The organism is Actinacidiphila acididurans, assembly GCF_016918855.1.
Classification (GTDB): domain Bacteria; phylum Actinomycetota; class Actinomycetes; order Streptomycetales; family Streptomycetaceae; genus Actinacidiphila; species Actinacidiphila acididurans.
Window position 1 is genome coordinate 519,045 of sequence record NZ_JADKYB010000001.1, and the last position, 57,671, is coordinate 576,715.

Genomic DNA, 57,671 nt, shown 5'->3' on the forward strand with positions numbered 1-57,671 from the left:
CCGCCGGACACCGCCAGCCGCTCCGGGGCGGTGGTCGGTGCCGGTGCCGGCGTGGACACGGTGGGCGAGGCGGGCACGGGGGAGTGGGTGGCCGCCGGACGGGTGCCGGCCGGGGCGGTGGGACGCGTATGCGTCACCACCGGAACCGGCTGGGTCCGGGTCGGCACGGCGGTCGGCGGCGGCGCGGGCACGGACACCGCGTGACTGACCGACGTCCCCTGGCCCAGGTCCAGGTACGGGTCGGCCGGTGCGGACACCGAGGTGGTCGCGGTGCCGTCGGCGGTCGCGGTGAACGTCACGGCGAACCGCCCGTCCGTACCGGTGCGCGCGATCCGTTCGACCGCCGTGGCGCCGTTCACCCGGTAGTCCACCCGTACCCGCATGCCCGGCAGCGGCAGCCAGCTCCCGTCCGGTGTGCCGGCGGACGGCGTTGCCCCGGTCGCCGGGTCGCCGGTGCCCGCCGTGTCCGCCGCGGCCGAGCGCTCCAGCACACCCTGGACGGTCACCGTCCGACCCGCGATGCCGGGCGTGCCCAGCGCCCAGTCCACGGTCAGCCGGGCCTTGCTCGGGGTGGCCGTCACCGTGAGCCGTGTCTGCGCGTCCCAGTCGCCGAAGCCGCCGCCCTCGCTGCGACGCAGGGCGAACACGGTGATGTCGGTGGGTCCCGTCGCGGCGGTCGGTCCGGCCGGCAGCCGGGCGGGGCCGAAGGAGAAGTTCCCGGCCTCGTCCGTGGTCACCGTGCCCAGCGGGTCGAGGCCGTCGGTTCCGGCGCCGTCGAGCGGCTGGGCCGGCCCGGCCGCGCCCGCCACCAGATCCACCGTCTGCCCGCCGGCCGGCACGGTGGGCGCGCCCGGCACGGGCTGCGTCACCAGGGTCCCGGACAGGCTCACCGTGCGGTGGTCGTAGTCGGTGGCCGCGGGGTCGGCGGTGAAGTCCGTGAAGGAGTACGCCGATTGCGTCGGCGGTCCGGGCACCGCGCCCGCCGGAACCGCGGGGCACAGCAGTAGCGCCAGCACGCCCAGCACCCCCAGCAGCAGGGCCGGCCGCGCCCGCCCGTGGCGCGGCGCATGCCCGTACGCCGGCCGCCCCCGCCCGCGCAGGACCGACCGCTCCCGTATCCGGCCCGCCGCCCGCGGCCACCCGCGGCGCACGGCGAATGGTGACATCGTGCCTCCCCCTGACACTGTGTTGGACGGTTCATCGCCCACTGACGTTGTGCCCGGAAAGGGGAAATCCCGGTGATCCGGGTGTGAACCACCGCCCAACGCCCTGCGTGCGCCGTGGTCGTACGGACACACCCGGGCCGCCCCTCCCGCATCTCCAACGAGCGCGGCCCCGTGCGGTGACGGTCCGCCTGCCCACGGTATGCGCCGGTGGGCCCGGCTCCGTCGCGCCCCCGGGCCGGCCGACCGCGCGCTCGCCGGGCCGGCCGCGCCCGATCGGCACCACCATCAGCGCCGGATCAGCACCACCAACGAGCGGGCCTCGGCCTTCACCGTGTCGCCGGGCCCGAGCGGCGCACCGCCTGCGGGCCGACCGCCCCCGACGCCGTCACCCGCCTCGTGCGGCTCCACCGCGGTGTCCACCACCACCTCCCAGTGCCGCCCGAAATCGGCCGCCGGCAGCGTGAAGGCGACGTGCTCCCAGTGGGCGTTGAACAGCAGCAGGAAGGAGTCGTCGCGGATCGGCCGCCCCTGCACGTCGGGCTCGGAGATGCCGTCGCCGTTGAGGTGCACGGCCAGGGCGTGGGCGTCGGGGCGCTGCCAGTCGGCGACCGTCATCTCCTGCCCGTCCGGGCGCAGCCAGGTGATGTCGCCGACCGCGCCGTCCTCCCGCCGTCCGCTGAAGAACCGGCGGCGCCGCAGCACCGGGTGGTCCCGGCGCAGGGCGATCAGCCGCCGGGCGAAGTCCAGCAGGGCGCGGTCGTGCCTGCCGAGGTCCCAGTCCACCCAGGACACCTCGTTGTCCTGGCAGTAGGCGTTGTTGTTGCCGCCCTGGGTGCGGCCGAGTTCGTCGCCGTGCGAGATCATCGGCACGCCCTGCGAGACCATCAGGGTGGTCAGGAAGTTGCGCTGCTGGCGGGCGCGCAGCGCCCGCACCGCCGGGTCGTCGGTGTCGCCCTCGGCGCCGCAGTTCCAGGACCGGTTGAAGCTCTCGCCGTCCCGGTTGTCCTCGCCGTTGTCCTCGTTGTGCTTGTCGTTGTACGACACCAGGTCGTGCAGCGTGAAGCCGTCGTGGGCGGTGACGAAGTTGACCCCGGCCCGCGGCCGCCTGCGGTCGCCCTCGTACAGGTCGGCCGAGCCGGTCAGCCGCGAGGCGAAATCCGCGAGCGTGCCGTCCGCGCCGCGCCAGAAGTCCCGTACGGTGTCGCGGTACGTGCCGTTCCACTCGCTCCACAGCGGCGGGAAGTTGCCCACCTGGTAGCCGCCCTCGCCCACGTCCCAGGGCTCGGCGATCAGCTTGACCCGGCTGACCACCGGGTCCTGCTGGACCACGTCGAAGAACGCCGACAGCCGGTCCACCTCGTGGAACTGCCGGCCCAGGGTGGCGGCCAGGTCGAACCGGAAGCCGTCCACGTGCATCTCGGTCACCCAGTAGCGCAGGCTGTCCATGATCATCTGGAGCACCATGGGGTGCCGCATCAGCAGCGAGTTCCCGGTGCCGGTGGTGTCGAAGTAGTACGCCGGGTCCTCGTCGACGAGCCGGTAGTAGGAGGCGTTGTCGATGCCGCGGAAGGACAGCGTCGGGCCCAGGTGGCTGCCCTCGGCGGTGTGGTTGTAGACGACGTCGAGGATCACCTCGATGCCGGCCGCGTGCAGCGCCTTGACCATCGCCTTGAACTCGCCGACCTGCTCGCCGCGGCTGCCGGCGGCCGCGTAGCCGTTGTGCGGTGCGAAGAACCCGATCGTGTTGTAGCCCCAGTAATTGCGCAGCCCCCGGTCCAGCAGGTGACCGTCCTGCACGAACTGGTGCACCGGCATCAGCTCCACCGCCGTGACCCCGATCCCGGTCAGGTGCTCCAGCACCGCCGGGTGGGCGAGCCCGGCGTAGGTGCCGCGCAGGTGCTCGGGCAGTGCCGGGTGGCGGCGGGTGAGTCCGCGCACGTGCGCCTCGTACATCACCGACTCGTGGTACGGGCGGCGCGGCCGCCGGTCGCCGCCCCAGTCAAAGGCCGGGTCGGCCACCACGGACAGCAGGGCGTGCCCGAGGTCGTCGCCGTCGTCCGGCACGGAAGGGTCGCCGGCCCGGTAGCCGAGCAGCGACGGGTGACCGTCGCCCTGGCCCTCGACGGCCTTCGCGTACGGGTCCAGCAGGAGCTTGGCGGGGTTGCAGCGATGGCCGCGCGCGGGGTCGTACGGCCCGTGCACCCGGAATCCGTACCGTCGGCCCGGGCCCACCTCCGGCAGATACGCGTGCCAGATGAAACCGTCGACCTCCTCCAGCGCGACACGCTCCTCGGCGCCCGAATCGTCGATCAGGCACAGCTCGACTTTCTCGGCGACTTCCGAGAACAGGGCGAAATTGGTGCCGGAACCGTCGTAGTCGGCTCCGAGGGGAAACGGATGTCCGGTCCATTTCTGCATGCGCGACCCTTACCTCGGCGGTGGCCTTTCCGGGGTGCTTTCCCCGTTCCGCGCGTCTGCAACGGCTCCCGGTGTGCGGCGGCGGCTGGCGCGGTACGGTGCATGGCACCTCGCTGCGCGGGTATGCGCCGGGTTGGCCGTATTCCGCTGAACGACAGAACAGGGGCGCACCGCATGAGGACCGGGAGCACGCCGACCGCCGTGTCGGGCCCGTGCGCCGGGATGGCCCTGGACGGGGAGAGCACTTCCATCGCCGCCGCACGCGCCTTCACTGCCCGCTTTCTGGCGCAGGCCGCCGCCGAGTACGGCGTGACGGCCGGCCGCCAGGCCCTGGCCGACGCGCAACTCGTGGTCAGTGAGCTGGTGACCAATTCGGTCAAGTACGCGCCGGGACCGTGCGCGGTGCGGCTGGAGATCACCGGCGGGAGACTCGAGGTCACGGTGTGGGACACCGGCACCTCGCTGCCGGAGCCCCGGCCGCCGGAGCCGGGCCGGGTCGGGCAGCACGGACTGGAGATCGTCCTGGCGCTGTGCGAGGACGTCGAGGTGCGCAGCGCCCCGGTCGGCAAGCGCATCACCGCGCGGGCCGTGCTGACCGCCGGGCCGGCCGACGGGTCGACGGGCCGGGACGGGTCGGCGCCGGCGGGATGGCACAAAGCCCCGCAGAAAACCGGGGCCGAAACTGCATGAGGCCCGCCGCGTCGGGCAGGCGAAGCTGTAGCTCCCGCCTGGGGACTGGCGGGAGTGCGGGCTTCGGCCGGTGGTTGTCCGAGAGGCAGGCCGGAGCCCCGCCCGGTGGCGTAACCCCCCCCGCGCTGCCGGGCCGCGCCCGGCCGCCACTCGCCCCCCAGCACGGCGGCCGGGCGCCCACTCTTCCCTAGTGCGTGCTGATGTCGGCGCAGGTGGTGCCGGGGGAAGGGTTGAGCAGGGCCAGGAGGTCGAGCGAGTCGCCGCACAGGTTGAGCGGCAGGTCGAGCGGGACCTCGAGGACGTTGCCCGACAGAACGCCCGGCGAACCGAAGGCGGCACCGGTGGCGCCGGAGTCGGCCACGGCCATCCCGCCGCCGGCCAGGACGAGTCCGGCGGCCAGCGCCGCCACCGCGGCGCCCTTGCGCATGAGCTTCACAGGTACTCCTTAGCTACGAGTGATCGTCGCGGCGGCGGGCCACGGCCGTGACCGGCCGCCGCGATCATTGAGGGCCCCCGGGCCTGCCCGCTCGTGGCTGCCACGCCGCACACCGCCTCCGCAAGTCCCCCGTACGGTGGAGTGCGCGACGCGACCGTCGGCCGTGTGTTCCCCCGGCGCCGGACCCGGACCGTGCCGCACCACACCGACCAGGGCAATCGACAACAGGCCGCGCGGACGGGTGGCGGGCACAATGGTCGGGCAGGCGGAAGAGCGCCGGCCCGCACGGGGCCGGGCGCCGGGGCGGCGGCCCCGGACCGTGACCTGGGGAGCGACCTCGTATGAGCACATCCGCGGACATCGGCGTCACCGGGCTGGCCGTGATGGGCAGCAACCTCGCCCGTAACTTCGCCCGCAACGGCTACACCGTGGCCCTGCACAACCGCACCCCGGCGCGGACCACCGCCCTCGTCGAGCAGCACGGCGACGAGGGCGCCTTCGTGCCCACCACGAGCGCCGAGGAGTTCGTCGCCGCCCTGGAACGGCCCAGGCGGCTGATGATCATGGTGAAGGCCGGCGAGCCGACCGACGCGGTGATCCGCGAGTTCGCCCCGTTGCTGGAGCCCGGCGACGTGATCATCGACGGCGGCAACGCGCACTTCGAGGACACCCGCCGCCGCGAACGCGAACTGCGCGAGCGGGGCATCCACTTCGTCGGCACCGGCGTCTCCGGCGGCGAGGAGGGCGCCCTCAACGGCCCGTCGATCATGCCCGGCGGCTCCGTGGAGTCCTACGCGTCGCTCGGCCCGATGCTGGAGAAGATCGCCGCGAAGGCCAAGGACGGCGCGCCCTGCACCACCCACGTCGGCCCGGACGGCGCCGGCCACTTCGTGAAGATGGTGCACAACGGCATCGAGTACGCCGACATGCAGCTCATCGCCGAGGCGTACCACCTGCTGCGGGAGGTCGCCGGATACACGCCGGGACAGATCGCCGAGGTGTTCCGCACCTGGAACCGCGGCCGCCTGGACTCCTACCTGATCGAGATCACCGCCGAGGTGCTGGCACACACCGACGCGGCCACCGGCAAGCCGTTCGTGGACGTGGTGGAGGATCAGGCGGAGCAGAAGGGCACCGGGCGCTGGACCGTACAGATCGCCCTGGACCTCGGGGTGCCGGTCTCCGGGATCGCCGAGGCCGTCTTCGCCCGGTCGCTGTCCGGCCACGCCGGCCTGCGCGCCGCCTCCCGCGACCTGCCGGGCCCGCACGGGGCGCCGCTGCCGCAGGAGCACGCCGCCGCCTTCGCCGACCAGGTCGAGCAGGCGCTGTACGCGTCCAAGATCGTCTCCTACACGCAGGGCTTCCACCAGATCCAGGCCGGCAGCGAGACCTACGGCTGGGACATCGACCTCGGCAAGGTCGCGGCCATCTGGCGGGGCGGCTGCATCATCAGGGCCGCCTTCCTGGACCGCATCACCGCCGCCTACGACGGGCGCCCGGACCTGCCGAGCCTGCTGTCGGACCCGAAGTTCGCCGATGAGATCGGCGGCGCCCAGGACGACTGGCGGCACGTGGTGAGCAGCGCCGTCAAGCAGGGCGTGCCGGTGCCCGGCTTCTCCGCGGCCCTGGCCTACTACGACGCCCTGCGCGCGGAGCGGCTGCCGGCCGCCCTCACCCAGGCCCAGCGCGACTTCTTCGGCGCCCACACCTACCGGCGCACCGACCGCGACGGCGCCTTCCACACCCTCTGGGGCCAGGACCGCTCCGAGGTGAGCGCCGGGTGACGGTGTGTACCGGTGGCCGGGCCGGGCAGGCGAGGGTGTGAAGGGCACCGGCCGGTAGGCCGGGGAGACGCGAGGAGGTCACATCATGATCCGATCCGCAGATCTCCGCGAGTGGCGCGACCATCCCGTCGTGGACGAGGAAGGCCGCAGGATCGGTGTCCTGGAGGCGGTCTACGTGGACACCGGTACGGACCAGCCCGCCATGGCCACGGTCCGCACCGGTCTGCCCACCCGTCACCGGCTGGTGTTCGTGCCGGTGGACGACGTGACCGCGGGGCCGGACTACGTACGCGTGCCGTACCAGAAGGATCTGGTGAAGTCGGCCCCCTGGATCGGGACGGACAGTGTCCTCCCGGTCGAGGACGAGGAGGCGATCTTCCAGTACTACGGCATCGCGTACCGGCCCGGCGCGGTCGGGGTGCGGCAGCTCGCTCGCAGGTGACCTTCCTGCCGTGGGAGCGGGCGAGCGCCCCGCCGTGGCCCCGCCCCGGTCGTACGGTCGGCCTGGCCGCGCCGAATTGACGGGACATACTGGATATATCGGACGGACCGGGCGGGCTCGACCAGCCGGGCGGACCGGCGACCGGGCGGGCCGGAAGGAGGCCGGACGGTGAACGTGTTCCTGTTCCTGATCATCGTGGCGTTCGTACTCGGCCTGATCGGCGCGGCGGGTGGATTCAGCTGGTTGCTGGCCCTGGGCTGCCTGGTGTTCGTCGCCGACCTGGCCTACGGCTGGCTGATGGCACGCGGCCGGATCCGGCCGTCCGGCCGCCGACCGGTCCGCTGAACCGGCGCGACCCGGCATGCACAGCATCACGAACTGGCTGGCGGGCTCCTCCGGGGCCGTCGTCTACGCCGTCGTGGGCGCCCTCGTCTTCTGCGAGGACGCGCTCTTCTTCGGCTTCGTCCTGCCCGGCGAGACCGCGGTGGTCCTCGGCGGGGTGATCGCCAGTCAGGGCCGGGTCTCGGTGTACTGGCTGGCCGTCGTCGTGGTGTTCGCCGCGATCGCCGGCGACACGGTGGGATACGAGGTCGGCCGCCACCTCGGTCCCCGCATCCTCCAGACCCGCCCGCTGCGCGGCCACGGCGAGCGCATCGGCCGCGCCCAGGACCTCATCAAACGGCGCGGTCCGGCCGCGGTCTTCCTCGGCCGTTTCATTGCCTTCTTCCGCGCCCTGATGCCGGCCCTCGCCGGGATGTCCGGCATGCGGTACCGGGTCTTCCTCGCCTTCAACGCGCTGGGCGGCCTGGTGTGGGGCGTCGGCTTCACCCTGCTCGGCTACTTCGCGGGCAGCGCCTACAAGCAGGTCGAGAAGACCGCCGGCACCGCGGTCGCCGCCACCGTGGCCGCCATCGTGATCGTCGCCCTGATCGTCTGGCGCGTCCGTCGCAGGCGCGCGGAACGGGAGCAGGGGCAGCAGGGACAGCAGGACGAGCGACAGGACCAGAGCGACCGGCAGGACACGTCGGACGACGGGTCGGGGGACACGTCGGGTGAGGCGTCGGAGGACCAGGGCAAGCCGGCCGACCGGGGTCCAGGTGGAAACGGGCGCGGAAACGGGGGCGGTAAGGGCCGCAACCGCAGCGACAGCCGCAGCGAGTCCTGACCCGACGGGGCGGCAGCTACCCGGACACGGCGGCCGGACCGACCTGTCCGGCTCCGGCCGCGCCGGAACGCCCTGGTTCGGGGCAATGCGTACCGGTCCGTGACGTCCGATACGCACGTCGACGCGGGAGGCGTACGGCCGTACGAGCGACACCAGGGGGAATGTGCGAGTACGGCAACAATGGGGGCGGGTGAGGTTCGAAGCCCGTGCGCGGCGAGCACTCGATGAACATGCGAACTTCCTCCGTGCACACGGGGTCCGGCCGCCGCCGGGCACCGGCCCTGGCCGCCGCGGTGACCCTGCTCGCGCTGGCCGCCGCGGGCTGCGGCAGCTCCTCCGGCTCCTCGTCCGCCTCGGGCCCCTCCAGCACCCCGCCGGACACCGCCACGGCCACCACGCCGACGAGCCCGGCCGCCCCCACCGACAGCGGGACCACCGCCACGTCCCCCGTCACAACCGGCGCCCCCGCTCCCTCGACCGCCGCGCCCGGCGGCACACCGGCCACCTCCCGGCCGGCCCCCGCGCCGGCCGCGTCCGCCCGCTGCACGGTCACCGATCTGAAGCTGCGGCTCGGCCGCGGCGACCCCGGGGCCGGGCAGATCTACTTCCCGCTGACCTTCACCAACATCACCGCCCACGCCTGCGTCCTGGACGGCTACCCCGGCGTGTCCCTGCTGCGCGGCGACGGCAGCGTCATCGGCCGGCCGGCGGCACGCGAGCCCGGCCGGGCCGGCTCGATCCGGCTCGCCCCCGGCAGCACGGTGCAGGCCGATCTGCACACTCTCAACCAGGGAGTACGGGAAGGGGGTTGCTGGCGCACCCCGACCTTCGTCAAGGTGTACCCGCCAGGTTCCACCGACGCCATGACGCTCGCGGTCGGCAGCCCGGTCGTCTGCGGCGACACCTTCGACGTCGGACCCGTGCACTGACCCCCGTCCCCGACCCCGCTCCAGACGGCCCTGCCCCCGACGCCACGCCACCGCCCCTTGTCGCGGAATCCCCCTGCGCGCACCCGCCCCTGTCCGTCGTCGCTCCATTTTTCCGCGCAGCACCACCTGCACCGGCCCGCGCGAAAGGACCGCCATGACCCTCAACGGAATCGACGTCTCCTCGTACCAGAGCACCACGTACAGCACCGCGGGCCTCAGTTTTGTGATGGTCAAGGCCACTGAGGGCACCTCGTACGTCAACCCACGGCACGCCGACCAGATCGCGCACGGCAGGGCGGCCTCCCTCGTGGTCGGCCACTACCACTTCGTACGACCCGGCTCGATGAGCGCCCAGGCGTCGTACTTCCTCCAGCACGCGGCTGCCAAGGCCGGCGACATCCTCGCCCTGGACTGGGAGGACACCGGCGTGCCCGGCACCGACAAGGACACCTTCATCAAGGACCTGCAGGCCGCGGCCCCGCACAACCGGGTGCTGCTCTACTGCAACCGCGACTTCTGGCTGAACCGCGACCACAGCTCCTTCGCCGGCGACGGCCTGTGGATCGCCGACCCGGACGCCCCGGCCGGCCGGCCCCGCATCCAGCACGCCTGGGTGTTCCACCAGTACAGCGAGGCGGGCGGCATCGACCACGACGTCGCGGACTTCGCGAGCAAGGCCGCGCTCCAGACCTGGACGGCCAAGGGGACCCCGAAGCCGGCCTATGAGCCGTTCCCGGGAACGGCCTGGTTCACCATCGGCCGCCGCTCACCCATCGTGGCCGCCATGCACGACCGCCTGGTCGCGGTCGGCTGCGACCACTATCAGTCCAGCGCCAACAAGGACGTGATCGGCTCCGGCGACGTGGCCTCGTACGAGGCGTGGCAGCGCAAGTACAACACCGAGCACCACAAGGGCTGGACCGGCGACGCGCTGAAGTGGCCGCCCGGCAAGGAGACCTGGGACGCGCTGCACGTGCCCAACGTGTGACGCGCGGTACGTCGCGCCGGGCCCGCGGCCGGACTCCGCCCGGGTGAATGTACGACCGCCCCGCCGTTGGGTGGGACCTGTGCGGGGAAGAGCGATCGGCATGGACCCGATCGAGGCGCTGGAGCGGATCGCGTTCCTGCTGGAACGCGCGCAGGCCCCCGCGTTCCGGGTCAAGGCGTTCCGGCGCGCCGCCGAGGTGCTGGCCGCGCTGCCGCCCCCGGAGCGGGAACGGCGGGCCGCCACCGGCCGCTTCACCGACCTCAAGGGCATCGGCGAGACGACCGGCAAGGTCATCGCCGAGGCGAGCGCGGGCGGCGTCCCCGCGTACCTGGTCCGCCTGGAGGACGAGGCCCGGACGGAACGCACCGGCCCCGACGGGGCCGCCGAGGCCGGCCGGGCGCTGCGGGACGCCCTGCGCGGCGACTGCCACCTGCACTCCGACTGGTCCGACGGCGGCAGCCCGATCGAGCTGATGGCCCGCACCGCCCGCGGCCTCGGCCACGACTGGGCCGTGCTGACCGACCACTCGCCGCGGCTGAAGGTCGCCCGCGGCCTGTCCGCGGACCGGCTGCGGGCCCAGCTCGACGAGGTCGCCGAGCTGAACACCCGCCTCGCGCCCTTCCGGCTGCTCACCGGCATCGAGTGCGACATCCTCCCGGACGGCTCGCTCGACCAGGACCAGGACCTGCTCGACCGGCTCGACGTGGTGGTCGCCTCGGCGCACTCCGAGTTGCGGATGCCCGCTGCCGCCTTCACCGACCGGCTGCTGGCCGCGGTCGCCGACCCGCGGGTGGACGTGCTCGGTCACTGCACCAACCGGCTGCTGGGCGGGCGCGCGGTACGCCCGGAATCCACGTTCGACGCCGAGCGGGTCTTCGCGGCCTGCGCGCGCTCCGGCACCGCCGTGGAGATCAACAGCAGCCCGTACCGCCTCGACCCGCCCCGCCGCCTGCTCGCCCTGGCCCGCGACGCCGGTGTGCTGTTCAGCATCGACAGCGACGCCCATGCCCCCGGCCAGCTCGACTGGCAGATCAACGGCTGCGCGCGCGCCGAGGCGGCCGGCATCCCGGCCGCGCGGGTGGTCACCACCTGGACCGCCGACGAGCTCCTGGCCTGGACCCGGGACCGGACGGTGCCCGGCTGAGCGCCGGGCACCGTCCGGTCCCGGGTCAGCCGCTGAGCGTGCCCCGCTCGGCCTTCAGCAGCCGGTTGCCCATCTCGTGCAGCTCGTCGGGGGAGTGGGCGGCCCGGGCGGCGGGGAATTCCTCGCGTTCCTCGCGCTCGGCGTGTGCCCGCACGTCCGCCGCGAACCGGGCGAAGCCGGCCGCGAAGTCCGGGCCTGCCGCGTCGAGAGCGGTCAGCCGCCGGGCCAGGTCGGCCGCCTCGGCCGACGAGCTCCCGGCGTCGGGCGCGGTCAGGTACCCCTCGCCCGTCTCGTGCAGCACGAGCAGGTCACCGAGCTCGTCCAGCGCGTCCTGCCGGGCCGCGTCGTCGGTGGACTCCACCTCGGCGAGCAGCTCGCGGATCCGTTCGTGCTGCTCGGTCAGCGTGTCGATCAGGTCGATGGGCGACGAGGCGGGCATCGGTCACTCCTTGCGCCGGGGACGGCCGCTCACGTTTCCCGGTGGCCGCGGACCCGTCCCGTTCCGCCGCGGCCACCGGTTTTCCCTGCGTCTGACCCGCGGCTCGCCTCCCGAAACGTCCGTCAGGCCCGGTTGCGGGCCGGCGGGTGGTGCAGCAGCGAGTCGATGACGACGGCGACGAACAGCACGCCGCCGGTGATCACGAACTGCAGGGGCTGCCCGGCGCCCAGCAGCGCCATGCCGGAGGCGATGGACTCGATGACCAGCACGCCGAACAGCGCGGACCAGATGGTGCCGCGCCCGCCGAACAGGCTGGTGCCGCCGAGTACCGCGGCGGCCACGGCGTTGATCAGCACCTGGCCGTCGGATCCGGTGGCCTGGCTCGCCGAGACCAGCCGCGAGGTCATGAACAGGCCGCCGACGGCGGCCAGCGTGCCCGACATCATGAACACCGAGACCCGTACCCTCAGCACGTCGATCCCGGCGCGGCGGGCCCCCTCCCCCTTGCCGCCCAGCGCGATCACCATCCGCCCGTAGCTCGTGCGGCGCAGGACGTAGTCGAGGCCGGCGACCACGATGAGGAAGATCAGCAGCGCCAGCGGCACACCCTGGAACCGGTTGAGCATCCAAGCCGCGGTGAACGCCAAGCCGGCGAGGAGGGCGGCCCGCACCCAGATCTCGGTGAGCGGCTGGTGCGGCACCCCGGCCGCCTTGCGGCGCCGCACCCGCAGGTGGGCGGTCAGGACGTACCCGGCCGTGCCCAATGTGGCCAGGCCGTAGGCGACCCAGACGTCGGAGAAGTAGTGGTCGGTCAGCGAGGCGACGAAGCCGTTGTCGTTGATGTCGATGGTGCCGGTCGGGCTCAGCAGGTACAGCATCAGGCCGTTCCAGGCCAGCAGGCCCGCCAGGGTGATGGCGTAGGAGGGCACCCGGGCCCTGGCGACGAAGAATCCCTGGAGGGCGCCGGCGGCCGCGCCGGAGGCGAGCGCGAGGAGCACGGCCAGCCACTCCGGCACTCCGTGGCTGACGTTCAACGCGGCGTACACGGCCCCCGCCAGGCCGCTGAGCGAACCGACCGACAGGTCGATCTCGCCGATGACCAGAACGAAGATCAGGCCGGCGGCGATCATTCCGGTGCTGACCAGGTCCACGCTGATGTTCGACAGGTTGCGCGGTGACAGGAAGTTCCCGTTCTGGCTCTGGAAGACCGCCCATACGACGACCAGGCCCAGCACGACCGGCAGGGCACTGCGCTCACCGGGACGCAGCCGCCGCCAGACCACGTCGGCGTACGCCTTGATCCGGCGGGCCCCGGCCGGCACCGGCCCGCCGGCGGGCGGACCGGTGGAGCGCACCGTCCCGGGCGTTCCCGGCCCGCTCACGGCCATGCCTCCTCCTACATCGTCGTACGGTGGGCCATGGCGTTGTCCGACGCGCCGATCACGGCCGAGGTGATCTGTTCCTGGGACGTGGTGTTGACGTCGAAGACACCGTTGTTCCGGCCGAGCCGCAGGACCGCGACCTGGTCCGCGATCGCCTTGATGTCTCCCATGTTGTGGCTGATCAGAAGCACCCCGAGGCCGCCGTCACGCAAATGCTCGATCACGTCGAAAAGCCGGGCGATCTGATCCAGGCCCAGCGACGCGGTGGGTTCGTCCAGCAGGAGCAGCCGGGGCTCGCCCAGCAGCGAGCGGGAGATCGCGACGGTCTGCCGCTGGACGCCGGACAGCGAGGCGACCGGGGCACGGACGTCGGGCGTGCCCAGGCCCAGCGTGTCCATCAGCTCGAGGGTGCGGCGTTCCATCTCCACCTCGTCGAGGATCCCCAGCCGGTGGATCTCGCGGCCGAGGAAGACGTTGCCGACCCCGTCGAGGTTCTCGCACAGGCTCAGGTCCTGGTAGACGGTGGCGATGCCCAGGGTCTGGGCGTCGTACGGGCGTCCGATCCGGACCGTACGGCCCTGCCAGGCGATCATGCCCCGGTCGGCCGCGTCGACCCCGGAGATCACCTTGACCAGCGTCGACTTTCCGGCCGCGTTCTCGCCCACGAGGGCGACGACCTCACCGGCCCGGATCTCCAGATCCACGTCGACCAGGGCCCGGACCGCGCCGTAGCGCTTGCAGACGCCGCGCAGCGCCAGCAGGGGAGGGGCCACGGGATTCACCTCCTCGGCGGCTTCAGGGCGTGAGCCCGGCCCTGGCGCAGGCCGACCGCAGGTTCGGGGTGCAGATCTCGCCGATCTTGTACACGCCGCTCTTGACCAGGGTGTCCTTGACGTTGCCGGCGGTCACCGGGACCGGCGTGAGGAAGACAGCCGGAATGTTCCTGGTGGTGGAGTTGGCGACGGTGCGGCCGGTGTGCGGCTGCTGGCCGCGGCCCAGGGCGACGGCCATGTCCGCGGCCGCCCGGGCCTCGGGCTTGATGGGCTTGTACACGGTCATGGTCTGCGTGCCGGCGACGATCCGCCGCACGGCGACCAGGTCGGCGTCCTGACCGGTCACCGGAGGCGCCGGAGAGATCCGGGAGGAGTCGAACGCGTTGAGGACGCCCGTGGCGAGGTTGTCGTTGGCGGCCAGCACGCCGTCGACGCCGTTGGGCCCCAGCGCGGCGATGGCGCTGGTCATGTTGGCGAAGGCGACCGACTGCTGCCAGTCGATGGTGTCGTACGAACGGCCGATCCTGACCTTGCCCTTGAGGACGGACAGCGCGCCCCGCTGGAACCAGCCCGCGTTCGGGTCGGTCGCGGCCCCGTTCATCATGACGATCTGGCCGCCGTGCGCCTTGGGGCCCATCGCCGTCAGCAGGCCCTGGGCCTGGAGCCGGCCGACCTGGGCGCCGTCGAAGGTGACGTATCCCGAGATCGGGCCCTCGGAGAGGCGGTCGTAGGCGACCACGGGGATGCCGGCCCGGTGTGCCTGGACGATGGAGGAGCGCAGGGCCCTGCCGTCCACGGCGGCGAGGATCATCACGTCGACCCGCTTGGTGATCATGGCGTTCATCTGGCGCTGCTGGGTCGCCGGGTTGTCCCTGGCGCTGACGGCGTCCACCGTGCAGTCCGGGCACTGCTGCTGAAGCCGCTGCGTGATCAGGGGCTTGTCGAAGCGCCCGTACCGGTCCGCCCCGCTGGCCGGAAGCAGCAGGCCGACGGTGAAGCCGCCTCGGCGGCCGGCGGTCGCGGTGGTGTGCGCGCCACTGGCGGCACCGGCCGCGGTGCCGCAGGCGCCCAGCGCCACGGCCGCGGCGACGGCCGCGGCCAGCGCGGCGACCCGGGTACGGATGCTCATTCCGACGTCTCCTCCTGTCGGCCTCCCGCCACCGGCTCCCGGCCCGGACCGCGCGGCGCTTCCGGTGATTCCTGCTGCGACTCGTGCGGTGACTCCTGCGGCAGTCCGCCCGGCGGCTCCGGCTCCGGCTCCTGCTCCCGCGGCGGCAGGACGATCTCGCTCCACACCTGCTTGCCGCCGCTGACCGGCACCGAGCCCCAGGCGCCGGACACCGCCTCGACCAGGAGGATGCCGCGGCCGCCGGTCGACTCCCAGTCCACCGCCACCGGCTTGGCCGGGGCGCGCGCCGAGGAGTCGCTGACCGCGATCCGCAGCCGGTCGCCGGCCAGCGTCAGGTCGATGCCCACCGCGCCGTGCGTGTGGATCAGGGCATTGGTGACCAGCTCCGAGATGACCAGCAGCGCCGCGTCGGACACGTCCGTCAGGTGCCAGGCACGCAGGGTGCGCGCGGTGAACCGGCGGGCGTGCATGACGGCGTCGGGCAGTCGCCACACGACCGACCTGGCCCGGACCGGCCGCACCTTCATCCCGTCGTACCGCAGGAGCAGCAGCGCCACGTCGTCGGCCGGCGGGCCGCGCTGCCCGATCACGTCGTCGGCCATCTGCCCGATGTCCGCCGGGTCCGCGGCGGCGAACGCGTCCCGCACCCGGCGCAGCCCGTCCTCCACCCGCAGGCTCGCGGATTCGACCAGGCCGTCGGTGAGCAGCCCGATCACCGTGCCCGGGGCCAGGGTCACCGCGGTCATCGGGAAGTCGGTGTCGGCCAGCACCCCCAGCGGCGGGCCGCCGTCGGCCGTCACCTCCTCCGTACTGCCGTCCGGGAGCCGCAGCAGCGGGGGCAGGTGACCGGCGCGGACGATCAGGGCGTCGCCCTCCTCCATGTCGAGGTCGACGTAGGTGCAGGTGGCGAACAGATCCGTCTCCATGCCGATGAGCAGCCGGTTGGCGTGCGAGACCGTCACGTCCGGCGGGTGCCCCTCCACGGCGTACGCCCGCACCGCGGTGCGCATCTGGCCCATGACGGTCGCGGCGGCGGTGCTGTGCCCCTGGACGTCCCCGATCACCAGCACCACGTGGTTCTCGGAGAGCGCGATCACGTCGTACCAGTCCCCGCCCACCTGGAGGCCGTGCGTGGCGGGCCGGTAGCGGGCGACGGCCTCGCCGCCGGGCAGCGCGGGCAGCCGCCGGGGCAGCAGGGTGCGCTGGAGCATGCCGGCGAGTTCCTGCTCGGCGTCGTACGCCAGGCCGCGCATCAGCGCCTCGCCGATCAGACCCGCGGCCGTCGTGAGCATGGACCGCTCCTGCGGGCCGGACTCGTGCGGCTGCTCCCAGCCGATCAGGCACACGCCGGCGATCCGGCCGTGGGCCGGCAGCGGCAGGACGGCCAGGCCCCCGGGGCCGACGTCCGCCAGCGCGGGTTCGAGCGCGGCGCCGGCGGGCCAGAACCGCGCAGTGCCGCTGCGCAGCGCGGCCTGCAACTCCGGAATGGCACGCACCGGCGGATCCGGCCACTCCGAGCGCCATTCGGCCCGCCAGGAGTCGGGCCAGGCCGCGGTCCGCGGCGGGTCCAGCACCGTGACCACCAGCCGGTCGGCCTCCAGCGCGCCCAGCGCCAGCCGGTCGGCGCACAGCGGCCCGCGCAGCGCGGCGACCACGATACGGCCGACGTCCCGGGCCGTCTGGGCGCGATCGAGTTCGTCGGACAGCCGCCGCAGCGCTCCCTCGTCGTCGGACCCCGGCCCCGAGGCGTCGGCGACCACCCCCAGCAGTTGTTCCGGCCTCCCGCCGCCGTCGCGCAGCGCCCGGCAGCCCAGCCGCAGCCGGCGGAACTCACCGGTGCGCAGCCGTACCCGGAACTCCACCTCCCGGCAGCCGGCCACGGTCGCCGACGCGTCGACCACGTCCTCGAGCCCGGGCAGGTCGTCCGGGACGACCGGGGCCAGCAGGGACTCCACCTTGCCGTCGAATTCGTCCCGCTGGATGCCGAACAGATCCAGCAGGGAGGCGTCGGCGTCGATCAGGCCGGTGCTCGGGACCAGGGAGAACCCTCCTGTCCGCAGGCGCCGAAGCGCCGGCCCGAGCAGCGGCCATTCGCCCCCGGCCGCCACGGCCGCCGGCAGCCCGGCGGCGATCTCGTCGGCGTACCGCTGCAGGAACCGGCGCTGCTCCGGGGCGAAGCCGTCCACGGCGTCACCCACCAGCACCAGGCAGCCACGGGGAGGAGCGTCCGTCCCCGCGCGCAGCGGCAGCGCGCCCAGGGACGCGCCGGCTGTTCCGGCCGGGGGCCGGACCGTCCCGGGAAACTTGTCGCGCCGGGCGGCGAACCCGGCGGCGTCCAGCCACAGCGGCCGGCCGGTGACCACCGCCTCCGCGGCCGGAGAGCGGCCGGTCACCCGATAGCGCTCGGGAAGCCCGTAACGACCGGCCGCGCCGCCCCTGGTCTCGGCCAGCACCAGCGCGCCGCTCTCCTTGTCCAGCAGGTAGAGGGCGACCAGCAGCGCGCCGGCGAACGCCAGGATCCGTTCCCGCGCGGCCGGTGCGGACGCCGGCGGCGTCCCCGCTGCCCCGCCGTCACCCGGCACGCCTCGCCCCGCCTTCCGCCCGCCGGGTGCGCCGGCCGACGAAGGTCACATAAGCGGACAGGCATACGCCCACCCCCTCAGAATGGCACAGTCGCGGCCCCCCGCAACCTGCTCTTCCGCCAGGTCAGGCCGGGTGGACGCGGGCACGCACGCAAAACCCCGGTGCGGCGGGCCGGCGGATTCGCGTGACGCGGCTCAGCTCCGTACCGCCTGCCCCAGCACCTGGCGGGCGGCCAGGACCAGGGCGGCGTTGTCCGGGGCCGGGGTGCCGTCCGGGAGGAGAAGGACGTCCTCCAGGCCGATGCGGGTGTCCAGGGCGCGGTCGGCGGCCAGCCGCAGGATCGGCCAGGCCGAGCCGTCCACGCCGTGCAGCAGCACCGGGCGGCGGGCGGCGCCGCCGGACCCGTCCGGGCCGGCCAGCTCCGCCAGCAGTCGGAGAGCGGCGCCCGGGCCGGAGACCGGATCGGGATCCTCGACCTCGGCCAGGATCCGCCGCACCCGGTGCGCGTGCGACCAGACCCGCAGCCGCGCGGCCCCGTCCGTACCGGCGAAGATCCCCGCCTCGACGCCGATCCGGCAGGCCAGCAGCGCTTCGGCGACGCCCTCCGCGCCGGCCTCGTGGAAGTTCACCGACGCGTGGTCGGGCAGCACCGACCAGGAGCGGACCAGGGCGGCGCGCCGGACCGGATCGGGCTCGGTCCACGCGCCGGTGGTGACCCCGAGTGTCACGCCGGGCGCGGCGGCCCGGACCGCGGCGACGGCGGCGTCCACGAACAGCGGGTCCATCGTGTCCGCGCCCCGGTCGTCGCGGGGATGGAGGTGGATGTCGCGCGCTCCGGCCGCGACGGCCTGCGCGGCGGCGTCGCCGAGTTCCGGCGGCGTCACCGGCAGACCCGCGCACGAGGACCGGCCCCTGGAGCCGTTGAGGCATACCTGCAGCATGGGAATGATCATGGCAGCCGCGGGCGGCTCCACCCCAGTGGCACGGGGTGTCACCGCCCGCGGCGTCCGCCGTTCGGCGTGCGCCCGCTCGGGCGCAGCGCCGTCGGCAGTGCCTCGGACCATGGTCATGCGGTCGTGCAGACGGTGCCGTTGAGCGTGAACACGGTCGGCGGCGGGCTGGCCCCGTCGTTGGCGCCGGTGAAGCCGAAGGACACCGAGTTGCCGCCGTTCGCGGCCAGGGTGGAGTTCCAGTCCACCGGTGTCGCCACGACGTTCTGCCCGTTCTCGGCCACCTGCGCGTTCCAGAAGCCGCTGACCGACTCACCGGGGCTGGGGAAGGAGAAGGCCAGCGTCCACCCGGTGATCGGCGTCGGGCCGGTGTTGGTGATGTTCACGTTCGCGTTGAAGCCGCTGCCCCAGCCGGCCGTGACCTGGTACGAGACCTGGCAGGTGGAGTGCGCCGGGGTGCCGGTGCGTACCGTCACCGGGTCCGAGGGCCGCGACAGCCTGCCGCTCGCGTCCCTGGCCAGCACGTTCCAGGTGTACGTGGTCCCCGGTGTCAGGTTGTGCACGGTCGCGCTGCCGCCGGTGGACGTGGCGAGCAACTCGCTGGTGGTGCCGAACTGGCGGTAGACCTCGTAGCGGGTCGCGGTGCCGCCCGTGGCCGGGGTCCAGGACACGGTGGCGCTGGTGTCGTCGGCCGCCGTGACCTTCGGGGCGCCCGGCGCGGACAGCGTGGCCGTCGTGCCCGCCTTGGCGTGCAGGGTCAGGGTGGTCAGCGAGTACGGGGGCAGGGTCGCCGTGGCGTTGTCCGCCGAGGTGCCGGTGTCGATGCCGGCCGCCCGGTCGCGGAAGGTGGACACGCTCACCGCGGCGGAGGGGTCCGGGGTGAAGCCGGTGTAGTGCAGGGCGACGGTCTGCGCGGCCGAGGGGTCCTTGTTGACCAGCAGCACGCTCAGGTCGCCGTTGGCCCGCCGCACGGCGTGCGCCGACACCGTCGCGTTGGAGGTGCCCGCGCCCACGAGCAGGTCACCGGGCACGCCCACCGTGCTCAGCATCCGGATCGCCCAGTACGTGGGGAACGGGGTGTTCATCGGCGGCTCGCACACCGAGCCGACGCACGTCCCGCTGGAGAGCACGCCCCAGTCCTGGTAGTCGGTGGCGCCGTCGGGCGCGGTGCTGATCTGCCCGGGGCCGTTGTGGGTGTCCCACCAGTCGACGGTGAACACCCCGCTCTGCAGGGCGGTGAAGTACGCGTCGGCGCCGAACAGGGCGTTGGGCTGGGTGTCCTCGTCCACCCCGCCGTTGACCTCGGTCAGCGCGATCGGGGTGTCCTTCGCGCCAGCCGCGTCCAATTCGTCGCGCAACTGCGAGAGTTCACCGGTGAGCTGGGAGACCGAGCCGAGCATCTGGGAGGCGCCGGAGCTGCTGGGATACCAGTGCACGATCACGAAGTCGGCCTTGCCGGCGATGATCGGGATCACCGTGTGGTTCCAGTCGGCGCTCTCACCGCCGGCCATCACGCCGTCCGGCCAGTTGCCGGGCATCGTCAGCACCGCGCCGACCTTGACGGTCGGGTCCACGGCCTTCATCGACGAGACGAAGTCCAGTACGTTGTGCGCGTAGGCGGTCGGCGAGGTGTCGGCGTGCTGGTCGGTCTCCCAGCCGGATCCGTAGTGCCCGTTGCCGTACAGCTCGTTGCCCACCTCCCAGTACTTCGCGCCGTACCCCTTCGTGATGTTGGCGTACCGCACCCAGTCGGCGGCCTCCTGCGGGGTGCCCGAGCCGTAGTTGGCGATCAGGACGGGCTGGGCGCCGATCTTCTTGACCGTGCCCATGAAGGCGTCGAAGTCGGTGCCGGGGGCGACGTAGCCGCCGGGCGCGGTGTTGGTCTGCCAGTGGTAGATGTCCCCGTACGAGCCGCCGGGGTAGCGCAGCGCGCCGATGCCGGCCGCGCCGAGCAGGTTCTGCACCTCGGGGACGTTCATCTGGGAGTCCCAAATGGCGCTGTTCAGGCCGTACGCGGTGGCCGGGATGGTGCCCAGGCCCTCGTTCGCGTTCACGGTCACGTCCACCGCGGACGGCGGTGGCGGATCATCGGCACGGGCGGCGCCGCCGCCGGCCAGCAGCGCGGCGGCCAGGGCGCCGACCGCGGCCGTCGCGGCCAGGCGGCGCCGGGAGGAGGAACGGATACGCGTCAGGCGCACGGGAGTTCTCACCTTCGTCAGGCGGGACGTGGGGGGCGTGCACAAGTGTCATGGGAGCGCTCCCACATTCGCCCGGCGCCCATCCGGTTGTCAATGCCCGCGCAGCTGTGAGGCCGCGCCGCTTCCGGGGGGCTCTCGGCGCTGCGGTGCTGTGGTCTGCCGGGTTCCGCGGCGTCGTGGCCTGCCGCGCCCACGCGGCGCCGGCCGCATAGGGGCAACAACCCCGCGCCCCTTCGGGGCGCGTCCCGACTCGGGCTGCCGCGCCGGAAGTGCTCCCGGCCGGCCGGGGCGACGGCGGTGGCGACCACGCCGGTGACCGACGGTCCCTGGCCCGGGCCGGCCGCCGGGCCGTACGGCCGGTCACGATTCCGAGACGTGTGTACCGGTCCGGTCACCGGTACGGGTGGCCAGGGCGGGCAGGGGAAGCTGGACGGAAGAGGCCGAGCCACGGGGAGGACGCGATGGACGGCGGGGGACACGGCGGCGACAGCGGCGGGCACGGCGGGGGCCACGACGGCGGCCATGGGGGGCATGGCGGGCACAGCGGTGGCGACTGGGCTCACCACGGGTGGGTCACCCCTGCCGCCGTCGACAAGGCGATGGACGTGCTGTCCGCCCTGCTCGACGTGGCCGGCGACGTGGAAGCGCCGGAGCACGGCCATCAGGGCGAACGGGACCGCGACGTCGCGGCCGCGGCCGATCGGGTGGCGTCCGGGCTCAGCAGGATGTCCCAGTTCTCCGACGGGTCGACGCAGGCCCAGGAACGCGCCCTGGCACTGTGGCGGCGGACCGGGGACCGGGAGCGGGAACTGGACGCCCTGATGTATCTGACCGAGCACCGGTTCCGGCCGGCGGCCGGCGAGGACTACGGCCGTCAGGCCGAGGCCCTCGCCCGCGAAACCGGCGATCCGTTCCAGATCGCGCGGGCCCTGCGGGCACGTGGTGCCTGGCTGGTCAGGAGCCGTTCGGCAGCCGACAACGTGGCGGGGGCGCAATTGCTGCTGGTGGCGGCCGAGTCCGCCGTGGAGGCACTGCACCGGACGGACCGCGACTCGGACCGGGGCCGGCAGGCGATCGCGTTGCTCGAGAGGTGCTGCGCCCCGGCCGTCGAAACGCTCATGTCGTGGGATCACCACGCGGAGGCCGCCGCCGCGGCCGCACTCTTCATCGCCCAGGACACCGGTGTTCCCGGCTGGTGGACCACCTACCGGCGGGCCCGCGAGGAGGGCGCGAAGACCCGCGAGACCCGGGCCGGGCGGTCGGCCGCCGAATGGGACCGGCGCGGCCGGCCCGCGGACGCCGCCGCGCAATTGCGGGGCGCCGCTGCGGCGGCATGGCAGGACCGCGGCGACCGGCCGGCCGCCCTCGCCCGGCTGGAACAGGCGCAGAGGTATGCCCGCCTGGCCGGCGAGGCGGTCACCGCCGATGACGCCGCGGCACTGACGGCACTGGCCGGCCAGGTACGGTCGGTCACGTGGTCACGGGCCGCGTTCAAGGCCCACCGCGACGCCGTCACGCTGCACCGGCGGCACCATGATGCCGACGCCGCCTGGCAGGCGCTGGTCGCCGCCCGCGCGGTGGCGGGTGCCCGTACCGCCGTGGTCCGCCGGATACGTCCCCGCACCGTACGGTTCAAGGGCTGACCACGCGGGTAGGGAGGCGACCGCAGGCGACGGCGGGAAGCACGACGGGTTGCCGTCGGCACGCTGATCGGACCGGGCGGCCCCGACCCGCCTGCGCAGCGCGAAGGCCCCGCCTCAGCCGGACATGCGGTCGATCTGGCGGATCTTGTTGGTCACGTCCAGGGCGGCGACCTTGTAGGACTCGGCGAGCGTGGGGTAGTTGAAGACCGCGTCGACCAGGTAGTCGACGGTGCCGCCGAGGCCCATGACGGTCTGGCCGATGTGGATCAGCTCGGTGGCGCCGGTGCCGAAGCAGTGGACACCCAGCAGGCGGCCGTCGGCGGGGGAGACCAGCAGCTTGAGCATGCCGTGGGCGTCGCCGATGATCTGCCCGCGGGCCAGTTCGCGGTAGCGGGACACGCCCACCTCGAACGGGATCTGGGCGTCGGTGAGCTGGTCCTCGGTGCGCCCGATGAAGCTGATCTCGGGGATGGTGTAGATCCCGATCGGCTGAAGGTCCTGCAGCCCGTGCACCGGTTCGCCCAGCGCGTGGTAAGCGGCGGTACGGCCCTGCTCCATCGAGGTGGCGGCCAGCGCCGGGAAGCCGATCACGTCGCCGACCGCGTAGATGTGCGGCACCGCGGTGCGGTAGTTGTCGTCCACCGCGATCCGGCCCCGCTTGTCCGCGGTCAGCCCCGCCTTGTCCAGGTCGAGCGCGTCGGTCAGGCCCTGCCGTCCGGCGGAGTACATCACCGCGTCCGCCGCGATCTTCTTGCCGCTCTCCAGGATGGTCAGGGCGCCGCGCTCGTGCCGTTCCACGGCCGCGACCGTCTCGCCGAAGCGGAAGGTGACCGCCAGGTCCCGCAGGTGGTACTTCAGCGCCTCCACGACCTCGCCGTCGCAGAAGTTCAGCATTTCCTCGCGCTGTTCGACCACGGTGACCTTGCTGCCGAGGGCGGCGAACATCGAGGCGTACTCCATGCCGATCACCCCGGCCCCGACGATCACCATGGACCGCGGCACGCGCTCCATGCTCAGCACGCTGTCGGAGTCCATCACGGTCACGTCGTCGAACTCGACGCTGGCCGGGCGGGCCGGCCGGGTGCCGGTGGCGATCACGATGTGCTCGGCGGTCACCAGCCGGTCGCGGCCGGCGGTGTCGCGCACCGCCACGGTGTGGTCGTCGACGAAGCGGCCGGTGCCGGGCAGCAGCGTCACCTGGTTGCGGCTCAGCTGGCTGCGCACCACGTCGACCTCACGCCCCACCACGTGCTGGGTGCGGGCGGTCAGGTCGGCGACGGTGATGTCCTCCTTGAGCCGGTAGCTCTGTCCGTACAGGTCGCGCTGGTTGAGGCCGGTGAGATAGAGCACCGCCTCGCGCAGGGTCTTGGAGGGGATGGTCCCGGTGTGCAGGGAGACCCCGCCCACCCGGTCGGGGCGTTCCACCACCGCCGCGGTGCGGCCGAGCTTGGCCGCCGCTATCGCGGCCTTCTGACCGCCAGGACCTGAACCTATGACCAGCATGTCGTAATCGGGCACGGCAGAAGTCTGACAGCCGCGGTCGAGCGCCGGACAGGCAGTTCACGAACTGCTGCGTCACTGCTGTGTCACGGCGGCTGTGTCACGGCGGCGTCACCCGGTCGGCGCGGCCCGGGGCGCGGCGGGCGGCCGGGCCGGTGAGCCTGGCAGGGGAGCGCTCGGCGGGGGAATGCGCGGGCGGGCCGGGGGCAGCAGGCACACCGACGCGACTCAGCGGGAAACGGGAAGCGGGAAACGGGAAGGACGTGGCCGTGGCAGGCAAAGGCGCGAGAGCGGGATCCACCCGGCAGCGGGCCCATCCCGAGGCCCCGCCGCGGGCCGAGCACCGCTCGGCGGTCACCCTGCGGGTCAACGGCGAGGAGCGCACCCTCACCCTGGACCACCGCACCACCGTGCTGGACACCCTGCGGGAGCACCTGGGCCTGTTCGGCACCAAGAAGGGCTGCGACCACGGCCAGTGCGGCTCGTGCACCGTCCTGATCGACGGGCGGCGCGCCAACAGCTGCCTGCTCCTCGCGGTCGCCCAGGACGGCGCCCGGATCACCACCGTCGAGGGACTGGCCGCGCCCGGCCCCGGCGGCGAGACGCTGCACCCGGTCCAGCAGGCGTTCCTGGACCACGACGCCCTCCAGTGCGGCTACTGCACCCCCGGCCAGATCTGCTCCGCCGTCGGCATGCTCGGCGAACTCGCCGCCGGCCACCCCTCGCTCGTCACCGCGCCCGGCAGCCGCCCCGGCCTGACCGCCGAGGAGATCCGGGAGCGGATGAGCGGCAACCTGTGCCGCTGCGGCGCGTACGCCCACATCGTCGCCGCCGTCCAGGACGCAGGCCGGGCCCCGGGGGACGCCGCCGGCCGGCCGGACGGGGACCCCCGGCACCTCCAGGACGGAGCCACCCCGTGAAGCCCTTCGCCTACGTGCGCGCGCACAGCCCGGCCGAGGCGGTCCAGGAGTACGCCGCGCGCCCCGGCGCCCGGTTCCTGGCCGGCGGCACCAACCTGATCGACCTGATGAAGCTCGGCGTGGAGTCCGCGCAGACCCTGATCGACGTCAGCCGGCTGCCGCTGGACCGCGTCGAGTCCGGCCCGGGCGGGGCCCTGCGGATCGGCGCGGCGGTCCGCAACAGCGACCTGGCCGCCCACCCCGCCGTACGCGAGCGGTACCCGGTGCTGTCGCAGGCGCTGCTGGCCGGGGCCTCCGGGCAGTTGCGCAACGTCGCCACCACCGCGGGCAACCTGATGCAGCGCACCCGCTGCCTGTATTTCCAGGACCCGGGCAAGCCCTGCAACAAGCGCCTGCCGGGCTCGGGCTGCCCGGCGATCGAGGGGGTGCACCGGGATCTGGCGGTGCTCGGCCACTCCGAGGCGTGCGTGGCCACCCACCCCTCCGACATGGCCGTCGCGCTGGCCGCGCTCGGCGCCACTGTGCACCTGCTCGGCCCGGACGGCGAACGCGCCCTGCCCGTCGCCGACTTCCACCGGCTGCCCGGCGAGCGCCCCGAGCGCGACACCGAACTGCGGCCGGGCGAGCTGATCACCGCGGTCGAACTGCCCCCGCCCATGGGCCCGTCCCTCTACCGCAAGGCCCGCGACCGCGCCTCGTACGCCTTCGCGCTGGCCTCGGTGGCCGCCGTGCTCGACGTGCGCGACGGAGTGGTGCACGACGTCGGCCTGGCCTTCGGCGGGCTGGCCCACCGGCCGTGGCGGGCCGGCGCCGCCGAGACCGTACTGCTCGGCGCGCCCGCCACTCCCGCCGCCTTCGCCCAGGCCGCCGACGCCGAACTCGTGCACGCCCGCCCGCTGCGGGACAACGCCTTCAAGGTGCAGCTCGCCCGCAACCTCGCGGTGGACGTGCTCAGCGCGCTCGCCGCACGGGCCGCCGGAGCGGCGGCATGAACGCGCGCGGCGCGAACGGCCGCGACGCCGACGGCCGCGGTACGAACGCGCGCGGCACCGACGGCCGCGGTACGAACGGCGGTCCCGCTGGCGCCCGGGCCGCGAGCGACCCTCTCGGCGCTCCCACCGCCCGCCGCGACGGCCGCGCCAAGGTCACCGGCGCCGCCCGCTACGCCGCCGAGCACACCCCGCCCGGCTGCCTGTGGGCCCGCTCGGTCGGGGCCGGCATCGCGCGGGGCCGGATCACCGCCGTCCACCGCGAGGACGCCCTGTCCGTCCCCGGTGTGACCGCCGTCCTCGCCCACGACAACGCGCCGCGCCTGCTGCCCGGCGCCGATCCCACCCTGTGGGTGCTCCAGGACAACCGGGTCCCGCACCGCGGCTGGCCCGTCGCCCTGGTCGTCGCCGAGTCGCCGGAGGCGGCCCGGGAGGGCGCCGCCGCCCTGCACATCGACTACGCCGAGGAGCCGCACGACGTGCTGCTCACCGCCCGCCACCCGGAGCTGTACACGCCCGAGACGGCCAACGGCGGTCACCCCGGGGTACGCGAACGCGGCGACTTCGGCGCCGCACACGCCGCCTCGGCCGTCCGCGTCGACGGCACATACAAGGTGACCGGGCTGCACAACCACCCGATGGAGCCGCACGCCAGCACCGCGTACTGGGAGGACGGCATGCTCGTCGCCCACGACTCCAACCAGGGGTCCACCGACGTGCGCAACGACCTGGCCGCGCTGTTCGGCCTGGCCGAGGACCAGGTCGCGGTCATCAACGAGTACGTCGGCGGCGGGTTCGGCAGCAAGGGCACGACACGGCCCGTCGTGGTGCTCGCCGCCATGGCCGCCCGGCACACCGGCCGCCCGGTCAAGCTCGCCCTGCCCCGCCGGCACCTGCCGGCCGTCACCGGCCACCGCGCGCCCACACTGCAGCGGGTGCGTCTGGGCGCCGACGCGCAGGGCCGGATCGCCGCACTCGAGCACGAGGCGATCACCCAGACCTCCACCGTCAAGGAGTTCGTCGAGCAGGCCGCCGTGCCCGCGCGGGTGATGTACACCTCGCCGCACAGCGTCACGATCCACCGGGTCGTCGCACTGGACGTGCCCACCCCGTCGTGGATGCGCGCCCCCGGCGAGGCGCCCGGCATGTACGCGCTGGAGTCCGCGATGGACGAACTGGCCGTCGCGGTGGGGGCGGACCCGATCGAACTGCGGCTGCGCAACGACACCGAGCGGGAGCCCGACACCGGCCGCCCGTTCAGCAGCCGCCACCTGGCCGAGTGCCTGCGCGAGGGCGCCCGTCGCTTCGGCTGGCGGGCGGACGACCGGGAACCCGCCGTCCGCCGCGAGGGCAACCTGCTGATCGGCACCGGAGTGGCCGCCGCGACCTATCCCGTGTATTTCATGCCGTCGCACGCCACCGCCACGGCCGCGCCCGACGGCACCTTCACGGTCGCGGTCAACGCCGCCGACATCGGCACGGGCGCGCGAACCGTGCTCGCCCAGATCGCCGCCTCCGCGCTGCGCACGTCGCCGGACCGGGTCCGGCTCGACCTCGGCGACAGCCGGCTGCCGGCCGCCCCGGTGGCCGGCGGCTCGTCCGGCACCGCCTCCTGGGGCAGCGCGGTGCACAAGGCGTGCACCGAGCTGACCGAGCGGCTGGAGGAGCACGACGGGCTGCTTCCGCCGGAGGGCATGAGCGTGGGCGCCGACACCGTGCAGGAGGCCACCGCACCGTCGCCGTACGCCCGGCACGCGTTCGGCGCGACCTTCGCCGAGGTCACCGTGGACACCGTCACCGGCGAGGTGCGGGTCCGGCGGCTGCTCGGCGTGTACGCCGCCGGCCGGATCCTCAACCCGGTCACCGCCCGCTCCCAGTTCATCGGCGCCATGACCATGGGCCTGGGCATGGCCCTGAGCGAGGGCAGCACCATGGACCCCCGCTTCGGCGACTACGCGGAGCGCGACCTGGCCTCGTACCACGTGCCGGTCAACGCCGACCTGCCGAGCATCGAGGCGCACTGGATCGACGAGGCCGACGAGCACCTCAACCCCATGGGCAGCAAGGGCATCGGGGAGATCGGCATCGTCGGCACCGCGGCGGCCATCGGCAACGCCGTGCACCACGCGACCGGGCTGCGGCTGCGCGAACTGCCGCTCACCCCGGACCGGTTGCTGCGCGACCTGGCCCTGGCGGGCCTGCTGCCGGTCGCCGTGCCCGCCTGAGCGGGCGAACCGGCCGGACCGGGCGGACCGCCGTACGGTCCGGCCGGGCGCGAGCACAAAAGGGCCGGCGGGAGACCGGCCGGGAAGGGAGCAGCGCATGATCGTGGACTGCGCCGTCTACCGGGACGGGCGCCGCACGGACACCCACGAGGACCTGGACAGCCTGCCCGATGCCCTGGCCAGGGCCCGGGAGAGTGACGAGTCCTTCGTGTGGATCGGCCTGGCCGAGCCCACCACGGAGGAGTTCGACCAGGTGGCGCAGGCGTTCAAGCTGCATCCGCTCGCCGTCGAGGACGCCCTGCACGCTCACCAGCGCCCCAAGATGGAGCTCTACCACGACGCCCTGTTCACGGTGCTGCACCCGCTGAGCTACGACGACCGGGCGGACACCGTCGGCACCGGCGAGCTGATGGTCTTCATCGGCGACTCCTTCGTGGCCACCGTCCGGCACGGCCCGACCGCGACCGTCGCCGACGTGCGCTCCCGCATGGAGGAGACCCCCGAGATGCTGTGGCTGGGCCCGGTCGCCGTCCTCTACGCGATCTGCGACAGCGTCGTGGACTCCTATCTGGAGATCGCCGCCGACCTCCAGGCGGACCTGGTGGAGCTGGAGGAGCGGGTGTTCGCCCCGGCCGCCGGCGGGTCCGCCCAGCTCGCCGAGGTCATCTACGCCTTCAAGCGGCAGGTGCTGGAGTTCCGGCGCGCCACCGGCCCGCTCGCCGAGCCCATGGCCCGGCTGGCGTCGGGCGAGGTGCCGCACGTCGAGCCGCGCACCCGACCCTTCTTCCGCGACGTCGCCGACCACCTCACCCGCGCCAACGACGCCGGGGACGCCCTGGACCGGCTGCTGTCGGACATCCTGGCCGCCCACCTCACCCAGGTCGGCGTGCGGCAGAACGACGACATGCGCAAGATCTCCGCCTGGGCCGCCATGGCCGCCGTGCCCACCCTGATCGCCGGCATCTACGGCATGAACTTCGACCACATGCCGGAACTGCACCAGGTGTGGGGCTACCCGGCCGCCATCGGCCTGATGGCCGCGATCGTGCTGTGGCTGTACGTGCTGTTCAAGCGGCGCGGCTGGCTGTGAGCCGCGCCGCCACGGGTCCCGGCCCCGCGCGTCAGCTCTGGTGCGGGCGGCGCAGCGGGGGCCGGCCCGGCGGCTGGGCGGGGTGCGGGCGGGCCGGCAGGTCCGGCAGCGACCGGGTGACGGGCGCGTCCTGGGTCAGCGTGAACGGCTTGCCGTAGTGCAGGATCTCCAGCGGATCGCCGTGCGCCAGGGTGTACGTCGCGGACATGCGGTGCACCTCCACCTTCAGCCGCCGGCCGCGGAACAGCAGCCGGAAGGCGATCCGGCTGAGCGCGTCAGGCAGCCTGGGCGCGAACCGGATCGACTCCCCGTGGAACAGCCGCATCCCGCCCAGCCCGGCCACCAGCGCGGTCCAGGTGCCGGCCAGCGCCGCGATGTGCAGCCCGTCGCGGGCGTTGTTCTCCAGGTCCTCCAGGTCCATCAGCGCGGACTCGCCCAGGTAGTCGTAGGCGAGCTGGAGGTGGCCCACCTCGGCCGCGATCACCGACTGGCAGTACGCGGACAGCGAGGAGTCGCGGACCGTGATCGGCTCGTAGTAGGCGAAGTTGCGGAACTTCTGCTCGGCGGTGAAGGCGTCGCCGCGCAGGTACATGGCCAGCGCCAGGTCCGCCTGTTTGACGACCTGTTTGCGGTAGAGGTCGAAGTAGGGGTAGTGCAGCATCAGCGGGTAGTGGTCGGGGTCGGTGGCCGCGAAGTCCCACATCTGGTGCCGGGTGTAGCCCGCGGACTGCTCGTGCACCCCGAGGTCGTCGTTGTACGGCAGGGTCATCGCCGCCGCCGCGTCCCGCCAGGCCGCGGTCTCCTCGTCGGTGACACCGAGCGCCGCCGCGTGCCGGGGATGCCGCTCGGCGGCGTCGGCCGCGGCCACCAGGTTCGCCTGCGCCATGAGGTTGGTGAACACGTTGTCGTCGCTGATGGCGCTGTACTCGTCGGGCCCGGTGACGCCGTCGATGTGGAACGCCCCCGCGTGGTCGTGGTGCCCCAGCGAGCGCCACAGCCGGGCGGTCTCCACCAGCAGCTCGAGACCGGTGTCCCGTTCGAAGGCGTCGTCGCCGGTGGTGGCCACGTAGCGGACCACCGCGTCGGCGATGTCGGCGTTGATGTGGAAGGCGGCGGTCCCGGCGGGCCAGTAGCCCGACGCCTCCTCGCCGTTGATGGTCCGCCACGGGAAGGTGGCGCCCTCCAGGCCGAGTTGCCGGGCCCGGTCCCGTGCGGCCGGCAGCATGTTGCGGCGCCAGCGCAGCACCTCGGCGGCGGCCTTGGGCGCGGTGAAGGACAGCAGCGGCAGCACGAATGTCTCGGCGTCCCAGAAGGTGTGCCCGTCGTAGCCCGAACCGGTCAGGCCCTTGGCCGGGATGGCCCGCTCCTCGGCCCGGGCCCCGGTCTGCAGCACGTGGAACAGGCCGAAGCGCACCGCCTGCTGCACCTCGGTGTCGCCGTCCACCTCGACGTCGGCCCGTTCCCAGAAGTCGTCCAGGTACTCGCGCTGCTGGTCCAGCAGCCCGGTCCAGCCGGTGTCGCGGGCGCCGACCAGGGCCGCGTCGGCCTGGTCGCGCAGCGCGGGCAGCGAGCGGGTCGCCGACCAGCCGTAGGACACGAACTTCTCCAGCCGCAGCCGCTGCCCGGCCTCCAGCACCGAGGTGATCGTCAGGCGGCTGACGTCCTCGCTGGACTCCGAGGAGAGCTGGGTGGTGCCGATGGGGCCGGCCACCCGGTGGTCGGCCGCGGCCGCCACGCGCAGGCCGCTGCGGGTGGTGGAGTGGATCAGCCGCAGCCGGGTGCCCTCGGCGAAGCGTTCCTCCGGCTGCAGCGGCGACTCCAGCGCGGCGGCGACCCGCGGGTCGCCGGGAATGCGCGGCAATTCCTCGTTGGCCGCCAGCTCCGACTGCACCACCACCCGGACCTGGTCGCCCAGCGGCTCCACCTCGTAGGCGATCGCGGCGACCGCCCGCTGCCGGAAGGACACCATCCGGGTGGAGCGCACCCGCACCGCCCGCCCGGCCGGCGAGACCCACTCGCAGGTGCGGCGCAGCACCCCGGCCCGCAGGTCCAGTTCCCGTTCGTGCGAGCGCACGGTGCCGTAGCGCAGGTCGAACGGCTCGTCGTCCACCAGCAGCCGGATCAGCTTGCCGTTGGTGACGTTGATGACCGTCTGGCCGGACTCGGGGTAGCCGTAGCCGGCCTCCGCGTACGGCAGCGGGTGCAGCTCGTACAGGCCGTTGAGGTAGGAGCCGGGCAGCCCGTTGGGCTCGCCCTCGTCGAGGTTGCCGCGCCAGCCGATGTGGCCGTTGGACAGGGCGAACACCGACTCGCTCTGCGGCAGCAGCTCCAGGTTCAGCTCGGACTCGCGCAGCGACCACGGGGTGACCGTGAAGGCCGGGTCGGTGATCACGCGGTCACTCCGATCAGCTCGGCCAGGTCGGCGACCACCGTGTCGGCGCCGTGGCTGCGCAGTTCGTCGGCCTGGCCCACCCGGTCCACGCCCACCACGTAGCCGAACCGTCCGGACCGGCCGGCGTCCATGCCGACCAGCGCGTCCTCGAACACCGCGGCCTGCTCGGCGGCGACGCCGAGCTCCTCGGCGGCCGCCAGGAAGGTGTCCGGCTTGGGTTTGCCGCGCAGGCCGCGCTCCGCGGCGAGCCGCCCGTCCACCCGTACGTCGATCAGGTCCGTGAGGCCGGCCGAGGCGAGCACGTCGCGGGCGTTGGCGCTGGACGACACGCAGGCGGTGCGCAGCCCCGCCTTGCGCACCGCCTCCAGGTAACGCACCGATCCCGGGTACGGCTGCACCCCCTCGGTCCTGATCTTCTCCAGCACCAGCAGGTTCTTGCGGTTGCCCAGGCCGTGCACGGTCTGCCGCTCCGGCGGGTCGTCCTCCTCGCCCTCGGGCAGTTCGATGTCACGCGAGGCCAGGAAGGTGCGGACGCCGTCGGCCCGCGGCCGGCCGTCCACGTACCGGTCGTAGTCCTCGTGGGCGTCGAACGGCCGGAAGTCGTCCCCCTGCAGGTTCCGCAGGAAGTCGTCGAACATCTGCTTCCAGGCCGCGGCATGCACTTTCGCGGTGGGCGTGAGCACCCCGTCGAGGTCGAACAGGCAGGCTCGTACGCCCGCGGGCAGGCCGATCTCCGTCATGAGGCTTTCTGTGCCCGGCACCTGCCCCTGTCATGCATATCGTCATACAAGTCCGCCCGAACGCCCGATCGGCCCAACGCGTGCGACCCCGGGCCGCGTCCGCGGACACGGCCCGGGGTGCCACAACTCTCCGACATGCCCGCGGACGCGGCTCAGGCACCCAGCCGGTTGATCTCCGGACTGCGCAGCACATGCGGCCCCCCGCCGGCCAGCCGCACCACCGCCAGCATCGCCCGGCCCAGCTCATGGGTGGTCGTGACATGACCGGGCAAAACCCGCCGCAGCACCGGGTAGAGCCACGACGTCAGCGCGTACATCACCCGGTACCAGCGGGTCCGGGACCGCTCGCCGTGCACCGGCTGGATCCAGCCGGGCCGGAACATGTACGCCCGCATGTCCATCGACAGCAGCACGTTCTCGGTCCGGCCCTTGACCCGGGCCCACGCCGACCGGCCGCGCTCGGTGCTGTCGGTGCCCTCGCCCGAGACATAGGTGAAGGTCAGCTCCGGGTGCGCGACCGCGTGGGCGGCGGCCAGCGCGTAGCCGTAGGTGATCCGCTCGTACTCCTCGGGACCGCGGCCGGCCGCCGACACCCCCAGGCAGTAGAAGCACGCGTCGGCCCCGCGCAGTTCCCCGGCCACCGCCGAGAGGTCGGTGAAGTCGTCGTGCACCACCTCGCGCACCTTGGGCCCGCCGCGCTCCAGCGGGCGCCGTACCACCGCCACCACCTCGGTCACCTCCGGATCCAGCAGGCAGGCGCGCAGCACGCCCTGCCCGACCATTCCGGAGGCACCGAAAAGGATCACCTTCATCGCCGGGCCGTCCCCTCCCTGTCCCGTACCGCGGGCGGCGTCCGGTACGGACGCCGCCGGGACAGTGTGCCCTACTCGGCGACCACCACGATCTTGTGCAGGTACGCGCGTTCGACGGCCTCCCGCAGGATGAACTCCGCCACGTCCGCCCGGGACACCTTGGCCAGGGTGCCGAGGTCCAGGTGCTCGCCGGTGCGGTAGCGGTGGGTGCGCGGGCCGTTGGTGAGCGTCGCCGGGTAGACCAGGGTCCAGTCCAGGCCGCTGGTGCGCAGCACCCGCTCGCCGACCACCTTGTCGGCGAAGGCCGGCCCGAGGAAGACCTTGTACAGCGTGCGCAGCGGCAGCGGTGCCCGGTCGGCGGTCTCGCCCACGCCGTACGCGGACAGGAACACCACCCGGTCCACCCCCGCCTCCTCCATCGCGCGGACGATCACCGGGGTCGCCTCCCGGATCACCGTGGGCTTGATCAGGCCCGTGATCGTCCGCTCGCCGCCCAGCGCGCTGACCACCACGTCCTGTCCGCTGATTGCCATGGTCACCGCGTCCTGGTCGTCGGTCACCTCGCCGATCGCCACCGTCAGCAGCGGGTGCGGCGCGGGGGCCTTGGCCGGCGAGCGGACGAACGCGGTCACCTCGTGGCCGGCGGCCAGCGCCTGCGCGACGATCTGGCGTCCGGTCAGCCCGTTGGCCCCGAATACGACGATCCTCACGCTGTCCTCCTCGCCCCGCCGCGCGCCCCCCTTCCTCCGCGGTTCCCGTCCAGCGTGGCCGTCCGCGCCGCCCGGCGCCAGCCGCGGTGCCCGATTGTCGCCCGTACGGGGCGGCTCGTACTACGGCAGGACCTGGATCTTGCGGCCCTGGCCGGCCTGGAACCGCTGGAGCGCGGCGGCGTAGTCCACCAGCGGCAGGCGGTCGCTGATGAAGACCTCCGGGTCCAGGACGCCGCCGGCGAAGAGCTCGGCGGCCCGTTCGTAGCTGTGCAGCACCGCCATGGAGCCGGTGATGGTGATCTCCTGGTTGTAGATCCGGTACGGCTCGATGGTGGCGCGGGCGGCGTAGTCGGCCACGCCGAACTGCAGGAAGGTGCCGCCCTTGCCGACCCGGCCCAGCGCGTCCTGGATGGCCGCGGCGTTGCCGGTGGCGTCGATGACCACGTCCCAGTCGCGCGGGCGGGTGATCTCGTCGGCGCTGGTGGCGGCCCGGCTGCAGCCCAGCTGCCGGGCGGTGACCAGGCGCTCCTCGTTGATGTCGACCATGTCCACGGTCGCGGCGCCGGTGCGCTTGGCCAGCTCCAGCATCATCAGGCCCATGGTGCCCGAGCCGTAGATCAGCACATGGCTGGCCAGGGAGGAGCGCAGGATGTCGTAGCCGCGTACCGCGCAGGACAACGGCTCGATCAGGGCCGCGTCCTGGGTGCGGATGTGCTCGGGGAGCTTGACGCAGTTGGCGGCCGGGGCGGCGGCGTACTCGGCGGCGCCGCCGGGCACGGTCACCCCGATCGCGGCCCACCGCTCGCACAGGTTGCTGCGGCCGATGCGGCAGTAGTGGCACTCGTGGCAGTACAGCGAGGGGTCGACGGCCACCTGGTCGCCGACCGCCAGGTCCGCCACCCCGGCGCCGACGGCGACGATCTCGCCGGCGAACTCGTGCCCCGGCACGATCGGCAGCGTGGGGGCGAACTCGCCCTGCAGGATGTGCAGATCGGTGCCGCACAGGCCGCAGGCGGCGACCTGCACCACGACCTCGCCGGGGCCGGGGGTGGGGTCGTCCACGGTCTCGATGCCGACGGTGCCGGGGGCGCTGATGACGGCTGCTTTCACTTGACGGCTCCAGGGATCGGGATCATGCGGTTCTCGGGCTTCACACGGGTCATTTGACGGCGCCCAGGGACAGGCCCTGGACGAGCTTGTCCTGGGCGGCGAATCCGGCGGCCAGCACGGGCAGTGAGATGCACACCGCGGCGGCGCACACCTTGGCCAGGAACAGGCCCTGGCTGGTGACGAAGCCGGTCAGGAACACCGGCGCGGTGCCGGCCACCACACCGGTCAGCACCCGGGCGAACAGCAGCTCGTTCCAGGAGAAGATGAACGAGATCAGCGAGGTCGCCGCGATCCCCGGCATCACCACCGGGGCCACGATGCGGACCAGCACGGTGGGCAGGCCCGCGCCGTCGATCGCCGCGGCCTCCATGATCGCCACCGGCACGTCGGCCAGGAAGGACCGCATCATCCACACCGCGATCGGCAGGTTCATCGAGGTGTAGAGGATGACCAGCAGCCAGATGTTGTCCAGCAGGCCGGCGTTCTTGGCGATGAGATACACCGGCAGCAGCCCCGCCACGGCCGGCAGCATCTTGGTGGACAGGAAGAAGAACATCACGTCGGTCCACTTCCGGACCGGCTTGACCGACAGCGCGTACGCCGCCGGGATGGCCAGCACCAGCACCAGGACGGTCGAGGCGAGGGCCGCGGTCAGGGAGTTGACGAGCGGCGGCCAGGGGCTGACCCCGGTGCCGGACCCGAAGAACTCCCGGTAGCCGTTCAGGGTCAGCGGGGCGGCCAGGTGCGGCGGGTTGGCCGCCGCGTCCTGCTCGCTGTGGAAGGAGGTGAGCACCATCCAGGCGAACGGCAGGAAGAACACGATCCCGCCGAGCCAGGCCAGCAGGCCCAGCAGGGCGCCGTTGCGCCGGGAGCGCCGGCGCAACGTGCGCGCGGCGGGTGCGATGCGTACGGGGGTTGCGGTCGCGGCGGCCATCAGCGGCTCTCCTCCTTCAGCAGCGACGAGACGGTGCGCAGCGCGAAGGTCGCCACCAGGATCGACAGCACCACGACGATCACGCCCTCCGCGGACGCCTGCCCGTAGTCGTGGGCCTGGTAGAAGGTGGTGTAGACGGTGTACGGCAGGTTCGCGGTGCCCAGCCCGCCGGAGGTCAGGGTGAACACGGCGTCGAAGTTCTGCACCACGTACACCGTGCCGAGCAGCGCGGCCAGTTCCAGGTAGCGGCGCAGGTGCGGGAAGGTCAGGTAGCGGAAGACCTGCCAGGAACTCGCGCCGTCCACCCGCGCCGCCTCGGTGACGTCCGCCGGCCGGGACTGCAGGCCGGCCAGCAGGATCAGCATCATGAACGGCGTCCACTGCCAGATCAGCGACGCCTCCACGGCCAGCTTCGGGTTCTGCGACAGCCAGTCCGGCTGCGGCGCGTTGTCGCTGCCGAACAGGCGCCAGGCCCAGTTCAGGGTGCCGTCGATCAGGCCGTACGAGGCGTTGTACAGCGCGTGCTTCCACAGCAGCGCCGAGGCCACCGGAACCACCAGGAACGGCGTGATGAGCATGGTGCGCACCACGCCCCGTCCCAGGAACTTGCGGTCCAGCAGCAGCGCGAGGCCCAGGCCCAGCACCAGGCTGACCGCCACCACCGCCACCGTCAGCACCACCGTGGTGGTCAGCGACGAGCGCAGTTGCGGATCGGTGAACTCGGTGCGGTAGTTGGCGAAGCCGGCCCAGCCGCGATTGCCGGGGTCCAGCGCGTTCCAGCGCATGAACGAGATCACCAGGGTGCCCACGAACGGCAGTTGGGTGACCACGATCATGAACAGCAGGGCCGGCAGGAGGGGGGCCCGCCGGGCCCAGACACCGCGCGGGCGTGGCGCGCGGGACTGCGGGGAGGCGGTCCGCTCGGCCGCCTGCGGTGCCCGGATCCGGCGGGTGATCGAAGGGGTGGGGCTCGTCATGATCTGCTCTCCGCTTCGCGTCCGGCTTCCCGGCCGGTCACTCCGGGAAGCCGCCGTACGGTGGCCGGCACGGTCACTTCTTCGCGTACGTCGTCGCGACCTTGGCCGCCAGCGACTGGCTCGCCTTCAGGGCCGAGTCCACGCTGGTGCGGCCGGCGATGGCGGAGCTGATCTCCTGCGAGACCTGCGTGCCCAGGTTGGTGAACTCCGGGATGCCGACGAACTGGATGCCGGGCGCGGGCCGCGGCTGCACGCCGGGGCTGGACGGGTTGGCCGCCTCCAGCGCGGTCAGGGTCGGCTTGGCGAAGGCCGAGGAGGCCGCCACGTACTGCGCGTTGGAGTACGTCGAGGTGCGCTTGCCGGCCGGGACCCGCGACCAGCCGAGCTGCTGCCCGACCAGGTTCTCGTAGCCCTTGCCGGAGGCCCAGGAGATGAACTTCCAGGCGTCGTCCTGGTGCTTGCTCGCCTTCTGCACGCCCCAGGCCCAGGTGTACAGCCAGCCCGAGCTCTTGGTCCGGTCGACCGGCGCGGGCACGTAGCCGACCTTGCCGGCCACCGGGGAGTCCTTGGCCTCCAGGGATCCGGCCGCGGACGTGGCGTCGTACCACATGGCGACCTTGCCCTGCTCCATGTCGGTCAGGCACTCGGTGAAGCCGGCCTGCGGGGCGCCGGCCTCGCCGTGGGACCGCACCAGGTCCACGTAGAACTTCACCGCCTTGGTGAAGGCGGGGCTGTCCACCTGCGCGTTCCAGCTCTGGTCGAACCAGGTGCCGCCCATGGTGTTGACGACCGTGGTCAGCGGCGCGATCAGCTCGCCCCAGCCGGGCTGGCCGCGCAGGCAGATGCCCTTCATCCCGGACTGCGCGCCGTCCGCCTTGGCCGCCAGGTCCGCCACCTGGGTCCAGGTCGGATTGGCCGGCATCGTCAGGCCCTTCGCGGCGAACACGTCCTTGCGGTACATCAGGAACGAGGACTCGCCGTAGAACGGCTCGGCGTAGACGTCCCCGTTGTACGTCAGCGACTGCTGCATGGCGGGCAGGATGTCGCTCTGCGCGAAGCCGGTGTCGGCCTTGGCCTGCGCGGTCAGTGGCGCCAGCCAGCCGTTCTTGGCGTAGATCGGCGTCTCGTAGTTGCTGATGGTGGCCACGTCGTACTGGCCGGCCTGGCTGGAGAAGTCCTGGGTGATCTTGTCGCGGACGTCGTCCTCGGGCAGCACCGTGAAGTTCACCTTGATGCCGGTGGACTTGGTGAAGTTGGCCGCGGTGAGCTTCTGCAGGTCCATCATCTGCGGGTTGTTCACCATCAGGACGTTGATGGAGTGCGACCCCGAGCCGCCGCCTGCTCCGCCGGCGCCGGAACAGGCCGCGGCCAGGAGCGTGCCGCACACCGCCAGCGTGAGGGCCGGCAGGACGCGTCGGGTCGTTCTCGATGTGGGTGTCATGATGTCCCTTTCATGACCAGGGGAGGGTTGCGGATGCGCCCGCGGACACGAGGGCAGCCCGCAGCGGCGTGGGGGTGTGGCGTACGCGTGCGTACGGTGAGGGCGGTTCGGTGGAGGGGGTGGGGGAGAGCGGTGGAGGGATGCCGGGAGACGGGAAGTGGCGGTGCGGGGCGGGCCGGCGGCCCGCCGGTCAGACCCTGAAGACGCGCGGCCCCAGCAGTGCGTAGCGATGTGCCTCGGCGCTGGACAGACCGGTGTCGGTCACGATCGCCTCGAAGTCGGCGACCTCGGCGAAGCGGCAGAAGCTGCTCGCGCCGAACTTGCTGTGGTGGCCCATGAACACCCGCCGCCGGGAAACCTCGAGCGCCTTGGCCTTGACGTCGGCGACGACCGGGTCGGGTGTGGTCAGGCCGAGTTCGCGGGAGATGCCGTTCGACCCGACGAAGGCCAGGTCGATGACGAAGCCCGCGAGCATCGCGGTGGCCCAGGAGCCGACGGTGGCCAGAGTCCGGGCCCGGACCCGGCCGCCGAGCAGCAGCACGGTGGTGTTGGGCGAGTCGGCGATCGCCGCGGCCGTGGACAGCGACGCGGTGACCACGGTCAGCGGCCGGTCGCCGGGCAGCATGGCGGCAAGGAGCTGCGGGGTGTAGCCCTCGTCCACGAACACCGTCTCGGCCTCGCCCAGCAGCTTGACGGCCTCCGCGGCGATCCGGCGCTTGTCGGCGACGTGCAGGGTGACCCGCTGGGCCAGATCGGTTTCGAAGCCCGCGCCCTCGACGGGGTAGGCGCCGCCGTAGGTGCGGCGGACCAGTCCCCGGCGCTCCAGTACCCCGAGGTCGCGGCGGATGGTCTCCGGTGCGACCTTCAGGTCCGAGGCCATGGCGGTGACCTCGACCTGGCCCTGGTGGCGCGCGAGAGCGAGGATGCGGTGCTGGCGTTCCTGGGCCCGCATGGTCACCCCACCTCGCTTCGTCGCAGCTTCGTTGCCGGTCCGGGCAGAAAGTGCCCGGTGGTGCCCGTGGAAGAGTTATACCAATCCCCTCCGGCCCGACCAGGGCCCGTAACGGACAACAAACGGCCCGGTTGGGCCCGGATCGGAATCCCGTCGTCGCAGGCGGATACGGGTCTTGGGAGCGGAACATGGAAATCCGCACCCGGCGGCTCCCGATTCGTGCCCGATCCGGGCTCTGCCCGGTGCGGGACACCGGACACCGGCCCCGCGTGTCACGGGCGCCACTGCTGACTCCCGCTTACTGATACCCGCCGGGCATCACAGGCGCGGGAAAGGGTCTTGGACGCCACCCCGGCTCCGCCCGCACTCTGGAAACACGCGGGTCGGGAGCCCTCCCGGTACCGGGACGGGCGGCCGCCGCACCGCGCGCGCCGCCCGCTCACCGGCCCCGTGACGACCGGTCCGCGACAACCGCTCCGGCAGCTCGGAGACCCGACTGTGCGGAATTGCGGCTTCCACTACCTCGACAACTCGACAACTTCCACAACTTCGACAACCTCGACACGAAGGGTGCGTCCTCATGCGTGTTTTCCTCACCGGCGGCTCCGGCTACCTCGGCCGGGCGACCCTGCGGGCCCTGGTCCGCGACGGCATCGAGGTCGCCGCACTGGCCCGCGGCGACTCCTCGGCCCGGACGCTGCGCGACCTGGGTGCCACACCGGTCCAGGGCGGGCTGACCGACCTCGCGGTCCTGCGCGACGCCGCCGCGCGGGCCGACGGGGCGATCCACCTGGCCTCCCACGCCGGGCCCGACACCGCCGCGATCGACCTGGCCGCCGCGCAGGCGATGCAGGACGGGCTCGGCGACCGTGGCACGTACGTGCACACCGGCGGCGTGTGGGTGTACGGCAACACCGACGGGGTGGTCGACGAGACCTCCCCGCAGCGGCCGCCGCGGCTGACCGCCTGGCGGCTGGAGAACGAGAAGCGGGTGCTGGCCGCGGCGGCCGACGGCGGACGGCCCGTCCTGGTCATGCCCGGTCTGGTCTACGGCCACGGCGGCGGCCTCGCGGACGCCTTCCTCACCGAACCGGCCCGCACCACCGGAGCGGTCCCGGTCATCGGCGACGGCGCCAACCACTGGGCGCTGGTGCACGTCGACGACATCGCCGAGCTGTACGTGCGGGCGCTGCGGGCCGCGCCCGGCTCCGTCTACGCCGGCGTCAGCGACCAGAACCTTCCGCTCGTGGACATCGCCCGCGCCCTGGCGGAGTCCATCGGCCTGCCCGGCAGCGTCGAACCGATCGACTACGCCGAGGCCGAACGCCGCATGGGTCCGATCGCCGAGGCCTTCGCCCTGGACCAGCAGCTCACCGGCGCCAAGGCCCGCCGCGAGCTGGGCTGGACCCCGACCCGGCTGGACGCGCTGGCGGAGCTGGCGACGGGCAAGTAGGAGCTCTCGCCGGCCTACGGGGGCACCTCGCCCGGAAGGGGTCCGGGGCCGGCGGCGATGACGGGCGGCACGCCGCCGGTCAGGAGTGGCTCGCCTCCGCCAGGTCGCCGAACTCCTGGATCAGGGCCGAGTCCCGGGCCGCGTCCCAGGCCAGGCAGACCTGGTTGGGGGCGATGTCCTCGACCGGCAGGCGGCACACGTCCTCACGGGTGTAGTGGGTCGCGGCCGACAACGGCAGCACCACCACGCCCCGGAAGGCGGCGACGTACTCCAGCTTCTCCTCCACGCTCCGGGCCGGCGGCTCGGGGCGTGCGCCGGGACGCAGCGGCCGGCGGTGGGGGAGGTCCCGCCATTCGGGCACCACGTCCGGATCCTGGAGGAGTACGTCGTCGGCCAGGTCGGCGACGCTGATAGCGGTCTTCCCGGCCAGCCGGTGACTGCGCGGGACCACCGCGACCCTGGGCTCGGTGAACAACGGCCGCAGCCGCAGCCCCCGGCGGTCCAGCGGCAGCCGGACGAAGCCGACGTCCGCCCGGCCGTCCAGCACCACCGCGGTCTGGTCCTCCGCCGAGACCCGCAGCACCTCGACCGCGAGCCCCGGGTGCCGGGCGAGCAGCGCCTGCACGGGCGCGGTGACGGTGATGCCCGGCATGAAGGCGACGGTGAACGTCTCGGTACGGCCCGCCGCCTGCCGGACCCTGCGGGTCAGGCCCTCGGCCGCGGCCAGGACGCCCGGCGCGTCCTGGAGCAGCTGCCGCCCGGCCGCGGTGAGCTCGGTGGACCGCCGGTCGCGGTCGAACAGCCGGACCCGCAGCTCGTCCTCCAGCGCCCTGATCTGCCGGGACAGCACCGGCTGGGCGATGTGCAAGCGCGCGGCGGCCCGGCCGAAGTGCAACTCCTCGGCGACCGCGACGAAATAGCGCAGCTTCCTCAGGTCCACGTCCACCGCTGTGCCGTCCTCCCGTTCGCCCGCGCGGGCACTCCCCGCGGCACTCCCCGCGGGCGCTTCCCGGCCGGGCGCCGGGTCCGTACGCCGTGGATCGCCGGATACGCCCGGTACGCCTGCCGTCAGACGGCGACCGGCCCGCGCGACTCCTCCACGGCCTTGACCAGGTGGGCGAGTTGCGGGTCCTGTGCCGCCTGGTCCAGCGCCTCGCGCAGCGCCCGGTTGTTGGTCGGTCGGGCCGCCTCCAGCAGCTCCAGCCCGGCCGGGCTCACGTCGGTGTAGATGCCGCGCCGGTCGGTCGGGCACAGGTAGCGCGACAGCAGCCCGCGGTCCTCCAGCCGGGTGACCAGCCGGGTGGTCGCCGACTGGCTGAGTACCACCGCGTCGGCGACCTGCTTCATCTGGAGGTGACCGCCGTCGCCGTCGTGCTGGCGGCTGAGGACGTCCAGCAGGGAGTACTCGCGCACGCTCAGATCGTGTCCGGCCTGCAGCGCCCGCTCGAGGTGCGTCTCGATCCGCCCGTGCAGCAACGACAGCGCGACCCAGCTGTCGGCCAAGGCGGTCAGTGCCGGATCCGTGGCGGTCATCGATCCCTCCTCGGGCGGTCATGCGCGCGGGCGGCGGTGCCCGGGCGCAGCTCCACTGTAGCGCGTCGTGCGTTTAACCCGCGTGTGCAATTATTGTGTGCGCGGGCAAAGTGCTGGCGCGCTGCATGTGTCACCTGCGTCCCCCGTGTCCCCTGTATCTCCGGCCGATCCGCCCGTTCCGCCCGTCCGTTCGAACCGCCCGAACCCGATCGCAAGAAGGTGTCCCCCTCATGCCCCTCGCCCTCCTGGCCCTCGCCGTCGGGGCCTTCGGTATCGGTACCACCGAATTCGTCGTCATGGGCCTGCTGCCCCGGATCGCCGGGGACTTCGGGGTGTCCGTACCCACCGCGGGCCTGCTGGTCACCGGGTACGCCCTCGGAGTCGTCGTCGGCGCCCCGCTGATGACCGTGCTCGGCACCAAAATCCCCCGTAAGCGGATGCTGATGCTGCTGATGGTCCTGTTCATCGCCGGCAACCTGATCTCCGCCGTCGCCCCGGTCTTCGGCGTCATGCTGCTCGGCCGGGTGGTCGCCTCGCTCGCCCACGGCGCGTTCTTCGGCATCGGCGCGGTGGTCGCCGCCGAGCTGGTGCCCGCGGACCGGAAGGCCGGCGCGATCGCCCTGATGTTCACCGGCCTGACCGTCGCCAATGTCGTCGGGGTGCCGCTGGGCACCTACGTCGGGCAGCATGCGGGCTGGCGCGTCACCTTCCTGCTGGTCGCCGGACTCGGGGTGCTGGGCCTGCTCGGCGTGGCCCGCCTGGTGCCCGAACTCCCCAGGCCGCAGGGGGTGCGGCTGCGGCACGAGGTGGCCGTCCTGCGCAACACCCAGGTGCTGCTCGCCATGGTGATGACCGTGCTCGGCTTCGGCGGGGTCTTCGCCGCGATCACCTACATCGCGCCCATGGTCACCGAGGTCACCGGCTACGCCGACGCGTCCGTGACCTGGCTGCTGGTGATCTTCGGGCTCGGCATGGTGGCCGGCAACCTGGCGGGCGGGCGCTTCGCCGACCGTCGCCTGATGCCGATGCTGTGCACGGCGCTCGGCGCGCTCGCCGCCGTCCTGGCGCTGTTCACGGTCACCGCGCACCACAAGGCCCTGACCGCGGTCACCGTCTTCGCGATCGGTGCTCTCGGCTTCGCCACCGTGCCGCCCCTGCAGAAGCGGGTCCTCGACCAGGCACACGGCGCCCCCACCCTGGCCTCCGCGGTCAACATCGGCGCCTTCAACCTCGGCAACGCCCTGTCCGCCTGGCTCGGCGGCCTGGTGATCTCGGCCGGCCTCGGCTGGACCTCGCCGGACTGGGTGGGCGCCGCGCTCGCCGCCTCCGCGCTGGGCGTCGCCCTGCTGTCCATGGCTCTGGAACGCCGTGCCGCGTCCGAGCCCGGTCTGCCCGGTCTGCCCGGTCTGCCCGGTCGTACGGCGGCGCGGTCCTCGGCCGCGGAGGACCACGACGTGCTGACGCGATGACGGTCGGCCCTCGGCGCGGGCTGCCCCCCGCTCCGTACGCCCGCCGCGCCGGGCCCGGCAGGGGGCCCGGCGCGGCAGGGCGGAACGCGTCGTCCGGATCGGGACCGTGTCGTCCAGGTCAGGACGGTGTGGGTCGGGACGGTGCCGTCCGGGTCAGACCCGGCGGTCCTCGACGCCGTAGCCGAGGGCCTTCACCACCGCCTGGACATTGGGGTACCTCTCGTCGGGAGGAAGGGCCGCGACGCGTTCGACCAGCGGGTCGGGTGCCTGGTGGCGGTGCAGGGAGCCGAGCAGGGACGAACGGCGGGCCGGGTAGATGTTGCGGTCCAGATGCCGGGCCAGCTCATTGCGTACCGTGACGCCCTCCGGGGTCATCCCGGAGGGGATCCCGGTGTCCGGGACGGTGCGTGCGGCCTGCGCGATCTCCCGGTCGGCGCCGGTGGGTTCCGGCTCGAACACCTCCTCGCCGGTCACGGCGCGAGTCGCCCGCAGCTCGTCGTGGATCTCCCGCTTCAGCTGGTCGTCGCGCGCGAAGCCCGTCTTGTTGGTTCCCTGGTCCGTCATGGGCAGATGCCTCCCGTACGGTGCTTGACGTGCCCTGCGGGTACCCATGCGGTTCGCCGGGAAACCGGGCAGCCGGCCGCGCCCCGTACCGCGGCGGCCGACCGCATGCCCGCCGCCCGACCGGGCACGCGAAACCGTATGACCACCACGACCACCAAGAGCATCGGGAAGACCGGGAAGGCCGCCGGGAAGAGCGGCAAAGCCGGGAAGATCGGGAAGACCGAGCAGACCGAGCAGATCGAGAAGGAAACCACCTTCGAGGGCACCGGGACGCTCGACTCGGGCATTCTGCGGCGGCTGCCGGCGGTGGACCGGGTGCGGGCCGAACCGGCCGAGGAACTGGACGCGGTCTACTACGACACGCCCGACCTGCGGCTGCTGGCCCACGGCTGCACCTTGCGCCGGCGCACCGGCGGCCACGACGAGGGCTGGCACCTGAAGCTGCCCGGCGAGGGCGCCGACCGGACCGAGATCCAGGTCCCGCTCCCGGCGGGCCCGGCCGGCGACGTGCCCGGCGAACTGCTGCGGCGGGTGAAGGCGTACGCCCGCGGCGCACCGCTGACGCCCGTCGCCCACCTGCGGACCCACCGCGGCCGGCACGCCCTGCTGGACGGGCGCGGCCGGCGCCTGGCCGAGGTCGCGGAGGACCGCGTCGCCGCCCAGATCCTGGGCGCCGAACGGCTGCACCCCGGCCGCCGCGTCCCCGACGGCGCCGACCCGGCCGGCTCCGGCGGCACCAGCACCCGCCTGATCCACTGGTCCGAGGTCGAGATCGAGGCGGACCTGGGCGACGACGCCCTGCTGCGGTCCGCGGCCCGCGAACTGGCCGCCCACGGCTGGCGACCCTCGCCCACGCAGCACAAGCTGGGCCATGCCCTCGCGCCCGTGCTGCCCGCGGACTTCGCCCACCCGGCGTCCGGCCTACGGGAGCTGCGGCCCGGCACCGCGGGCCACGCCGTACTGACCCGGCTGCGCGAGCAACTCGGCATTCTGCTGGCCCTGGACGCGGCGGTACGCGCCGACGAACCCGACGCGGTGCACCGCATGCGTTCCACCAGCCGCCGGCTGCGCAATCTGCTGCGCAGCAACCGCCGGGTGCTGGATCGGACCAGGACCGACCCGCTGGCGGCCGAACTGCGCCGGCTGACCGCACTCCTCGCCGACTCCCGCGACCACGAGGTGCTGGCCGAGCGGCTGCACGCACAGGCCCGCGACCTGCGCGACCCGGCCGATCCCCAGCTGGCCGCGACCATCCGCGCCCAGGAACGCGTCCTGCACGACGAGGCCCAGCGCGCGGCCGTCGCCGCCCTGGACAGTCGCCGCTACGCCGCCCTCCTCAACGCTCTGGAGGACCTGTCCGCCGATCCGCCGCTGCGCCCCGACCGGGCCGGCGAACCGGCGATCCGCCACCTGCGCAAGGCCGCGACCCGCGACCGCGAACGCCTGGCCCGCCGCATGGCCGAGGCCGAGCGCGCCGAGCCCGGACCCGCCCGCGACCAGGCCCTGCACGCCGCCCGCAAGGCGGCCCGCCGCGCCCGGCACACCGCGGAATCCGCCGTCCCCTTCGCCGGCACGCGCGCCGACCGCTTCCGCAAGCGCACCAAGGCGCTTCAGCAGCTCCTCGGCGAACATCAGGACGCGGTCATGGCCCGCGCCGCACTCCCCACCCTCGCGATCGGCGCCCGCGCCGCCGGCCACGACACCTTCGGCTACGGCCGCCTCCACGCCCTCCAGACCCATCAGGCCGCCGAGGCCCGTGCGGCGCTCCCGGGCACGTGGAAGGCGGCGAGTTCGCGAAAGCTGACGCGCTTCCGCTGAGCCTGGGGGGTGGGGCGCGGTCATTGATCCGCTCACCCTTTTCCCTGGCAGGCGTTATCGCCGTTGCGGTTCCGAGGCCGCCCCCGCGCCGCGCCGTTGTGGTTGGCCGCGCAGTTCCCCGCGCCCCTTCGGGGCGCGTCCGGCCGGGCGTTCGTCCATCACTTCGGCCACCCCTCGAGAGATCACTCCGACGTCACTGCAATCCGGCAACCTCGCCGAATTGCAGTGAAGGAAGGTCGCGTTCGTGGCGCATGGGGCCGAGGGCGAGAACGGCCCAGCACGGGGCCAGCAGGCCGGTCATGATCCACATGGTGGGGCGTGCGCCGAGCCGGTCGCCGAGGACGCCGCCGATCAGGGCGCCCAGCGGGATGGTGCTGTGGTTGCAGACCATCGTGGTGGCCACGACGCGGCCGAGCAGTCGCGGCGGGCAGTAGGTCTGGCGGAATCCGGCGAGCACGACGTTGCAGGCCGTGATGCCGATGCCGACCACGAAGGCGCCCGAGGCGAAGAAGAGCAGGCCGGGGCCGGGGGAGGTCAGCGGCATGAGCAGGGCGAAGGGGCCGGTCAGCAGCTGCGTCATCAGCATGCCGCGGCCGGTCCCGAAGCGGCGGCCGATGGCGCCGGCGACGCTTGCGCCGAGGATGCCGCCGATGCTGCCCGAGGTCAGGAGCAGGCCCACCGTCGCGGTGCTCGCGCCGGCTGTGCGCACGAGGAAGACGACCTGGACGGCCTGGTAGCCGAGCAGGGCGAAGTTGGCCAGCGCGCCGTAGGTGACGATCGGCCGCAGATACGGGTCGCGCAGGACGAATCGCATGCCTTCGCCGATCTGCCGGCCCAGTCCGGCCTGCCCCGCGCCGCGCTCGGGTGGTTCCTCCCGGGACGTGATGGTGGCCAGGCAGAGGGTGGATACGGCGAACATGCAGGTGTCGACCAGCAGGCCGGTGACGGCTCCGAACGCCTGGGAGACCGCACCGGCCAGGCCCGGGCCGGCCACGCTGGTGCCCGATTCGCTGGCGTTCAGGCGGGCGTTGCCCTCGAGGAGGTCGCCGTCGCCGAGGACCGTGGGCAGGTAGCTGTGCACCGCGGTCTGGAAGAAGACCGCGGCGACACCGCAGACGAGGACGACCGCCAGCAGCTGGGCGAAGGTGAGCACATCGCACCAGTAGGCGACCGGCACGCTCGGATACAGCACCGCCGAGACGACGTTGCAGGTGATCAGTACGGGACGGTGCCGCATCCGGTCCACCCAGGCACCCGCGGGCAAGCCGACCAGGAGCCACGGCAGCCAGGTCGCCGCGGTCAGCACGCCGACCGCCGTGGCGCCGGTGCCCAGCGTGACCACCGCGATCAGCGGAACAGCCACGGAGGTCACGCTGTTGCCCAGCCCCCGCGCGGTCTCGCCCAGCCACAACCGCCGGAAGTCCGGCTGACCGCCTGCGGCGATCAGTCGCACCGGCCGCACAGGTATCCGTGCCGCACAACGGACCGGGAACCGGTCACTCCCGGCACCGGCGCCCACCGGCCGCGGTGCGCCCGGTGCGTGGCCGGACCGTACGGCGACTGCCAGGCCGGCCGCCCGGTGCGACCGCGGCCGCTCACGCCATGGCGCCGTACGGCCGGTTCCTGGCGCAGTTCGGCTGCCCGGCCGGTGTGGTTGTCGTGCAGCAGGTTCAGGAGCTCGGGTTGCACGGAACGCAGGTTGATGACGTGCCCGGAGGCGCACCTGTGGCAGCGGTGGACAACGATCGGCAGGCAGGTGGGCACGACCACCCAGTTCTTGGACACAGACAGACACCGGTTCCAGTGAGAAGACCGCAGCGAAAAGGAGCGCGGCGCACAGGCGCGACGCGCGACGGTTCAGCGTTCGGGAGCCTCACTTGGTGTACAACGGCACGTCCTTGGCAGGGAGGGTGGCTGCGGGCGGGAGCACCGTAACAGCGCACGGGACAGCGGCTCCACCGATTTTCGGGCAGGACGTGCGGCATCTACGTTTGGCCGTGAACCTTTCGGAAGCCGAGGCGTCCGAGGGCCGACAGGGGGACAGATGATGCAGCCCGACAGCGCGGTCGAACCAGTGCGGGGGAGACCGGCGTTCCGCACGTTCAGGCGCCACTGGCTGGTCGTGGCCGCACTCCCCGTGTCGCTCGCCGCGCTCTGGGGAACGGACGAGTGGCGGCAGGCAGCGGCCGACCACCGGGCCGAGGCGAGGCCTGGGACAAGCCCGACGACGCCTCTCCGTTGAGTCTCGGTCTGAGCAAGACCATCGGCTCCTGGCGGAGCGAGTCATGGGCGAACCTCGAGAACGGACGGCTGGAGCTGAACCTCGTGTCGACCGACGGGCGATCATGCCCGTGATCGCCGCGCACTCGCCGTCTTTCTAACGTTGGAAAAATTGGACCGAAAAAATGAAACCAGGGCCGTGGAGCGGCGTCCGCCCCGGTACGAGTGCTGCTCGCTCCGGCCGCTCCACGGCGGCCTGGTTTCTCTTCATCGTCGGCGATCCTGGAAACTACGTCACGGCTTGATCGTGACGACCGCGCGGTCGCCCGCGCCCGCGCCGACGGTGACGCTGAACAGCCTGGTCGTCGCGTCGTAGTCGACGGTCCCGACGCTGCCGGTGGTGGCGGTGGCACTCGGCTTGCGCGGCGCGTAGCCGTGCAGGGTCACCGGCCCCTCACCCGCGGCGAACGCGACGGTGGTGTGCACGCTGCCGTCGTCGCTCAGGTGCTCCAGGCGCTTGTCGCCGTGTGCCACGAACTTGCCCTTGTCGCCGAGGAAGGCGATTCCGGAGGGGCCGACCGGGGCGACCACCCAGTACGTTCCGCTGGTGACGCCGGTGCTGACCTGGCCGCCCTTCTTGACCAGGGCGCCGGTGCCGGCGAAGTAGTCGTAGACGTAGGCCGATCCGGTCTCGCCGATCTCGGCCAGGGTGAACGAGGCGTTCTGGGACATGCCGGTGGGCACCGTGCCCTGGGTGACGCCGAGCCAGTCGATGTTGCCGCCGCTGGCCCCGGTGGCGGTGGCGCGCACGGTGTTGGTGCCCGCGTTGAGGGTGGCGGTCAGGCCGACCACGCTCCACGTGGTCCACCAGCCGGTCGAGGGGAACGACAGGTTGCCGGAGTCGCCGCCGTTGACGGTGATCGCGAGCGGGCGGTCGGTGAAGGAGGCGTTGGCGTAGCGGAACTGCAGCGTGTAGGTGCCCGCGGCGGGCGCGTCCACGGTCCACTCGACGTAGTCGCCACTGGCGTGCTGGTAGTCGGCGAAGCCGGTGCCGGTGTACCCGCCGTTGTCCTTGCCGACGACGACCCCCGACAGCTTGGCGTTCTCGGCCTGGTAGATCTGCTGCGGCGCGGCGAACTGCCGTGCGTACGCGAAGACGTAGCGGTACGTCAGCCCCGGGTGCGCGGCGTGGGTGGAGGCCACCATCGCCGGCATCTGCCCGGCCCCCTCGCCGACGTAGGTCGAGTCGGTCGGCACGATCGGCACGTCCGGCTTGACGATGATCCCGTCGGGGCGCGCCGCCTGGAACAGGTGGCCGGCGTTCACCTTGCCCAGCGCGTCGCCGACGCCGACCGGTCCGGCCGACAGGGTCGCCAGCAGCAGGTTGTCGAGCTCGCCGCTCATGAAGACGTCCACCCACGGCCAGATGCCGAGCGCGCCCGCGAACTGCGAGTCGTACAGGAACATGTCCCACTTCGGCCGGTCGAAGCGGTCGTCGCTGACCCGGATCGTGGTCAGGTTGGGGTAGCGGATGCTCTGCAGGTAGTCGCGCGGCAGCGCCATGCAGTACTGCATGTCCATGCCGTCGACCGCGGCGTGGTGCGCCATGTTGTCGAAGAACTGGTCGGCGTCGGTGAGGTTCTCGGCGGGCTTGGCGTTGTTGCACAGCCAGTCCTGCTCGTAGACGACGACCCCGCCGTCCTTGAGGTAGTCCATCACGCTCTGCCAGTACGCCGGGTCGATGACGACGTTGTCCGAGAACTGGTACTGGCCGTGGTACGGGCTGGACTTGTCCATCCACCGGGCGTGGGTGACCAGCGGCATCCCCAACTGCTTCTGGAACGCGGACAGTCCGTCGGGGAACAGCTGCTTGTCCGCCTCGTACCGGGACGTGCCGTCCGGCAGGTCGTTCCAGTCGCTGTTGGGGCCCTTGGGGTACCACCAGCTGTCGAGCTGCATGTAGCCCATCGGGATCTTCTGGGACGCCCACTCGTCGCGGACCGCCAGCAGCGTGCCGGCGTACCCCTTGGACTGGTCGAACGTGTAGTAGTAGTCCGCGCCGTTGTCGGTCCAGTAGCCGAGCGTGCTCAGGACGACGCCCGCGTCGTTGGCCGGCAGCGGCTTGCCCGCGAGCCGGGTCAGCGCGGAGCCCCACGCGCGGTGGGCGGCGCCGACACCGTCCTTGGCCGACAGGATCGTCTGCCGGGTGTAGCCGGCCGGCAAAGTGGCGACCGAGCCGATCACGCCGGCGGCGATGGAGCCGTCCGAGGCCTGCGAGGTCTGCGCCTCCTGGAAGTGGTTCGCCGCCGAGAGGATGAAGGTGCTGCCCTTGTCGTCGAAGAACACCCACGGGCTGTCCGACGCGCCGGCGAAGGTGTTGAACTGGAACCGGCCGAAGCAGTCGCTGTGGCTCAGCTGGTGCGCGAGCTTCGGGTAGCCGGTGAAGGTCGGGAACGGATTGCCGTTGGCCCCGGCCTTGACGAAGGTGTCGGTGAAGACGATCGAGGACGCGGCGTTGTACACGCGGATGCCGCCCTTGCGCGCACCGTCCTGGAAGGTGAACGTGGTCTCCGTGTACGACCCCACCGCGTCGCTTCCCGTGTGGGTGGTGATGTCGGTGGCCGCCGAGCCGACCGATCCGCTGAAGATCCAGCCCAGCACGCTCGCCTTCACCTGCCAGGCGCCCGACGCGTTCACCGTTGCCTTCAGGCTTCTCGGCCCGGTCGAGGCCGCGCTCGCCTGCCCGGCCGCCCCGGCCAGAGGCAGGGCCAGGGCGGCGGATCCGACGCCGGCGACCCGCAGGAAGTCGCGACGGTTGATTCCGGTCATGAGGGTGCTCCTCGTCTCGTTGCGGCGCAGCGGAAACCGGCAGTGCTCCGCTGACGTGTCGTCGAAGCCGCGGCCGTGGACGCGTCGCTTCCGGGCGGCGGCGGGAGGCAGTGCTCGTCACGGGAGAGCCGGAAGAACGATGGAACAGGCAGCCGGCCGTGCCCGGAGTGCCTGTCCGGCGCACGGAGGTGCCCTTCGCCCGATGAGGGGATGTGGGGCACAGTGTGCTGTCGTGTTTCTTTTGAGGTCAACCCTTGCGGCAAAAGAACACTTCTCAACATCTCGCCCCCGCCGACAAGCCGCAGGCAGGGGCCCGTCGCCGCTGTCGCGGTTCACCCACCTGAATCGCCCCGCTTCCAACATCAAGCGGCCTCTCCCCAGTTGGGGCCGTGCAGCAGGGTTGACCGTCACCCACTGCCGCGACTAGCGTCACTTCCCGTCACGGTTCACAGTGCCGATTCTCGTTCACATACATGACTGACAGGGCCCTGGATGCTGTCGCCTCACCCGCGACGGCACGTGCCGCCCAGGACCCCGCCCGTTCAACTCGCCGACACCGGCCACACAAGGGGGTGACCATCGGCGGCTGTGCCCGCGTAAGGTGCTCCGGTGCTCAACCGACCGGAGGCCGGCGTGGTACCGCCGGGGCCGCGTCGGGCTGCCCAGGTGAGGTTCCTGGCCTGTTCGCCGGGGTGCACCGGGCGCTGCGGCCCGGCGGGCTGTTCGCCTTCCCGATCGGCGCGCCACCGCCCCTGACCTCGCCCTGGTGCTGGACGCTTGCGGCCTTCGACGCCGGCGCCGGCCCGACGGCAGCCGCGCTGACGCCCGGTGCTGGTCCGGCGGCCGGACTCCCGCTGACGGGAGGGGAGTTCCGGCCGCCGGGGCAGGTCAGCAGGTGCCGTCGGCGATGACGTAGGAGTCCGTGCCGGTCTGCTTCAGGGTGTGGACGGTGAAGACGTTCCACAGGCCCATGTTCTGGTTGGAGCCGTCGGCGTAGGCGTAGCCGCCGCTCTGGTGGGCGCGGCCGGCCGCGACCTGGTTGTAGTTGTTGTCGGTGAAGCAGGCCCCGCTGCCGCCGCCTCCGCCGGTGGTCTTGGCCGTCACCGCTGCGGAGGCCGGTCCGGCCTTCCCCGACGAGTCGACCGCCGCCACCGTGTAGGTGTACGACGTGCCGGCCGTCAGGCCGCTGTCGGTGAACGAGGTGCCGGAGGCCGTACCGGCAGCGGTGCCGTTGCGGTACACGGTGTACGACGCGGCGCCGGTGACCGCGGTCCAGCTCAGCGAGACCGCGGTGTCGGTGGCCGAGGTCACCGCCAGGCCGGTGGGCGCGGGCAGCGACCCCGTGCCGCCGCCACCACCTCCGGAGCCGTCCAGGCCCCAGAAGCGCGCGGTGTAGTAGCTCGAGCAGATGGTGTCGATGTAGTACGTGCCGGTGCTGCCGCACTGCTCGGTGCCCGAGCCCGGGTCGACCGCGAGCCCGTGGCTCATCCCGGAGATCTGGTACAGCTCCACGGCGGGACTGCCCTGGGGGTCGTTGTACACGCTGAGCGTGGTGCCCCCGGGCAGGGACTGGGTGCTGGACGCGGTCTGGCTGATGCCCCAGGCGTTGGTCCACTGGTCGCGCAACTCGGTCGCGTTGACCGGCTGGACGGTGGTGTCCGAGGTGCCCTGCCAGATCGCGACCCGCGGCCACGGGCCGCCGTACCCCGGGTCGGAGGCCCGGACCTTGTCACCCCACTGCGCGGGGGTCAGGTTGAGGCTGCCGTACTGGCACTGCGAGGCGGCGGTCTGCGTGGTGGCGCACTGCGCGGGGAGCCCGGAGTCGACCGAGCCGCCGGCGAAGACGTCCGGGTAGTCGGCGAGCAGGTCGGCGGTCATGCCGCCGCCGGCCGACAGGCCGGTGACGTAGACCCGCTGGGCGTCCGAGCCGTACTGGGACTTCGCCGTGGTCACCATCGACAGGACCGAGGCTGCCTCGCCCTTGCCCCGGGTGTCCTTCGTGGAGTCGAACCAGCTGAAGCAGGACAGCGAGTTGTTCGTGGCACTGGTCTGCGGGAGCACCAGGGCGAAGCCCCACAGGTCGGCGTACTTCTGCCAGCCCGAGTTGGCGAAGTAGTCACTGGCGCTCTGCGTGCAGCCGTGCAGCGCGACCACCAGGGGCGCGCCGGCGGGCAGGTTGGCGGGAGCGTACTCGTACATCGCGAGGTTGCCCGGGTTGGACCCGAACGACGAGACCTGGGTCAGGCCCGCGGCGTTCGCCGGAGCCGCGGACGCGAACACGCCGAGGCCCGCGGCCAGCAGCGCGAGGACCGACAGCACCGCGGCCAGCGCGGGATGCCGTCGGCGGGCCCGCCGCGCAGGGGGGCCCGCGGATGTCGAGGACGCGGAGGGCGTCGGGAGGGGCAGGGGGGAGGGCAGGGGGGGACTGGAGGGAAAGGGCATCGTCGGCTCCATGGGGGGATCCGGTCGTCCGGCTGGCGTGGACGGTAGGACCGGCCAGGCGCGCAGGACACGTGACGGACCGCCACCTCGGTGCCCGGCGAGTGGCGGCCGCCGCCATTGCGGGACTGCGCCCGCGGTGCGAGTCCCCCCCGTTGCCGCAGGCCGCGCCCGCGTGCTCCGGCCCGGCGCGGCCGTGACATGGCGCGGGCCACCATGCCGTGCGCGGGAAGTATGGCCGCCGCCCACGTGTGCGGGCTCTCGCAACGTTCCTAGCGTGGCGGCCATGGAGAGCACTCACAGCCCCGGTCCCGGCGGGGCCACCCCGGACGTGCCGGGTGGCGCGGGCTTCCTCGCCGGGCGTACGGCCCTGGTCACCGGTGGCGCCAGCGGCATCGGGCGGGCCTGCGCCGTGGCGTTCGCCGAGGCCGGCGCCGCCGTGTACGTGGTGGACCGGGCCGCCGACGTGGCCAAGGAGGTGGCCGCCGAGATCGGCGGCACCTGCCTGGTCGTCGACCTGTCCGACCCCGATGCCGTGGATGGGCTGCCCGCGGACGCCGACATCGTCGTCAACAACGCCGGGCTGCAGCACGTCGCACCCGTGCACGAGTTCCCGCCGGAGCGGTTCACGCTGATCCAGCGGGTGATGGTCGAGGCGCCGTTCCGCATCCTGCGCCGCACCTTGCCGCACATGTACGCGCAGGGGTGGGGACGGGTGATCAACATCTCCTCGGTGCACGGCCTGCGGGCCAGCCCGTACAAGGCGGCGTACGTCGTGGCCAAGCACGCCCTCGAGGGACTCAGCAAGACCGTCGCGCTCGAAGGCGCCGAGCACGGCGTGACCAGCAACTGCATCAACCCCGGCTACGTGCGCACCCCGCTGGTCGAGGACCAGATCGCCGGGCAGGCTGCCACCCACGGCATCCCCGAGTCCGAGGTGGTGGACCGCGTGATGCTCGAACGGACCGCGATCAAGCGGCTGATCGAGCCGGCCGAGGTGGCCGCCGCCGCCCTTTGGCTGTGCTCGGCGCACACCGGCTACATCACCGGCAGCTCACTCCCGGTCGACGGCGGTTGGACCGCTCACTAGCCGCCGGAGCCCCCCGCCCGGACCTGCCGCGCCGGGACAGGCCGCGCGGACCCGCCCGCTCGAACCCACCCACGTGGGCCCCCGCCCGGGCCCGCACACCCAGCCTTCCCCCACACCCCGTCCCCCCGCTCCTCCTCCAGAGAACGGTGACCCCATGGCCCCTCACACCGGCGTGAACGGACCGCAACCCGCCGGGCCGCCCGGCGCAGCCGAGCCCGCCCGCACCCGCCCCGCCGACCTGCGCCGCGTCGTCGCGGCGAGCCTCATCGGCACGACGGTGGAGTGGTACGACTACTTCCTCTACGGCTCGGCCGCGGCGCTCGTCTTCGGCAAGGTCTTCTTCCCGGACTCCGACCCGCTGACCGGCACCCTGCTGTCGTTCCTCACCTATGCGATCGGCTTCGCCGCCCGGCCCGTCGGCGCCATGGTCTTCGGGCATTTCGGCGACCGCATCGGCCGCAAGAAGCTGCTGGTGCTGAGCCTGCTGATGATGGGCGGCGCGACCACCCTGATCGGCTGCGTGCCCAGCTACGCCAGCATCGGGGTCGCCGCACCGGTGCTGCTCACCCTGCTCCGCGTGATCCAGGGCTTCGCGCTCGGCGGTGAGTGGGGCGGAGCGGTGCTGCTGGTGTCCGAGCACGGCGACGACCGGCGGCGCGGCTTCTGGGCCTCCTGGCCGCAGGGCGGCGCCCCCGCGGGAAACCTGATAGCGGTCGGCGTGCTGTCGCTGATGACCACCGTGCAGAGCGACGCGACGTTCACCGCCTGGGGCTGGCGCATCCCGTTCCTGCTGTCCGCCGTCCTCGTCGGTGTCGGCCTGTGGATCCGGCTGTCGGTCGACGAGTCGCCGCTGTTCAAGGACGCGCTGGCCAAGGCCGAGGAGCGCAAGGCGCAGGAGCGCGAGCAGGAGGGCGCCGTCGACCGGATCCCGGGCCTGGCGGTGCTGCGCGACCACTGGCGGGACGTGCTCGTCGCCATGGGCGCCCGCATGGCGGAGAACATCTCGTACTACGTGATCACCACCTTCGTGCTGGCGTACTGCGTGGAGCACCTCGGCATCGGCAAGCAGACCGCGCTCAACGCCGTGCTGATCGGCTCCGGCATCCAGTTCTGCCTGATCCCGCTGTTCGGCGCGCTCTCCGACCGGGTCGGCCGCAAGCCGGTCTACCTGGTGGGCGCGGTGGGCACCGGCGCCTGGGCGTGGGCCTTCTTCTCCTTGCTCGACACCAAGGACTTCCCGTCCCTGGTGCTGGCGGTGACGGTCGGCCTGGTCTTCCACAGCGCGATGTACGCCCCCCAGGCGGCGTTCTTCTCCGAACTGTTCGCGACCCGGATGCGCTACTCGGGCGCCTCGTTCGGCGCCCAGTTCGCCTCGGTGGCGGCCGGTGCGCCGGCCCCGCTCATCGCGGTGGCGCTGCTCAAGTCGTACGGCGACGCCACGCCGGTGTCGGTGTACGTCTCGCTGGCCGCGGTCGTCACCGTCATCGCGATGCTCTTCGCCCGCGAGACGAGGGGCCGGACGCTGACGGACCTGCGGAACCCCGCGGACGACACGGCCGGCGACGCCGAGGGGTCCTCCTCGGTAGTCTCGGGCTCCACGGAGGTCCCCGCCTCGAACGCGTGACGTGCGACGACCCGCCCGCACGCCCCGGTGAGGGACCGCACCCGCGGTCCCTCACGGCCGTTCCTACCCGCACGGTGGTCCCGATGCCAGAAGCTTCCGCACCCTCCACGTCCTCGGCGTCCCCGGTGCCGGCCGCGCCCTCCACGTCCCCGGTGCCCGCCGCGCCCGCTGCGAGCCCGGCGTCCGCAGTGCCTGCCGCGCCCGCTGCGTCCGCCGCACCCATCGCGCCGTTCCTGCGGCGGCTGCTCGAACTCGTCGCGGAGGACGCCCCCGCCGAGGAGTACGGGGCGGTGACGGTGCGGGCCAGGGCCGCTGGCGCGGGGCCGGCCGACCTGGCCGAGCTGGAGCAGGCCGTCGGGACGGCCCTGCGGGTGCGCCGGGTGCTGCGCCAGCACCGCCGCCGGGAGTCCGAACTGGCCGCGCTCTTCGACACCGCGGGCGACCTCGCCGCGCTGCGCGACCTCGACGCGGTGCTGCAGTCCATCGTCCGCAGGGCGCGCATGCTGCTGGGCACCGACACCGCGTACCTGACCCTGCGCGACGAGGAGGCCGGCGACACCTACATGCGGGTCACCGACGGATCGGTGTCACCGCTGTTCCAGACGCTGCGGCTGAGCTACGGCGACGGCCTCGGCGGCCTCGTCGCGCAGTCCGCCCGGCCCTACGCCACCCCCGACTACCGCACCGACCAGCGCTTCCGGCACACCGGATCCATCGACGAGGGCGTACTGGACGAGGGCCTGGTCGGCATCCTCGGGGTGCCGCTGCTGCTCGGCGGCCGCGGCGGCGCCGCACGTGCGGTCGGCCTCCCGGCGAACGGCAGGGCGCCGAACGGCAGGGCGGCGAACGGCCCGGCATCGGCCGGGCCCGCGACGACCGGCCCCGCAACCAACGGCCCGGCGGCGAACGGGAGCCGGGCCACCTCCTCGGGCGCGGCCGACGGCGACGTGATCGGCGTGCTGTTCGCCGCCGACCGGACCCCGCGCCCGTTCACACCCGACGAGGTGGCGCTGCTGTGCTCGCTCGCCGCGCACGCCGCCATCGCCATCGACACCGCGAAGTCCATCACCGAGCTCGCCGAGGCCGGCGCGGTCATCCGCGAGCACGCCGCGGCCATGCAGCGCGCCGAGGAGGCGCACGACCGGCTGACCGACCTGGTGCTGCGCGGCGGCGACGTCTCGGAGGTGGCCGCGGCCGTCGCGGGACTGCTCGAAGGACCCATCACCATCCACGACAGCGAGGGCCGGACCCTGGCCGCCGTCGGCCGGCGCGGCGAGGAGTTCGACGGCCCGGTGCCCGAGGCGTCGTCCCTGGTGCGGCACGCCGCCGACTCGCACGCCGCGGCCCGTGCGGTGTTCCGCGACAGCCGCTGGACGTGCGCGGTGCTCGCCGGGCAGGAGCTGCTCGGCAGCCTCGTGCTGTACGGGCGCGGCCGGCTCGACGACTCCGACCGCCGGCTGTTCGAGCGGGCCGGCGTGGTCACCGCGCTCCTGCTGCTGCTCAGCCGCTCCGTCGCCGAGACCGAGAACCGGGTGCGCGGCGAGCTGGTCGCCGACCTGCTGACCGCGCCCGACCGCGACC

Annotated in this window: 46 protein-coding genes (2 of these 46 cut by a window edge); 19 read left to right on the plus strand and 27 right to left on the minus strand. The window is 73.1% G+C overall.

Annotated features, from left to right (window positions below; genetic code table 11):
• Positions 1-1,166 carry the 5' portion of a hypothetical protein gene (locus ITX44_RS02285; RefSeq protein WP_205355223.1) on the minus strand. It extends 97 nt beyond the left edge of the window, so 1,166 of the gene's 1,263 nt are visible here — the first part of the coding sequence; the start codon lies at positions 1,164-1,166; its stop codon lies off the left edge, out of view.
• 285 nt (positions 1,167-1,451) lie between these two features.
• Positions 1,452-3,584, minus strand: a complete 2,133-nt coding sequence (gene glgX, locus ITX44_RS02290) for a glycogen debranching protein GlgX (RefSeq protein WP_205355224.1) — start codon at positions 3,582-3,584, stop codon at positions 1,452-1,454.
• Between the two features lie 174 nt (positions 3,585-3,758).
• Between glgX and ITX44_RS02295 the strand changes: the two genes are divergently transcribed.
• On the plus strand, positions 3,759-4,274 hold the full coding sequence (locus ITX44_RS02295) for an ATP-binding protein (protein ID WP_236059729.1): 516 nt from the start codon (positions 3,759-3,761) through the stop codon (positions 4,272-4,274).
• A 187-nt stretch (positions 4,275-4,461) separates the two neighbouring features.
• On the opposite strand, the gene ITX44_RS02300 is transcribed toward ITX44_RS02295, so the two are convergent.
• Entirely contained in the window at positions 4,462-4,701 is a 240-nt protein-coding gene (locus tag ITX44_RS02300; protein WP_205355414.1) for a chaplin, read from the minus strand.
• Positions 4,702-5,051: 350 nt separating this feature from the next.
• Here ITX44_RS02300 and gnd point away from each other — a divergent pair, with 350 nt between their 5' ends.
• From gnd to ITX44_RS02335, 7 genes are all read left to right on the plus strand, one after another.
• A complete protein-coding gene (gene gnd, locus ITX44_RS02305; RefSeq protein WP_205355225.1) occupies positions 5,052-6,494 on the plus strand; it encodes an NADP-dependent phosphogluconate dehydrogenase in 1,443 nt (480 codons plus the stop codon).
• Positions 6,495-6,579: 85 nt separating this feature from the next.
• Positions 6,580-6,936: a PRC-barrel domain-containing protein gene (locus ITX44_RS02310; RefSeq protein ID WP_205355226.1), complete on the plus strand. Its 357-nt coding sequence runs from the start codon at positions 6,580-6,582 to the stop codon at positions 6,934-6,936.
• Between the two features lie 168 nt (positions 6,937-7,104).
• Complete coding sequence (locus ITX44_RS02315) at positions 7,105-7,281, plus strand: hypothetical protein (RefSeq protein WP_205355227.1); 177 nt, start codon at positions 7,105-7,107, stop codon at positions 7,279-7,281.
• Positions 7,282-7,297: 16 nt separating this feature from the next.
• Positions 7,298-8,101 (plus strand): DedA family protein, encoded by an 804-nt coding sequence (locus ITX44_RS02320; protein ID WP_205355228.1) that lies wholly within the window; start codon positions 7,298-7,300, stop codon positions 8,099-8,101.
• Positions 8,102-8,331: 230 nt separating this feature from the next.
• Complete coding sequence (locus ITX44_RS02325) at positions 8,332-9,030, plus strand: DUF4232 domain-containing protein (protein WP_205355229.1); 699 nt, start codon at positions 8,332-8,334, stop codon at positions 9,028-9,030.
• 154 nt (positions 9,031-9,184) lie between these two features.
• Complete coding sequence (locus tag ITX44_RS02330) at positions 9,185-10,018, plus strand: GH25 family lysozyme (protein ID WP_205355230.1); 834 nt, start codon at positions 9,185-9,187, stop codon at positions 10,016-10,018.
• Positions 10,019-10,118: 100 nt separating this feature from the next.
• Entirely contained in the window at positions 10,119-11,162 is a 1,044-nt protein-coding gene (locus tag ITX44_RS02335; protein ID WP_205355231.1) for a PHP domain-containing protein, read from the plus strand.
• A gap of 25 nt (positions 11,163-11,187) precedes the next feature.
• Here the strand turns inward: ITX44_RS02335 and ITX44_RS02340 are convergent, their stop codons facing one another.
• From ITX44_RS02340 to ITX44_RS02370, 7 genes are all read right to left on the minus strand, one after another.
• The gene (locus ITX44_RS02340; protein WP_205355232.1) at positions 11,188-11,601 is read right to left on the minus strand and encodes a hemerythrin domain-containing protein; all 414 of its coding nucleotides are present in this window, start codon (positions 11,599-11,601) and stop codon (positions 11,188-11,190) included.
• A gap of 122 nt (positions 11,602-11,723) precedes the next feature.
• Positions 11,724-12,989, minus strand: a complete 1,266-nt coding sequence (locus tag ITX44_RS02345) for a sugar ABC transporter permease (protein WP_205355233.1) — start codon at positions 12,987-12,989, stop codon at positions 11,724-11,726.
• A gap of 8 nt (positions 12,990-12,997) precedes the next feature.
• Entirely contained in the window at positions 12,998-13,756 is a 759-nt protein-coding gene (locus ITX44_RS02350) for an ATP-binding cassette domain-containing protein (RefSeq protein WP_205355234.1), read from the minus strand.
• A 22-nt stretch (positions 13,757-13,778) separates the two neighbouring features.
• Complete coding sequence (locus ITX44_RS02355) at positions 13,779-14,885, minus strand: sugar ABC transporter substrate-binding protein (RefSeq protein ID WP_205355235.1); 1,107 nt, start codon at positions 14,883-14,885, stop codon at positions 13,779-13,781.
• The gene (locus ITX44_RS02360; RefSeq protein WP_205355236.1) at positions 14,882-17,467 is read right to left on the minus strand and encodes a SpoIIE family protein phosphatase; all 2,586 of its coding nucleotides are present in this window, start codon (positions 17,465-17,467) and stop codon (positions 14,882-14,884) included. The genes ITX44_RS02355 and ITX44_RS02360 overlap by 4 nt, the downstream gene beginning before the upstream one ends.
• 195 nt (positions 17,468-17,662) lie before the next feature.
• Positions 17,663-18,409 carry a 3-keto-5-aminohexanoate cleavage protein gene (locus tag ITX44_RS02365; protein ID WP_205355237.1) on the minus strand — a complete coding sequence of 249 codons (747 nt, stop codon included), beginning with the start codon at positions 18,407-18,409 and terminating at the stop codon, positions 17,663-17,665.
• Between the two features lie 125 nt (positions 18,410-18,534).
• The gene (locus tag ITX44_RS02370) at positions 18,535-20,616 is read right to left on the minus strand and encodes a cellulose binding domain-containing protein (RefSeq protein WP_205355238.1); all 2,082 of its coding nucleotides are present in this window, start codon (positions 20,614-20,616) and stop codon (positions 18,535-18,537) included.
• Positions 20,617-21,077: 461 nt separating this feature from the next.
• On the opposite strand from ITX44_RS02370, the gene ITX44_RS02375 reads away from it, so the two are divergent.
• Positions 21,078-22,259, plus strand: a complete 1,182-nt coding sequence (locus ITX44_RS02375; RefSeq protein ID WP_205355239.1) for a hypothetical protein — start codon at positions 21,078-21,080, stop codon at positions 22,257-22,259.
• Positions 22,260-22,373: 114 nt separating this feature from the next.
• Here the strand turns inward: ITX44_RS02375 and sthA are convergent, their stop codons facing one another.
• Complete coding sequence (gene sthA / locus ITX44_RS02380) at positions 22,374-23,777, minus strand: Si-specific NAD(P)(+) transhydrogenase (protein ID WP_205355240.1); 1,404 nt, start codon at positions 23,775-23,777, stop codon at positions 22,374-22,376.
• 251 nt (positions 23,778-24,028) lie between these two features.
• On the opposite strand from sthA, the gene ITX44_RS02385 reads away from it, so the two are divergent.
• The 4 genes from ITX44_RS02385 (at position 24,029) to corA (ending at position 28,983) form a co-directional block, all read left to right on the plus strand.
• Positions 24,029-24,679 (plus strand): 2Fe-2S iron-sulfur cluster-binding protein, encoded by a 651-nt coding sequence (locus ITX44_RS02385; RefSeq protein ID WP_205355241.1) that lies wholly within the window; start codon positions 24,029-24,031, stop codon positions 24,677-24,679.
• Entirely contained in the window at positions 24,676-25,671 is a 996-nt protein-coding gene (locus tag ITX44_RS02390) for an FAD binding domain-containing protein (protein WP_205355242.1), read from the plus strand. The genes ITX44_RS02385 and ITX44_RS02390 overlap by 4 nt, the downstream gene beginning before the upstream one ends.
• Positions 25,668-27,893 carry a xanthine dehydrogenase family protein molybdopterin-binding subunit gene (locus ITX44_RS02395; RefSeq protein WP_205355243.1) on the plus strand — a complete coding sequence of 742 codons (2,226 nt, stop codon included), beginning with the start codon at positions 25,668-25,670 and terminating at the stop codon, positions 27,891-27,893. Before ITX44_RS02390 ends, ITX44_RS02395 begins: the two co-directional genes overlap by 4 nt.
• A 97-nt stretch (positions 27,894-27,990) precedes the next feature.
• Complete coding sequence (gene corA, locus ITX44_RS02400; protein ID WP_205355244.1) at positions 27,991-28,983, plus strand: magnesium/cobalt transporter CorA; 993 nt, start codon at positions 27,991-27,993, stop codon at positions 28,981-28,983.
• A gap of 31 nt (positions 28,984-29,014) precedes the next feature.
• Here corA and ITX44_RS02405 read toward each other — a convergent pair whose 3' ends face one another.
• From ITX44_RS02405 to ITX44_RS02445, 9 genes are all read right to left on the minus strand, one after another.
• Complete coding sequence (locus ITX44_RS02405) at positions 29,015-31,375, minus strand: glycoside hydrolase family 65 protein (protein ID WP_205355245.1); 2,361 nt, start codon at positions 31,373-31,375, stop codon at positions 29,015-29,017.
• Complete coding sequence (locus ITX44_RS02410) at positions 31,372-32,115, minus strand: HAD family hydrolase (RefSeq protein WP_205355246.1); 744 nt, start codon at positions 32,113-32,115, stop codon at positions 31,372-31,374. The genes ITX44_RS02405 and ITX44_RS02410 overlap by 4 nt, the downstream gene beginning before the upstream one ends.
• A 152-nt stretch (positions 32,116-32,267) precedes the next feature.
• The gene (locus ITX44_RS02415; protein WP_205355247.1) at positions 32,268-32,927 is read right to left on the minus strand and encodes an NAD(P)H-binding protein; all 660 of its coding nucleotides are present in this window, start codon (positions 32,925-32,927) and stop codon (positions 32,268-32,270) included.
• A 71-nt stretch (positions 32,928-32,998) separates the two neighbouring features.
• Positions 32,999-33,637 (minus strand): NAD(P)-dependent oxidoreductase, encoded by a 639-nt coding sequence (locus ITX44_RS02420; protein ID WP_205355248.1) that lies wholly within the window; start codon positions 33,635-33,637, stop codon positions 32,999-33,001.
• Positions 33,638-33,757: 120 nt separating this feature from the next.
• The gene (locus tag ITX44_RS02425) at positions 33,758-34,747 is read right to left on the minus strand and encodes a zinc-dependent alcohol dehydrogenase family protein (RefSeq protein ID WP_205355249.1); all 990 of its coding nucleotides are present in this window, start codon (positions 34,745-34,747) and stop codon (positions 33,758-33,760) included.
• Between the two features lie 49 nt (positions 34,748-34,796).
• Entirely contained in the window at positions 34,797-35,681 is an 885-nt protein-coding gene (locus tag ITX44_RS02430) for a carbohydrate ABC transporter permease (protein WP_205355250.1), read from the minus strand.
• The gene (locus ITX44_RS02435; protein WP_205355251.1) at positions 35,681-36,658 is read right to left on the minus strand and encodes a carbohydrate ABC transporter permease; all 978 of its coding nucleotides are present in this window, start codon (positions 36,656-36,658) and stop codon (positions 35,681-35,683) included. Before ITX44_RS02435 ends, ITX44_RS02430 begins: the two co-directional genes overlap by 1 nt.
• Positions 36,659-36,731: 73 nt before the next feature.
• Positions 36,732-38,102 carry an ABC transporter substrate-binding protein gene (locus ITX44_RS02440; RefSeq protein ID WP_372440823.1) on the minus strand — a complete coding sequence of 457 codons (1,371 nt, stop codon included), beginning with the start codon at positions 38,100-38,102 and terminating at the stop codon, positions 36,732-36,734.
• Positions 38,103-38,289: 187 nt separating this feature from the next.
• Positions 38,290-39,051, minus strand: coding sequence for a DeoR/GlpR family DNA-binding transcription regulator (locus ITX44_RS02445; protein WP_205355253.1), 762 nt, complete (start codon positions 39,049-39,051; stop codon positions 38,290-38,292).
• Between the two features lie 580 nt (positions 39,052-39,631).
• Between ITX44_RS02445 and ITX44_RS02450 the strand changes: the two genes are divergently transcribed.
• Entirely contained in the window at positions 39,632-40,504 is an 873-nt protein-coding gene (locus ITX44_RS02450) for an NAD-dependent epimerase/dehydratase family protein (protein WP_205355254.1), read from the plus strand.
• A 79-nt stretch (positions 40,505-40,583) separates the two neighbouring features.
• Here ITX44_RS02450 and ITX44_RS02455 read toward each other — a convergent pair whose 3' ends face one another.
• Positions 40,584-41,444, minus strand: coding sequence for a LysR family transcriptional regulator (locus ITX44_RS02455; protein WP_307795042.1), 861 nt, complete (start codon positions 41,442-41,444; stop codon positions 40,584-40,586).
• A 128-nt stretch (positions 41,445-41,572) separates the two neighbouring features.
• Positions 41,573-42,037 (minus strand): MarR family winged helix-turn-helix transcriptional regulator, encoded by a 465-nt coding sequence (locus tag ITX44_RS02460; protein WP_205355256.1) that lies wholly within the window; start codon positions 42,035-42,037, stop codon positions 41,573-41,575.
• Positions 42,038-42,267: 230 nt separating this feature from the next.
• Here ITX44_RS02460 and ITX44_RS02465 point away from each other — a divergent pair, with 230 nt between their 5' ends.
• On the plus strand, positions 42,268-43,506 hold the full coding sequence (locus ITX44_RS02465) for an MFS transporter (RefSeq protein WP_205355257.1): 1,239 nt from the start codon (positions 42,268-42,270) through the stop codon (positions 43,504-43,506).
• Positions 43,507-43,659: 153 nt separating this feature from the next.
• Here ITX44_RS02465 and ITX44_RS02470 read toward each other — a convergent pair whose 3' ends face one another.
• Positions 43,660-44,070, minus strand: coding sequence for a DUF2795 domain-containing protein (locus tag ITX44_RS02470; RefSeq protein WP_205355258.1), 411 nt, complete (start codon positions 44,068-44,070; stop codon positions 43,660-43,662).
• A 138-nt stretch (positions 44,071-44,208) separates the two neighbouring features.
• Here ITX44_RS02470 and ITX44_RS02475 point away from each other — a divergent pair, with 138 nt between their 5' ends.
• Positions 44,209-45,888 carry a CYTH and CHAD domain-containing protein gene (locus ITX44_RS02475; RefSeq protein ID WP_205355259.1) on the plus strand — a complete coding sequence of 560 codons (1,680 nt, stop codon included), beginning with the start codon at positions 44,209-44,211 and terminating at the stop codon, positions 45,886-45,888.
• Between the two features lie 193 nt (positions 45,889-46,081).
• On the opposite strand, the gene ITX44_RS02480 is transcribed toward ITX44_RS02475, so the two are convergent.
• The 4 genes from ITX44_RS02480 to ITX44_RS02495 form a co-directional block, all read right to left on the minus strand.
• Positions 46,082-47,341, minus strand: a complete 1,260-nt coding sequence (locus tag ITX44_RS02480) for an MFS transporter (RefSeq protein WP_307795043.1) — start codon at positions 47,339-47,341, stop codon at positions 46,082-46,084.
• Positions 47,332-47,673 (minus strand): DUF1062 domain-containing protein, encoded by a 342-nt coding sequence (locus tag ITX44_RS02485; protein WP_205355440.1) that lies wholly within the window; start codon positions 47,671-47,673, stop codon positions 47,332-47,334. Before ITX44_RS02485 ends, ITX44_RS02480 begins: the two co-directional genes overlap by 10 nt.
• A gap of 729 nt (positions 47,674-48,402) precedes the next feature.
• On the minus strand, positions 48,403-50,937 hold the full coding sequence (locus ITX44_RS02490; RefSeq protein ID WP_205355260.1) for a carbohydrate-binding protein: 2,535 nt from the start codon (positions 50,935-50,937) through the stop codon (positions 48,403-48,405).
• An 888-nt stretch (positions 50,938-51,825) separates the two neighbouring features.
• Complete coding sequence (locus ITX44_RS02495) at positions 51,826-53,256, minus strand: extracellular catalytic domain type 1 short-chain-length polyhydroxyalkanoate depolymerase (protein WP_307795044.1); 1,431 nt, start codon at positions 53,254-53,256, stop codon at positions 51,826-51,828.
• 406 nt (positions 53,257-53,662) lie between these two features.
• Between ITX44_RS02495 and ITX44_RS02500 the strand changes: the two genes are divergently transcribed.
• The 3 genes from ITX44_RS02500 to ITX44_RS02510 all read left to right on the plus strand — a co-directional run.
• A complete protein-coding gene (locus tag ITX44_RS02500) occupies positions 53,663-54,466 on the plus strand; it encodes a 3-hydroxybutyrate dehydrogenase (RefSeq protein WP_205355262.1) in 804 nt (267 codons plus the stop codon).
• 154 nt (positions 54,467-54,620) lie between these two features.
• The gene (locus tag ITX44_RS02505) at positions 54,621-56,090 is read left to right on the plus strand and encodes an MFS transporter (protein WP_205355263.1); all 1,470 of its coding nucleotides are present in this window, start codon (positions 54,621-54,623) and stop codon (positions 56,088-56,090) included.
• Between the two features lie 83 nt (positions 56,091-56,173).
• Positions 56,174-57,671, plus strand: the 5' portion of a protein-coding gene (locus ITX44_RS02510; RefSeq protein WP_205355264.1) for a helix-turn-helix domain-containing protein. Its footprint extends 686 nt past the window's final position; the window shows 1,498 of its 2,184 coding nt (coding positions 1-1,498); its start codon is at positions 56,174-56,176; its stop codon lies off the right edge, out of view.

Bases quoted from the DNA above. Each gene is read 5' to 3' on its own strand.
- glgX (WP_205355224.1), bottom strand. From the start codon at position 3,584: ATGCAGAAATGGACCGGACATCCGTTTCCCCTCGGAGCCGACTACGAC.
- ITX44_RS02295 (WP_236059729.1), top strand. From the start codon at position 3,759: ATGAGGACCGGGAGCACGCCGACCGCCGTGTCGGGCCCGTGCGCCGGG.
- ITX44_RS02300 (WP_205355414.1), bottom strand. From the start codon at position 4,701: ATGCGCAAGGGCGCCGCGGTGGCGGCGCTGGCCGCCGGACTCGTCCTG.
- gnd (WP_205355225.1), top strand. From the start codon at position 5,052: ATGAGCACATCCGCGGACATCGGCGTCACCGGGCTGGCCGTGATGGGC.
- ITX44_RS02310 (WP_205355226.1), top strand. From the start codon at position 6,580: ATGATCCGATCCGCAGATCTCCGCGAGTGGCGCGACCATCCCGTCGTG.
- ITX44_RS02320 (WP_205355228.1), top strand. From the start codon at position 7,298: ATGCACAGCATCACGAACTGGCTGGCGGGCTCCTCCGGGGCCGTCGTC.
- ITX44_RS02325 (WP_205355229.1), top strand. From the start codon at position 8,332: ATGCGAACTTCCTCCGTGCACACGGGGTCCGGCCGCCGCCGGGCACCG.
- ITX44_RS02330 (WP_205355230.1), top strand. From the start codon at position 9,185: ATGACCCTCAACGGAATCGACGTCTCCTCGTACCAGAGCACCACGTAC.
- ITX44_RS02335 (WP_205355231.1), top strand. From the start codon at position 10,119: ATGGACCCGATCGAGGCGCTGGAGCGGATCGCGTTCCTGCTGGAACGC.
- ITX44_RS02340 (WP_205355232.1), bottom strand. From the start codon at position 11,601: ATGCCCGCCTCGTCGCCCATCGACCTGATCGACACGCTGACCGAGCAG.
- ITX44_RS02345 (WP_205355233.1), bottom strand. From the start codon at position 12,989: ATGGCCGTGAGCGGGCCGGGAACGCCCGGGACGGTGCGCTCCACCGGT.
- ITX44_RS02355 (WP_205355235.1), bottom strand. From the start codon at position 14,885: ATGAGCATCCGTACCCGGGTCGCCGCGCTGGCCGCGGCCGTCGCCGCG.
- ITX44_RS02365 (WP_205355237.1), bottom strand. From the start codon at position 18,409: ATGCTGCAGGTATGCCTCAACGGCTCCAGGGGCCGGTCCTCGTGCGCG.
- ITX44_RS02375 (WP_205355239.1), top strand. From the start codon at position 21,078: ATGGACGGCGGGGGACACGGCGGCGACAGCGGCGGGCACGGCGGGGGC.
- ITX44_RS02395 (WP_205355243.1), top strand. From the start codon at position 25,668: ATGAACGCGCGCGGCGCGAACGGCCGCGACGCCGACGGCCGCGGTACG.
- corA (WP_205355244.1), top strand. From the start codon at position 27,991: ATGATCGTGGACTGCGCCGTCTACCGGGACGGGCGCCGCACGGACACC.
- ITX44_RS02410 (WP_205355246.1), bottom strand. From the start codon at position 32,115: ATGACGGAGATCGGCCTGCCCGCGGGCGTACGAGCCTGCCTGTTCGAC.
- ITX44_RS02415 (WP_205355247.1), bottom strand. From the start codon at position 32,927: ATGAAGGTGATCCTTTTCGGTGCCTCCGGAATGGTCGGGCAGGGCGTG.
- ITX44_RS02430 (WP_205355250.1), bottom strand. From the start codon at position 35,681: ATGGCCGCCGCGACCGCAACCCCCGTACGCATCGCACCCGCCGCGCGC.
- ITX44_RS02435 (WP_205355251.1), bottom strand. From the start codon at position 36,658: ATGACGAGCCCCACCCCTTCGATCACCCGCCGGATCCGGGCACCGCAG.
- ITX44_RS02445 (WP_205355253.1), bottom strand. From the start codon at position 39,051: ATGCGGGCCCAGGAACGCCAGCACCGCATCCTCGCTCTCGCGCGCCAC.
- ITX44_RS02450 (WP_205355254.1), top strand. From the start codon at position 39,632: ATGCGTGTTTTCCTCACCGGCGGCTCCGGCTACCTCGGCCGGGCGACC.
- ITX44_RS02460 (WP_205355256.1), bottom strand. From the start codon at position 42,037: ATGACCGCCACGGATCCGGCACTGACCGCCTTGGCCGACAGCTGGGTC.
- ITX44_RS02465 (WP_205355257.1), top strand. From the start codon at position 42,268: ATGCCCCTCGCCCTCCTGGCCCTCGCCGTCGGGGCCTTCGGTATCGGT.
- ITX44_RS02470 (WP_205355258.1), bottom strand. From the start codon at position 44,070: ATGACGGACCAGGGAACCAACAAGACGGGCTTCGCGCGCGACGACCAG.
- ITX44_RS02475 (WP_205355259.1), top strand. From the start codon at position 44,209: ATGACCACCACGACCACCAAGAGCATCGGGAAGACCGGGAAGGCCGCC.
- ITX44_RS02490 (WP_205355260.1), bottom strand. From the start codon at position 50,937: ATGACCGGAATCAACCGTCGCGACTTCCTGCGGGTCGCCGGCGTCGGA.
- ITX44_RS02500 (WP_205355262.1), top strand. From the start codon at position 53,663: ATGGAGAGCACTCACAGCCCCGGTCCCGGCGGGGCCACCCCGGACGTG.
- ITX44_RS02505 (WP_205355263.1), top strand. From the start codon at position 54,621: ATGGCCCCTCACACCGGCGTGAACGGACCGCAACCCGCCGGGCCGCCC.